Origin of the sequence: Massilia sp. IC2-278 (assembly GCF_020708045.1) — a bacterium.
GTDB lineage: Bacteria > Pseudomonadota > Gammaproteobacteria > Burkholderiales > Burkholderiaceae_D > Telluria.
The window spans coordinates 457,955-505,239 of record NZ_JAJFES010000003.1 but is presented as its reverse complement, the minus strand read 5'-3'; the positions used below and the strand labels follow the sequence as shown (position 1 = coordinate 505,239).

Annotated in this window: 41 protein-coding genes and 2 riboswitches (1 of these 43 cut by a window edge); of the genes, 18 read left to right on the top strand and 23 right to left on the bottom strand. The window is 66.3% G+C overall.

The genetic code is table 11. The annotated features are described in order from the left end of the window. Nucleotides 1-193: 193 nt before the first annotated feature. Together LK540_RS09945 and LK540_RS09940 are read right to left on the bottom strand one after the other, a co-directional pair. Nucleotides 194-379, bottom strand: a complete 186-nt coding sequence (locus LK540_RS09945; RefSeq protein ID WP_229437121.1) for a hypothetical protein — start codon at nt 377-379, stop codon at nt 194-196. A gap of 28 nt (nt 380-407) precedes the next feature. Then, nucleotides 408-1,274: an SPFH domain-containing protein gene (locus LK540_RS09940; protein WP_229437120.1), complete on the bottom strand. Its 867-nt coding sequence runs from the start codon at nt 1,272-1,274 to the stop codon at nt 408-410. Between the two features lie 300 nt (nt 1,275-1,574). Here LK540_RS09940 and LK540_RS09935 point away from each other — a divergent pair, with 300 nt between their 5' ends. The 3 genes from LK540_RS09935 to LK540_RS09925 all read left to right on the top strand — a co-directional run bounded on the left by LK540_RS09935 (nt 1,575) and on the right by LK540_RS09925 (nt 6,733). Next, nucleotides 1,575-2,498 carry an ABC transporter ATP-binding protein gene (locus LK540_RS09935; protein WP_229437119.1) on the top strand — a complete coding sequence of 308 codons (924 nt, stop codon included), beginning with the start codon at nt 1,575-1,577 and terminating at the stop codon, nt 2,496-2,498. Nucleotides 2,499-2,507: 9 nt separating this feature from the next. Further along, nucleotides 2,508-6,089 carry a M1 family aminopeptidase gene (locus tag LK540_RS09930; protein WP_229437118.1) on the top strand — a complete coding sequence of 1,194 codons (3,582 nt, stop codon included), beginning with the start codon at nt 2,508-2,510 and terminating at the stop codon, nt 6,087-6,089. Between the two features lie 113 nt (nt 6,090-6,202). Next, nucleotides 6,203-6,733: a dihydrofolate reductase family protein gene (locus tag LK540_RS09925; RefSeq protein ID WP_229437117.1), complete on the top strand. Its 531-nt coding sequence runs from the start codon at nt 6,203-6,205 to the stop codon at nt 6,731-6,733. A gap of 19 nt (nt 6,734-6,752) precedes the next feature. Here the strand turns inward: LK540_RS09925 and LK540_RS09920 are convergent, their stop codons facing one another. Beyond that, nucleotides 6,753-7,358 carry a hypothetical protein gene (locus LK540_RS09920; RefSeq protein ID WP_229437116.1) on the bottom strand — a complete coding sequence of 202 codons (606 nt, stop codon included), beginning with the start codon at nt 7,356-7,358 and terminating at the stop codon, nt 6,753-6,755. A gap of 105 nt (nt 7,359-7,463) precedes the next feature. Here LK540_RS09920 and LK540_RS09915 point away from each other — a divergent pair, with 105 nt between their 5' ends. Next, the gene (locus tag LK540_RS09915; RefSeq protein WP_229437115.1) at nt 7,464-7,823 is read left to right on the top strand and encodes a hypothetical protein; all 360 of its coding nucleotides are present in this window, start codon (nt 7,464-7,466) and stop codon (nt 7,821-7,823) included. Nucleotides 7,824-7,903: 80 nt separating this feature from the next. Next, nucleotides 7,904-8,275, top strand: a complete 372-nt coding sequence (locus LK540_RS09910; protein ID WP_229437114.1) for a hypothetical protein — start codon at nt 7,904-7,906, stop codon at nt 8,273-8,275. A gap of 40 nt (nt 8,276-8,315) precedes the next feature. Here LK540_RS09910 and LK540_RS09905 read toward each other — a convergent pair whose 3' ends face one another. Then, nucleotides 8,316-9,350, bottom strand: coding sequence for a bile acid:sodium symporter family protein (locus LK540_RS09905; RefSeq protein ID WP_229437113.1), 1,035 nt, complete (start codon nt 9,348-9,350; stop codon nt 8,316-8,318). A gap of 189 nt (nt 9,351-9,539) precedes the next feature. Between LK540_RS09905 and LK540_RS09900 the strand changes: the two genes are divergently transcribed. Continuing rightward, on the top strand, nt 9,540-11,693 hold the full coding sequence (locus tag LK540_RS09900) for a S46 family peptidase (protein WP_229437112.1): 2,154 nt from the start codon (nt 9,540-9,542) through the stop codon (nt 11,691-11,693). Between the two features lie 285 nt (nt 11,694-11,978). Here the strand turns inward: LK540_RS09900 and LK540_RS09895 are convergent, their stop codons facing one another. From LK540_RS09895 to LK540_RS09870, 6 genes are read right to left on the bottom strand one after another with little or no spacing between them, the layout of a single operon-like run. Beyond that, a complete protein-coding gene (locus LK540_RS09895) occupies nt 11,979-13,373 on the bottom strand; it encodes an ATP-binding protein (RefSeq protein WP_229437111.1) in 1,395 nt (464 codons plus the stop codon). After that, complete coding sequence (locus LK540_RS09890; RefSeq protein ID WP_229437110.1) at nt 13,370-14,770, bottom strand: sigma-54 dependent transcriptional regulator; 1,401 nt, start codon at nt 14,768-14,770, stop codon at nt 13,370-13,372. The genes LK540_RS09895 and LK540_RS09890 overlap by 4 nt, the downstream gene beginning before the upstream one ends. A 21-nt stretch (nt 14,771-14,791) precedes the next feature. After that, nucleotides 14,792-15,991 carry an ABC transporter permease gene (locus LK540_RS09885; RefSeq protein WP_229437109.1) on the bottom strand — a complete coding sequence of 400 codons (1,200 nt, stop codon included), beginning with the start codon at nt 15,989-15,991 and terminating at the stop codon, nt 14,792-14,794. After that, nucleotides 15,991-17,238, bottom strand: coding sequence for an ABC transporter permease (locus LK540_RS09880; protein WP_229437108.1), 1,248 nt, complete (start codon nt 17,236-17,238; stop codon nt 15,991-15,993). The genes LK540_RS09885 and LK540_RS09880 overlap by 1 nt, the downstream gene beginning before the upstream one ends. Before the next feature lie 9 nt (nt 17,239-17,247). Next, nucleotides 17,248-17,910 (bottom strand): ABC transporter ATP-binding protein, encoded by a 663-nt coding sequence (locus LK540_RS09875; RefSeq protein WP_229437107.1) that lies wholly within the window; start codon nt 17,908-17,910, stop codon nt 17,248-17,250. Between the two features lie 19 nt (nt 17,911-17,929). Further along, nucleotides 17,930-19,177, bottom strand: a complete 1,248-nt coding sequence (locus LK540_RS09870) for an efflux RND transporter periplasmic adaptor subunit (RefSeq protein WP_229437106.1) — start codon at nt 19,175-19,177, stop codon at nt 17,930-17,932. A gap of 228 nt (nt 19,178-19,405) precedes the next feature. On the opposite strand from LK540_RS09870, the gene pnuC reads away from it, so the two are divergent. Then, on the top strand, nt 19,406-19,999 hold the full coding sequence (gene pnuC / locus LK540_RS09865; RefSeq protein WP_229437105.1) for a nicotinamide riboside transporter PnuC: 594 nt from the start codon (nt 19,406-19,408) through the stop codon (nt 19,997-19,999). Continuing rightward, a complete protein-coding gene (locus LK540_RS09860) occupies nt 19,996-20,505 on the top strand; it encodes an AAA family ATPase (protein ID WP_229437104.1) in 510 nt (169 codons plus the stop codon). Before pnuC ends, LK540_RS09860 begins: the two co-directional genes overlap by 4 nt. Here the strand turns inward: LK540_RS09860 and LK540_RS09855 are convergent. Together LK540_RS09855 and LK540_RS09850 are read right to left on the bottom strand one after the other, a co-directional pair. Then, nucleotides 20,502-22,625 (bottom strand): TonB-dependent siderophore receptor, encoded by a 2,124-nt coding sequence (locus LK540_RS09855; RefSeq protein WP_229437103.1) that lies wholly within the window; start codon nt 22,623-22,625, stop codon nt 20,502-20,504. The genes LK540_RS09860 and LK540_RS09855 overlap by 4 nt on opposite strands. 79 nt (nt 22,626-22,704) lie before the next feature. Beyond that, nucleotides 22,705-22,803, bottom strand: a riboswitch (TPP riboswitch). A gap of 210 nt (nt 22,804-23,013) precedes the next feature. Beyond that, nucleotides 23,014-23,973 (bottom strand): DUF535 family protein, encoded by a 960-nt coding sequence (locus LK540_RS09850; protein ID WP_229437102.1) that lies wholly within the window; start codon nt 23,971-23,973, stop codon nt 23,014-23,016. 260 nt (nt 23,974-24,233) lie between these two features. Between LK540_RS09850 and LK540_RS09845 the strand changes: the two genes are divergently transcribed. Beyond that, entirely contained in the window at nt 24,234-24,932 is a 699-nt protein-coding gene (locus LK540_RS09845; RefSeq protein WP_229437101.1) for a glutathione S-transferase, read from the top strand. Between the two features lie 6 nt (nt 24,933-24,938). Here the strand turns inward: LK540_RS09845 and dkgB are convergent, their stop codons facing one another. Beyond that, a complete protein-coding gene (gene dkgB, locus LK540_RS09840) occupies nt 24,939-25,739 on the bottom strand; it encodes a 2,5-didehydrogluconate reductase DkgB (protein ID WP_229437100.1) in 801 nt (266 codons plus the stop codon). Between the two features lie 19 nt (nt 25,740-25,758). Further along, nucleotides 25,759-26,985, bottom strand: a complete 1,227-nt coding sequence (locus tag LK540_RS09835) for an MFS transporter (protein ID WP_229437099.1) — start codon at nt 26,983-26,985, stop codon at nt 25,759-25,761. A gap of 106 nt (nt 26,986-27,091) precedes the next feature. Between LK540_RS09835 and LK540_RS09830 the strand changes: the two genes are divergently transcribed. Both LK540_RS09830 and LK540_RS09825 read left to right on the top strand, forming a co-directional pair. Further along, nucleotides 27,092-27,988: a LysR family transcriptional regulator gene (locus LK540_RS09830; RefSeq protein WP_229437098.1), complete on the top strand. Its 897-nt coding sequence runs from the start codon at nt 27,092-27,094 to the stop codon at nt 27,986-27,988. Nucleotides 27,989-28,130: 142 nt separating this feature from the next. Next, nucleotides 28,131-28,595 carry a VOC family protein gene (locus LK540_RS09825; protein ID WP_229437097.1) on the top strand — a complete coding sequence of 155 codons (465 nt, stop codon included), beginning with the start codon at nt 28,131-28,133 and terminating at the stop codon, nt 28,593-28,595. A 38-nt stretch (nt 28,596-28,633) separates the two neighbouring features. Here the strand turns inward: LK540_RS09825 and mntP are convergent, their stop codons facing one another. Further along, the gene (mntP, locus tag LK540_RS09820; RefSeq protein WP_229437096.1) at nt 28,634-29,200 is read right to left on the bottom strand and encodes a manganese efflux pump MntP; all 567 of its coding nucleotides are present in this window, start codon (nt 29,198-29,200) and stop codon (nt 28,634-28,636) included. Between the two features lie 27 nt (nt 29,201-29,227). Beyond that, nucleotides 29,228-29,424, bottom strand: a riboswitch (yybP-ykoY riboswitch). A gap of 160 nt (nt 29,425-29,584) precedes the next feature. Here mntP and LK540_RS09815 point away from each other — a divergent pair. The 4 genes from LK540_RS09815 (at nt 29,585) to LK540_RS09800 (ending at nt 35,567) form a co-directional block, all read left to right on the top strand. Beyond that, nucleotides 29,585-30,490, top strand: coding sequence for a pirin family protein (locus tag LK540_RS09815; RefSeq protein ID WP_229437142.1), 906 nt, complete (start codon nt 29,585-29,587; stop codon nt 30,488-30,490). Nucleotides 30,491-30,546: 56 nt separating this feature from the next. Continuing rightward, the gene (locus LK540_RS09810) at nt 30,547-31,515 is read left to right on the top strand and encodes a PhzF family phenazine biosynthesis protein (protein WP_229437095.1); all 969 of its coding nucleotides are present in this window, start codon (nt 30,547-30,549) and stop codon (nt 31,513-31,515) included. Nucleotides 31,516-31,692: 177 nt separating this feature from the next. After that, nucleotides 31,693-32,475 carry a hypothetical protein gene (locus tag LK540_RS09805; RefSeq protein WP_229437094.1) on the top strand — a complete coding sequence of 261 codons (783 nt, stop codon included), beginning with the start codon at nt 31,693-31,695 and terminating at the stop codon, nt 32,473-32,475. Nucleotides 32,476-32,612: 137 nt separating this feature from the next. Beyond that, nucleotides 32,613-35,567, top strand: a complete 2,955-nt coding sequence (locus LK540_RS09800; protein ID WP_229437093.1) for an EAL domain-containing protein — start codon at nt 32,613-32,615, stop codon at nt 35,565-35,567. A 32-nt stretch (nt 35,568-35,599) separates the two neighbouring features. On the opposite strand, the gene LK540_RS09795 is transcribed toward LK540_RS09800, so the two are convergent. The 5 genes from LK540_RS09795 to ompR form a co-directional block, all read right to left on the bottom strand. Continuing rightward, the gene (locus LK540_RS09795; RefSeq protein WP_229437092.1) at nt 35,600-36,013 is read right to left on the bottom strand and encodes a DUF4124 domain-containing protein; all 414 of its coding nucleotides are present in this window, start codon (nt 36,011-36,013) and stop codon (nt 35,600-35,602) included. 128 nt (nt 36,014-36,141) lie between these two features. Further along, entirely contained in the window at nt 36,142-36,513 is a 372-nt protein-coding gene (locus LK540_RS09790) for a RidA family protein (protein WP_229437091.1), read from the bottom strand. Next, nucleotides 36,513-37,475: a threo-3-hydroxy-L-aspartate ammonia-lyase gene (locus tag LK540_RS09785; RefSeq protein ID WP_229437090.1), complete on the bottom strand. Its 963-nt coding sequence runs from the start codon at nt 37,473-37,475 to the stop codon at nt 36,513-36,515. Before LK540_RS09785 ends, LK540_RS09790 begins: the two co-directional genes overlap by 1 nt. A 22-nt stretch (nt 37,476-37,497) precedes the next feature. Further along, the gene (locus LK540_RS09780; protein ID WP_229437089.1) at nt 37,498-38,832 is read right to left on the bottom strand and encodes an ATP-binding protein; all 1,335 of its coding nucleotides are present in this window, start codon (nt 38,830-38,832) and stop codon (nt 37,498-37,500) included. A gap of 193 nt (nt 38,833-39,025) precedes the next feature. Further along, entirely contained in the window at nt 39,026-39,793 is a 768-nt protein-coding gene (gene ompR / locus LK540_RS09775) for a two-component system response regulator OmpR (RefSeq protein WP_229437088.1), read from the bottom strand. A gap of 279 nt (nt 39,794-40,072) precedes the next feature. Between ompR and LK540_RS09770 the strand changes: the two genes are divergently transcribed. The 3 genes from LK540_RS09770 (at nt 40,073) to LK540_RS09760 (ending at nt 43,116) form a co-directional block, all read left to right on the top strand. Then, nucleotides 40,073-40,408, top strand: coding sequence for a hypothetical protein (locus tag LK540_RS09770; RefSeq protein ID WP_229437087.1), 336 nt, complete (start codon nt 40,073-40,075; stop codon nt 40,406-40,408). 246 nt (nt 40,409-40,654) lie between these two features. Next, nucleotides 40,655-42,547: a flagellar assembly protein A gene (locus LK540_RS09765; protein WP_229437086.1), complete on the top strand. Its 1,893-nt coding sequence runs from the start codon at nt 40,655-40,657 to the stop codon at nt 42,545-42,547. A gap of 95 nt (nt 42,548-42,642) precedes the next feature. Further along, nucleotides 42,643-43,116: a chemotaxis protein CheW gene (locus LK540_RS09760; protein ID WP_229437085.1), complete on the top strand. Its 474-nt coding sequence runs from the start codon at nt 42,643-42,645 to the stop codon at nt 43,114-43,116. A gap of 201 nt (nt 43,117-43,317) precedes the next feature. On the opposite strand, the gene LK540_RS09755 is transcribed toward LK540_RS09760, so the two are convergent. The 3 genes in view from LK540_RS09755 to dapE are tightly spaced (at most 23 nt apart) and all read right to left on the bottom strand, a layout consistent with a single transcriptional unit that may run on beyond the window. Continuing rightward, a complete protein-coding gene (locus LK540_RS09755; RefSeq protein WP_229437084.1) occupies nt 43,318-45,309 on the bottom strand; it encodes an ATP-binding cassette domain-containing protein in 1,992 nt (663 codons plus the stop codon). Between the two features lie 7 nt (nt 45,310-45,316). Beyond that, the gene (gene prmB / locus LK540_RS09750) at nt 45,317-46,207 is read right to left on the bottom strand and encodes a 50S ribosomal protein L3 N(5)-glutamine methyltransferase (protein WP_229437083.1); all 891 of its coding nucleotides are present in this window, start codon (nt 46,205-46,207) and stop codon (nt 45,317-45,319) included. 23 nt (nt 46,208-46,230) lie between these two features. Next, nucleotides 46,231-47,285, bottom strand: the 3' portion of a protein-coding gene (gene dapE, locus LK540_RS09745) for a succinyl-diaminopimelate desuccinylase (RefSeq protein ID WP_229437082.1). Its footprint extends 91 nt past the window's final position; 1,055 of the gene's 1,146 nt are visible here — the last part of the coding sequence; its start codon lies off the right edge, out of view; its stop codon occupies nt 46,231-46,233.

Below are 47,285 nucleotides of genomic sequence, written 5' to 3'. Positions count from 1 at the left end.
TCGAGAAGTACTACAATACGCGGCGGTTACATCAGACCTTGGGCTACCAAACACCTGCCGCCGTCGACGCTGCATACCGTGTGCCTAAATAACTGTCCAGGATATCCGGATCATCTCAGGTCTGACAAACGGACACGAGCTCAACCGCCTAACGGCAGAGCTCGTGTCTGAATGTCAGACCTGACCCCGGCTTTTATTCGCCGTCGTCCTGCGCTGCGATCGGCGTGACGCGGATGCCGCGCCGCGCCAGCGCTTCGCGCAGCAGGAACTCGATTTCCGCGTTCACGCTGCGCAGGTCGTTGGCGGCCAGCCGCTGCAGCTGCTCCCACAGGGCGGGATCGATGCGCAGCGGGTAGGATTTTTTACCGGGACTTGCCATCCGATTTGCCTTTGCTCTGCCCCAGGCCTTATTGGTACAGGGTGCCGGTGTTCACGATCGGCTGGGTCTCGCGGTCCGAGCACAGCACCACCAACAGGTTGCTGACCATCGCCGCCTTGCGCTCGCTGTCGAGTTCGACGATCTCGCGCTCGGCCAGCCCCTTCAACGCTTCTTCCACCATGCCGACCGCGCCACGCACGATCTGGGCGCGTGCGCTGATGATGGCCTGCGCCTGCTGGCGGCGCAGCATCACCTGCGCGATTTCCGGGGCATAGGCCAGGTGGGTCAGCTTGGCGTCCACCGTTTCCACGCCCGCCGCCTCGAAGCGCTCGGTCAGCTCGGTGCGCAGCGCCAGCGCCACCTCGGCCGCGCCGCCGCGCAGGGTCATCTCGCCGGCCGCCAGGTCTTCGCCTTCGTCATACGCATATTGCGAAGCCAGGTGGCGCAGCGCCGCTTCGGCCTGCACCGCCACGTAGCGCTCGTAGCTGTCGACCTCGAACATGGCCTGCGCCGTATCGCGCACGCGCCACACCACGGCGGCCGCGATCTCGACCGGGTTGCCGCGCTTGTCGTTCACCTTCAGGGTCGGGATGTTCAGGTTACGCGCACGCACGCTCAGCTTGTGCTTGCGGTACAGCGGGAAGGCCCAGCGCAGGCCTTCGCTGCGGTCGGTGCCGACGTAGCGGCCGAACAGGGTCAGCACGACGCTTTCGTTCGGCTGCAGCATGTACAGCCCGGCCAGCACGACGATGCCCAGCACCACCAGCAGGATGCCGATCGGCCCCTCCGCGCGCAGCATCAGGCCGCCGGCCACGATGGCCAGCAGGCCCCCGGCGAATGCCATGTAGCCGTTCAGCGAGGCGAGTGGGGTTTCCTGGCGCTTATGGGATGCCATTCCTTGGGTCGACATATCCGGGTCTCCGATGTGATCTAAAAGTGATATCACTTTAAGATCTCTTTTCCTTTTCGTCAAGAAAGATTTTGGGTCGCCGCGACGCCGGACTATCCAGGCGCAGGCATGCATATTCCGCGATTTCTGCGGCTCAGCTGCGCTTTTGTGCAGTCCGTCACAATCCCCGGACCTTGCATTTTGTTAACGCTACATTATCGATAACAAAAAATAGTCCCGGTCCGCGCTGGCGGAGCAGGGCGCCGAACGACCAAACTACCTGGAGAACAGCCGATGTTATCGCCGATGCTATCAATTAAGCAGCTCAACAAGACCTACGCCAACGGCGTCAAGGCCATCAACGATGTCAGTCTCGAGATCCCCAACGGCATGTTCGGCCTGCTCGGACCGAACGGCGCCGGCAAGTCCTCGCTGATGCGCACCATCGCCACGCTGCAGGACCCCGACAGCGGCAGCATCCATTTCAACGGCATCGACGTCTTGCGGGACAAAGAGGGGCTGCTGCGCCAGCTCGGCTACCTGCCGCAGGACTTCGGCGTGTACCCGAAGGTGAGCGCGGAAAAGCTGCTGAACCACTTCGCCGTCCTGAAAGGGCTGACGCACAAGGGCGAGCGCAAGGAGGCGGTCGAGGCGCTGCTCCAGCAAACCAATCTGTGGGACGCGCGCAAGCGCGCCCTCGGCACCTATTCCGGCGGCATGCGCCAGCGCTTCGGCATCGCCCAGGCCCTGCTCGGCGCGCCGCGCCTGGTGATCGTCGACGAGCCGACCGCCGGCCTCGACCCCGACGAGCGCAACCGCTTCCTGAACCTGCTGGCCAAGATCGGCGAACAGGTGGTGGTCATCCTCTCGACCCACATCGTCGAGGACGTGACCGACCTCTGCCCGCGCATGGCGATGATCGCCAAGGGCACCGTGCTGCTGCAGGGCGAGCCGCAAGCCGCGATCGACACGCTGAAGAACCGGGTATGGCGCCGCACCGTCAGCCAGGAGGCGCTGCCGGAATACCAGGAACGCTTCAACGTGCTGTCGACGCGCCTGGTGGCCGGCCGCCCGCAGATCAACGTGTATGCCGAGTCGCAGCCCGACGACGGCTTCACGAGCGTCGAGCCGGACCTGGAAGACGTGTACTTCCTCCAGGTCCGCAATGCCGGCCGCGCCGCGCAGGCCAAGGCTGCCGCGCCGGCGGCCAATGCAGCGGTCACGGCATAAGGAGCGGCCATGTTCAGGGAATTCTTTGCCTTCGAGCTGGGCACGCAACTGCGCCAGCCCCTGCTCTGGGTCTGCGCACTGCTGTTCGGCGCATTCGCCTTTGGCGCCACCACCACCGACGCCATCCAGGTCGGCGGCGCCATCGGCAACGTGAACCGCAACGCGCCGCTGGTCATCGCCCAGCTGCTGAGCGTGTTCAGTTTGATCTCGATGTTCGTGGTCACCATCTTCATTGCCGGCACCGTGCTGCGCGACAGCGAAGTCGGCATTTCCGACATGCTGTTCGCCACGCCGATGAAGAAGCACGACTACCTGGGCGGGCGCTTCGGCGCCGGCCTGGTGGCCTGCCTGTTCATCTTCGCCATCATCATGTGCGGCATGATGCTCGGCCCGCTGATGCCCTGGGTCGACGCCGCGCGCGTCGGGCCGTTTGCCGGCGGCGCCTACCTCTGGTCGCTGGGCGTGATCGTGGTGCCGAACCTGTTCTTCATCGGCGCCTTGCTGATGCTGCTGGCCGCCACCACACGCTCGATCCTGATGGTGTACGTGGGCGTGCTGGCCTTTTTCGTGCTGTGGATCGTGGCCGGCAGCTTCACCTCGAACATCGACAACGAGTGGATCGCGGTGCTCACCGACCCCTTCGGCGTGCGCGCCCTTGGCCGCGCCACGCGCTACTTCTCCACCGCCGATGCGAACGCCGGCCTGCCCGACTTCGGCGGCTACATCCTGGCCAACCGCGTGCTGTGGGCCGGCGTGGCGCTGGCGCTGTTCGGCCTGACCCTGGTGCTGTTCAAGCCGCAGCGCGCCGGCACCGGCAAGCGCCTGTTCGGTAAAGCGAAGGCGCCGGCGGCGAGCGCACCCATGCCTGCACACCTGGCGCTGCCACGCACGACTCCACGCTTCACGGCCGCCACGCGCTGGACCCAGTGCCTGCACATCTTCACCTTCGACGCCGCCGCCGTCTTCAGGAGCGTGCCTTTCCTGGTCATGCTGCTGCTCGGCGTGCTGAACATGGTCGGCAGTGCCAGCCAGATGGGGCGCCTGTTCGGCACCGACGTGTATGCGACGACGTCCATGATGCTCGACGTCCTGAACAGCAGCTTCACCTTCCTGCTCCTGATCATTGTGACCTTCTACGCGGGCGAGCTGATTTTCAAGGAACGGCAAGTAAAAATCGCGGACGTGAACGACGCCATGCCGGTGCCGAATTGGGCGCCGCTGGTGGCCAAGTGCCTGGCGCTGGTCGGCGTGGTGCTGGCCTTCCTGTTCACCGGTATCCTGGCCGCGATCGCGATCCAGCTAGTGCGCGGCGGCGCGCCGGTCGAATTCGGCCTGTACGTCAAGGGCATGCTGGTGTCAAGCGTTCCCTTCATCCTGATGGGCCTGATCGCCATCGTGCTGCAAGTCGTCACCAACAACAAGTTCATCGGCTATGGTCTGATGATCTTGTTCATGGTGTGGCAGGTCGTTGCCGGCGTCATGCACCTCGACCACAACCTGTACAACATCGCCGGCCTGCCGGCAACGCCGTATTCGGACATGAACGGCTACGGCCACTTCCTCACGGGCTGGGCCTGGTTTGCGCTGTACTGGACCCTGTTCGTGGTGGGCGCGCTGATCGTGGCCCAGGCCTTCTGGGTACGCGGCCTATCGCTCGACTGGCGCACCCGCGTGCGCACCGCAGCCCGCCGCCTGAAGGGCCCATCCGGTGCAGCGCTGGCCGCCTGCGGCATCGCCTTTGCCGGCGTCGGCGCCTGGATCTTCCACAACACGAACACCCTGGCCCGTTACGAAGCCGGCGACGTGGCCATGGACAAGCAGGCCGAGTATGAGAAGACCTACCGCAAGTACAAGGACCTGCCGCACGCGAAGATCACCGACGTGCGCGCCGACGTGGACATCTATCCGGAACAGCGCCGGGTTGCGATCCGCGGCCACTACCTCCTCGAGAACAAGACGGACCGGCCGCTCGACACCCTGCGCCTGCAGACCAACGCCGACGTCACGACCACCTTCTCGGGCCTGCCCGCGCACAAGGTCGAGCTGGACGACAAGGAGTTCGGCTTCCGGATCATCAAGCTGGCCCAGGCCCTGCCGCCCGGTGGACGCCTGCCGCTGGACTTCGTGGTCGACGTGCGCCGTCCGGGCTTCACCAACGGCGGCACGCCCGACACGATCAACCTGAACGGCACCTTCTTCAACAACCGCGTCTTCTTCCCGCTGGTCGGCTACCAGAGCGACTTCGAGCTGACCGACCGTAACGAGCGCCGCAAACGCGGCCTGGGCGAACCCGAGCGCATGGCCAAGCTGGAAGACAGGGCGGCGCGCGCCAACTCGATGTTCGGGGCCGACGCCGACTGGATCAACTTCGAGACCACGGTCTCGACGACCGGCAGCCAGATCGCGCTGGCGCCCGGCTACCTGCAAAAGACGTGGACCGAAAACGGCCGCAACTACTACCGGTACAAGATGGACCGGAAGATGATGCCGTTCTTCGCCTACCTGTCGGCCGACTGGCAGGTGAAGAAGAGCGAGTGGAAGGGCATTCCGATCGAGATCTACCACGACAAGAAGCACGCCTACAACGTCGACCGCATGATCGCCGGCACCCAGAAGGCGCTGGACTACTTCACGACCCAGTTCACGCCTTACCAGCACAAGCAGGTGCGCATCCTCGAGTTCCCGAACTACGCGAGCTTTGCCCAGTCGTTCGCGAACACGATCCCGTTCTCGGAATCGATCGGCTTCATCGCCGACCTGCGCGACAAGGAAGACCTGGACTACGTGTTCTACGTGACGGCCCACGAAATGGCGCACCAGTGGTGGGGCCACCAGGTGACGGCCGCCAACGTGCAGGGCGCGAGCATGCTGATCGAGTCGCTGTCGCAGTATTCGGCGCTGATGGTGATGGAGAAGGAATACGGCCGCGGCCAGATGCGCCAGTTCCTGCGCTACGAGCTCGATCGCTACCTGAGTTCGCGCGGCGGCGAACTGATCGAGGAACTGCCGCTGGTGCGGGTGGAGAACCAGGCCTACATCCACTACCGTAAGGGCAGCCTGGTGTTCTACCGCCTGCGCGACGAGATCGGCGAAGAAGCCCTGAACCGCGCCCTGAAGCGCTTCCTGCAGGACAAGGGCTACCAGGAGTCGCCGTTCACCACCTCCGCCGAACTGCTCGACTACATCCGCGCCGAGGCGCCGCCGGCCAAGCACGCGCTGATCGCCGACTTGTTCGAGAAGATCGTCTTCTACGATAACCGCGTGCTCGAAGCGAGCGCGAAAAAGCGCAGCGACGGCCAGTGGGACGTGACCATGAAGCTGCACCTGGCCAAGATGGAAGCCGACGGCAAGGGCAAGGAAACCGTGCGCGCCTACGACGAGCCCGTGGAAATCGGCGTGTTCGCCCGCGCCAAGGGGGCCAAGGAAGCCGACGAGAAGGTGCTGCTGCTGGACAAGCGTGCGCTCTCTGGTGACAATCCGGTGGTGACCGTGACGGTCAAGGAGCAGCCGTTCGAAGTCGGCGTCGATCCGTACAACAAGATGATCGACCGCGTCTCGCGCGACAACCGCAAGGAAGTTAGTATCGACTGAGCGAAAACAGCGGGGGTCAGGTCTGACATTCGGACATGGCCTATGCTGTAGCAGGCATATCGCGGCCTGAAATCGTCCGCGGCCGATCGAATAGATGATGCACAGGAGATGTCATGGCCAGGCTCGTATTCGGAATGAACGTGTCGCTCGACGGCTACGTGGACCATATGCGGTTTGCGCCGAGCCCGCGGCTGTTCCGGCATTTCATCGACGAAGCGCGTGCTCAAGCCGGGAGCCTGTACGGCCGCCGCATCTACGAGCTCATGCGCTACTGGGACGAGGATCAGGCCGACTGGGATGCGGACCGGCAGGCGTTTGCGGCGGCATGGCGCAAGCAGCCGAAATGGGTGGTCTCGCGCTCCTTGCAGTCGGTCGGTCCGAACGCCTCGCTCATCAAGGATGATCTGGCGGGCGCGATCCGGCAGCTGAAGGCCGAACGTGGCGGCGAGATCGAAGTGGCCGGCCCCGACCTGGCCCGCAGTCTCACCGAACTCGGTCTGATCGACGAGTACCGGATGTACGTGCATCCGGTCGTGCTGGGCCATGGAACGCCGTACTTCGCCGGTCCGCGTCCGCCACTGCGCCTGGTGGCGCATGACCGGGTGGACGAGGACGTGCTCAGGCTGGTGTATGTCCCTGCCTGACCCAGGGTGTTCGCTGGGCCTAGCCGCAGGTTTCGACGTAGGCGACCGCCGGTTGCAGGCCGGCGCGCATCTTCGTCACCTTGTCGCCGGTGACTTCCAGGATGATGGCGGAACGGCCGTCGGCGCCCGGGAAGGTGACGTAGTGGCCGCTTTCGTCGTACTTGTGCGGCGTGACCTCGGCTGCGGGATGCTTGGCTCGGATCTGCGCGAGCGTGGCGCCGAATGGCACGCCCACGGCGTTCTCGATGCCGGGTTCGGCGTCGGCCCGCGTCACGACATCGTTCTCGACCATGAAGCGCAGCTTGGGCAGGGACGCGAAGCGCACCATGCTGCAGGCGGGGTCGAAAGGCTCGGGCAGGGTGGCCTTGCTGCCGGCGGCCTGCTGCGCCTGTTCCAGCGTCATGCCGAAGCGGATGGCGCCGACGCCTTCGGCGCGCAAGCTTGTCGACGCATTCGCCGGCGCGGGTGTCGCTGCGACCGGTGTTTCCTGCGGCATTGCAGTGCCGGCAGGCGCGGCAGCTGCAACTTCGTCGCCGCCGTTGTTGGCGGTGGGTGGGGCAGGCGGTGCTTGTTTCGAACATGCGCTCAACAGCGCGAGCATGCCGAGTAATAGTGACTTACGCATGAAGGCCTTTCTTTTCGATATCAATTTACTCTCGACTATACTGGGACGACGCGATGGCGGACGCACGAACGGGGCCGCCGACCTCGCTTTGAAAGGAAAAAACGCTTGAAAACGCTCCACGCATGCTTGTTGTCCAGCCTGCTGGTTGGCTGTGCCGGCCAGGCGCCGTCCGCACCGCCGGCCGCATCGACCGTCTCTTCGCCAGCGCAGCTGCATGCAATGTCGGCGCGCCTGTTTCCTTACACGAGACCCGAAACCGACACATCGCGCCTGCCCCTGGCGACCGATACCGATGTGGCCTGGGATGAGATCGCGCACCGGGCATCGATGCGCTGGGATTGCCGGGCGCTCCCGAGCGGGAAATTCGTTGCGAATTCCCTGTGCGCCGCGAAACCGAAGATCGACTCGACATGGCCAGGGAAGGAAGCGCCACCCGGGTGGAGCGGTGTCGTTTTTCTCGATTAGTGCGGCAAATCGACCCGGAGCGAGGCTGGACTTCAGTTCTGCATGTAATGAATAACCGCCCAGTTTTATCGGAATAACGCATGAATACCTTGCCACCGTATCCACAAGCACGCCTGCTGCGCGCCGACGCCGCCAGCGTCGTCGTGACCTGGTCGTTCATGGCCGCGGCGGTGCTGCTCTGGTGGATCAGCGCCTTCATGGCCCCTGCGCTTGGCGGCGCCGCGCGGCTGGCCTTGTGGGGGATGTTCCTGGCCGGCGCGGTGCACATCGTCCTGGCCCTGCTGCACCGCTGTCCGGGCTGCGGCAAGCACCCGACGATCCAGGGCTTTGCGGCGCCGCATCCGGCCTCGCTGTCGCAATCGCGCACGGCGGGCTGGGCGGGCGTGGTGACGAGCGTGGTGCGCAGGAAGCGCTTTGCCTGCATCCATTGCGGCGCCGAATACGCGGTCTAGGCCGCTCGCCTGCATCCAAGGCCGGGCTCGTGTCCGGATGTCAGACCTGACCCTGGCTTGCCACCGGTACGGCTACCGGCTGCTCGGCCCGCCGCGCCCAGCGCTGCGCCAGCACCGCGCACACCATCAGCTGGATCTGGTGGAACAGCATCACCGGCAGGATGATCATGCCCAGCGCCGACGGTGCGAACAGCACCTTGGCCATCGGCACGCCAGTCGCCAGGCTTTTCTTCGAACCGCAGAACACGATGGTGATTTCGTCTTCCTTCGAGAAGCCCAGGCGGCGGCTGGTCCAGGTGGCCAGGCCCAGGGCGATCGCCAGCATCAGCGCGCAGACGCCGAGCAGCGCGGCCAGCGTGGCGCCGGAAATGTGCTGCCACAGGCCTTCGGTGACGGACTCGGAAAACGCGGTGTACACCACCAGCAGGATCGAGCCCTGGTCGACGTAGCGCAGCACCGGCTTGTGGCGGTCGATGAAGGCGCCGATCCAGGGGCGCAGCAATTGGCCGGCGAGGAAGGGCAGCAGCAGCTGTTCGACAATGCTCAGCACCTGCGACCAGCCGAAGCCGGCGTCGCCCGCGCCCTGCACGATGAATGCGCCCACCAGCAGCGGCGTGAGGAAGATGCCGAGGAAGTTCGAGGCCGAGGCGCTGCACACGGCCGCCGCCACGTTCCCGCGCGCCATGGCGGTGAACGCGATCGACGATTGCACGGTCGACGGCAGCACGCACAGGAACAGGATGCCGAGATACAGGTCGGGCGTGAGCAGGCCCAGGGCCAGCGGCTTGATGGCCAGGCCCATCAGCGGGAACATGACGAAGGTCGAGGCCAGCACCAGCAAGTGCAGGCGCCAGTGCAAGATGCCGGCGACGATCGCTTCGCGCGAAAGCTTGGCGCCGTGCAGGAAGAACAGCAGGCCGATGGCGAAGGTGGTGACGTTCCCGAGGGCGTCGGCTACCCCGCCGCTGGCGGGCAGGAAGCTGGCCAGGACGACCATGCCGAGCAGGGCCACGGTATAGGGTTCGATCGCGAGCTTGTGCGCGGTGGAGGAGAGGAGGGTCTTGAAGCGTCCCATGTCGGTCTTTCGTGATGCCGGCCCAGCGGGCCAAACGTCTATTCTAGCCAGATTGCGGATGAGGCGTGCGAGGCCGCTCCGGCGCAGGCACATGGCGCGGGAAGCCCGTATTGACCGCAAAAAAACCGTTTTCGCCCTCCGGCAGCCGAGCTATACTCGCCGCTTGTTTTCATTCACCGGGGTCTTACCTTGTTCAAATCCATCGTCCTGCCGGTCGCCTTGCTTGGCGTCGCGGCACACGCCGTCGCCGACGAAGGCCAGTGGCAACCGCACCAGCTGCCGCAGCTGAAATCCGAACTGAAACGCATCGGCATCACCATCCCGGCCGAGAAGCTGGCCGATCTGTCGAAGCATCCGATGAGCGCCATCGTGTCGCTGGGCGGCTGTTCGGCTTCCTTCGTGTCGCCGGACGGCCTGGTGGTCACGAATCACCACTGCGGCTACGGCGCCATCCAGCGCAACTCGACCCCGGAAAAGAACTACATCGTCGACGGCTTCCTGGCCAAGACCCGCGCCGAGGAACTGCCCGGCGGCCCGAACTCGCTGGTCTACGTGACCGAGAAGGTCGAGAACGTGACCGACCGCGTGCTGAAGGACCTGGGCGCGAACATGAGCGGCCGCGAACGCAGCGAAACGATTTCCTCGCGCATCAAGGCCCTGATCGCCGAGTGCGAAAGCGACAAGGCCTACCGCTGCTCGGTGCCGGCCTTCCACCGCGGCCTCGAGTACTACCGCATCAGGCAGCTGATGATCCGCGACGTGCGCCTGGTATACGCGCCGTCGGACAAGATCGGCAACTTCGGCGGCGACATCGACAACTACGAGTGGCCGCGCCAGACCGGCGACTACACTTTCCTGCGCGCCTACGTCGGCAAGGATGGCCGCCCGGCCGACCCTTCGCCGGATAACGTGCCGTACAAATCGAAGGACTTCCTGGTGGTGTCCGCCGAAGGCCTGAAGAACGGCGACCCGATCCTGCTGGCCGGCTACCCGGGCCGCACCAGCCGCTACAAGCTGCCGTCGGAAATCCGCTTCGCGCGCGACGTCGACTATCCGGCCAAGGTGAAGACCATCACCGCCGACCTCGACGTCATCGCCGCCGCTACCAAGGGCAACGCCGCCTGGGAAGTGCGCTACGCCAGCGTGGCCAAGAGCCTGAACAACGTGCTCAAGAAGACCCAGGGCCTGCTCGACGGCTTCGCGCGCAAGGACATCGCCGCCATCAAGGACGTGCAGGACGCCGAGTTCCGCGCCTGGTACGCGAAGAACGGCAGCGGCGCCGACCTGCTCGGCCAGCTCGATACCTGGATCGAGATGGACATGAACCTCTCGCGCAACGAAGCGGCATATGCCGAAGCCACCAACAGCGACCTGCTGAAAAGCGCGCGCACCCTGTACCGCCTGGCCCTGGAACGCCAGAAGCCGGACGCCCAGCGTGAATCCGGCTACCAGGAACGCGACCTGTCGTTCATCAAGGCGCGCCTGACCCGCCTGGAACAATCCTTCGTGCCGGAAGTGGACCAGGCCCGCTGGCGCGCCAGCCTGACGCGCTGGTCCGCCGCCAGCCCGGCCATGAAGGACGACGCGACGCTGCGCCCGGCCGGCCTGCACGCGGTGATGCCCAAGGCCGACAGCCTGGACGCCTTCTACAAGAACACCGAGCTGGCCGACACCGCCAAGCGCCTGGCCTGGATCGGCAAGGACGTGGACGCCTTCCGCAAGTCGAACGACCCGTTTATTCAATTGGCCGTGCGCCTGAACGACGCCACCACCAAGCTGGAAGACGCGCGCAAGGACATCGACGGCAACCTGGATCGCACCATCCCGCAATACATGGCCGCCGTCATCGCCTGGAAGAAGTCGCAGGGCAAGCCAGTCTACCCTGACGCGAACTCGACCCTGCGCGTGACCTACGGCACCGTGTCGCCGTATGCGCCGCGCGACGGCCTGGTCAAGGGCCCGTTCACGACGGTCGAAGGCATCGTCGAGAAAGCAACCGACAAGGACCCGTTCCTGGTCCCGGCGGCGCTGACGAAGGCGGTGCAGGAGAAGCGCTACGGCGTGTTCAAGGACCCGGTGCTGAACACCGTGCCGGTGAACTTCCTGTCGAGCGCCGACACCACCGGCGGCAACTCCGGTTCGGCGGTGATGAACAAGCGCGGCGAACTGGTGGGCCTGAACTTCGACTCGACCTACGAGTCGATCACCAAGGACTGGTACTTCGACACCGCGATCACGCGCGCGATCCACGTCGACATCCGCTACATGCTGTGGGTGATGAAGGAAGTCGACGGGGCGGATAACCTGCTCAAGGAAATGACGATCAAGTACCCGAAGAAGTAATCCGGGATTGATTGTTCAAGAACCGCGGCCGGAGCAATCCCGCCGCGGTTTTTTACGTTGGCCACGACGTACGGTGGGCACCCCGTGCCCACGCGGTTACGTGCGTGTCCTTGCACCCTTGGCGGTGAATGTTCGCTCGCGAAATCTGAGGTGGACACGGCAGTCAAAAGGGTGTCCGGCCGTTGCACATGTCGCGAGCGAGTCGGTGCCGCCAGCGGTGCAAGGATACGTGCGTGCCGCGTGGGCACGGCGTGCCCACCGTACGTCACACGTCCCGGGCCCGAGTCACAGGTCCCGGGCCGTAATAGAGAAGCGGATCGCGAAGCGCGTCTCGCCATTGCCGGTCGACGCCAGCGAATACGCAAACCCATGCCGCATCAACACCTCGCGCACAAACATCAGCCCGATCCCCTGGCCACCCTGCTTGGTGCTGAAGAAAGGCGTGAACAACTGGCGCGGCGGCACTTCACCCAGCAGGTCGGCCGAGTCGAACACCGCCAGCACCAGCCCATCGCCATCGCGCTCCAGCGACACTTCCACATGCCCGCCTTCGGCCCCGGCCGCCTGCCTTGCCGCCACCGCCTCGATCGCATTTTTCACGATGTTCAGCAGCGCGCCTTCCATCAGCTGCGCATCCAGCGCCACCGGCGGCACCTCGTCGCAGCGGCGCCAGCGCAGCGTGATGCCGCGGCTGGCGCACTGCTCGCGGTTCAGCCACAGGATGTCGTCGATCATCTCCTTCATGCGCACCGGCCGCAGCTCCGGCGCCGGCATCTTCACCACGCGCGTGAAGCGGTCGATGAATTCGCCCAGGCTCAGGTTGCGCCGCTTCACCGCCTCGATGGCGGTGGCGAAATCGGCGGCATCCGACTCGTTCAGCTGGCTGCGGTAGAACAGCAGCGAATCGAGCACGGAACGGGTCGCCGCCACCGTGTTGTTCACCTCATGCGCCAGCACCCGCACCAGCTTGGCGTAGGTGGCGCGCTCCGAGTCTTCCAGTTCCGCCGTCAGTTCCTCGACCATCAGGAAGTGGCGCGCAAAGCCGCGGTCGTAGAACCGGCCGCGCTGGGCGCGGTAGCGGCGCCCTTCAAGATCGGTGAGCAGGCGGCTGTCGCCCAGGGGCAGGGCGTCGAGCTGGGCGATCAGGTCGAGGCTGCGCTCGCGTGCCCGCGCATCCAGCCCGCGCGCAAGCGGCGCGATGCCGGCCAGCCAGTCGGGCAGGGCATGACCCTGCGGCCGCTCGATGCCGAGCAGGGCCAGGGCGCTGGCGTTCACCAGGCTGACGGCGCCGTCGAAATCGAAGACCAGCACCGCGCCGGGCGTCGCTTCCAGCAGGCGGTCGAGGAAACCCTGCTGCTCGCCGGCGGCCAGGCGCTCGCGGTGCAGGGCCGCCAGCATGGTGTTGAACATGGCGACCAGTTCTTCCAGCTCGCGCGAACCAGGGGCCGCCAGGCGGTTCGCGTAGTGCCCGTCCTGCAGCAGGTCGTGGAAGCGGCGCGTGTAGCCGAGCGGCTCCAGCGCGCGCCGCAGCAGCGCAAAGCCGAGCACCAGGCTGCCCAGCAGCAGCGCTTCGGCGGCGACGAACCACACTGGGCGGCCGATCAGCAGCCAGGCCGCGGCGCCGAACAGCAGCAGGTGCAATGCCAGCAGATACGCGCCCAGGCGCAGGCGCAGCGTCACGCGCCGTCCTCGGTGCCGGGTTCGGCCAGGCCGTGGCGTTCCAGGCGCCGGTACAGGGCGGTGCGCGACAGGCCCAGCGCCCTGGCCACGCGCGTGATGTTGCCGCCGTGCTGGTCGAGCGCCTGCTCGATCATGTGGCGCTCCACCTGTTCCAGGGTCATGCCGTCCACGCCGAGGCGAGGTGCGCTGCCGCTTGCTGCCGCTTCGTCATGCTGGCCGGCCGCGAAGTCGGCGCCCGTCAGCTGCGCCTTGCCGGCCAGGAGCAGGGTGCGTTCCAGGGTTTGCTTGAGCTGGCGGATGTTGCCGGGCCAGGGCTGGGCGCCCAGCCACTCCAGCGCGCTGGCGTTCAGGCCGACCTCGCCCAGGCCATAGCTGTCGGCCACCGACGCCGCGATGTGGCGCGCCAGCAGCGGGATGTCGCTGCGCCGTTCGCGCAGCGGCGGCAGGCGGATGGTGATCAGGTTCAGGCGGTAGAACAAATCTTCGCGAAATTCTCCGGCCGCCACCAGCTCGGCCAGTTCGCGGTTCGTGGCCGAGACCACGCGCACGTCGGCCTGCTCGCTGCGGCTGGCGCCGACCGGCTGGTAGCGGCCGTCCTGCAGCACGCGCAGGAGTTTCACCTGGTCGCCGCGATTGAGTTCCCCGATCTCGTCGAGGAACAGGGTGCCGCCTTCGGCCGCGGCGATGTGGCCCTTGCGATCGCTGCGCGCATCGGTAAAGGCGCCGCGCACGTGGCCGAACATCTCGCTCTCGAACAGCGTCGGCGTGATCGCGCCCATGTTGATCTTGACGATGGGTTGATCGGCGCGCGGGCTGTTGCGGTGGATGGCGTCGGCCACCAGCTCCTTGCCGGTGCCGCTTTCGCCCAGGATCAGCACCGGCGCGCGCGTCTTCGCCACCTGGGCGATGGTGGCCAGCACGCGCAGCAGCTTCGGATGCTCGCCGACGATGGCGGAAAAGTCGAAGCCGCTGTCGAGCGCCGCGCGCGTGGGGCCGCCGGCCGGGGCGCCGGCCAGGTCCAGCGTGGCGCGCACCAGTTCCACCAGCTGGGCGTTGTCCCAGGGCTTGGTGAAGAAGTTGGCGGCGCCGGCCTTGATGCCATTCACCGCCAGCGCAATCGAGCCCCAGGCCGTCATCAGGAGCACGGGCAGCTGCGGATGCTGCTTGCGGATGGCTTCCAGCAGGGCCAGGCCCTCGGCGCCGCTGGTCTGCAGCGAAAAGTTCATGTCCTGCAGGACCAGGTCGAAGGGTTCGCGCGCCAGCAGGGCCAGGGCCGGCGCCGGCCCGTCGCAGCAGGCGGCGTCGAAACCGGATTGCTTGAGCAGCAGGGCCAGCGACACCTGGACCGCGCCATCGTCGTCGACGACCAGGATGCGCGGAGTGCGTGATGCTTCCATCTCGGTGAGTCTCTTTTCTGTTTATTCGTAGTGCAGCGCTTCGGTCGGGCTCAGGCGGCTGGCGCGCCAGCCCGGGTACAGGGCGCACAGCAAGGATAGCAGATAGATGACCACCATCGACAGGCCGGCCGCCGCAGCGAAGACCGCCCAGTTCAGGCTTTCGCCGAGCACGCCGGTGAGCGGCAGCTGCACCAGCAGGACCAGGCCGAGCCCGATCGCGATGGAACTGAGCATGAACTGTTCGAGCACGATCTGGCGGTAGATGCCGGCGGCGCTGGCGCCGATCGCGCGGCGCAGGCCGATCTCGGGGATGCGCGCGGTGGTGTTCTGCCACAGCGCGCCGAACAGGCCAAAGGCGACCATCACCAGCATGAAGGCGGCGATCACCGAGACCAGCACCAGCGGCATGGCGCGCGTATGCAGCATGGTCTTGCGCAGCGTGGCCAGCGGCGTGACCTGGTAGCCCCAGTCGTTGCGGATCAGCTTCAGGCGGCGCACCAGGCGGTTCTCGAAATCGCGCCCGGTGCCCGGCTTCACCTTCAGCACGATGGTGCGGATGTCGCCCTCGTTCCTGCCCGGCTCGAAGCGCAGGAAGGCGAAGTTGACCGGCGCATCGAATTCGCCCTTGGGCCGGAAATCCTCGACCACGCCGACCACGCGGTAGCTGGTGCCCGGCTTGTCGCCTTCGCCGTCGATGAATTGCTGGCCGAGCGCGCGTTCGCCGGGGAACATGGCGTCGGCCATGCGGCGGTTGATGACTACCGGCCGCGCGGCGCTGCCGTTGTCGAGCTGGGAGAACCAGCGGCCCTCGCTCAGGCGCAGCCCGAGCACGCCGGCCAGCGCATCGTCGGTCTCGATCATTTCGGTGTGCACCTGCGGCGCCCCGGCGCTGCGCCGCATGTCGCCGGCATAGGTCGACATGGCGTAGGGCTCGTGGTTGACAAAGGCGCTGGCGCTCACTTCCGGCAGCTCGGCCAGGCCGCGCCGCAGGGTGTCGTAGACGGCGGCGTCGAAACGTTCCTTGCCGTTGTCGGCGGCCTGGATCGACACCGACCAGACGTCGTTCGCCTCGAAGCCGAGCGGCATGCGGTACAGCTGCAGGTAGCGTGCGCCGAACGCGGCAACGCCGAACACGATGGCGAACGCGAGCAGGATTTCAAGGCTCAGCATCAGGTTCCTGGACTTGCGTTTCCAGGTCAGTTTCAGCAGATGGCGGAACATCAGATCGCTCCCTTCAGGGCGTGGACAGGGTCGAGGCGCGACATCTTCCAGGCGGGCAGCACGCCGGAGACCAGGCCGAAGACGGTGGCGATCAGCATGCCCCAGCCGAACACGGCCAGGTTCAGGTCGTAGCGCATGTAGTCGATCAGCTGGATGTGCTCGAGCCAGGCCAGCACGCCGGCGGTGGCAGCCAGGGCCAGCAGGCCGCCGGCCAGGCAGAGCAGCACGTTTTCCACCACCAGCTGGATCGCCAGCTGCGAACTGGTGGCGCCGAAGGCCTTGCGCACGCCGATCTCGACGCGCCGCTCCATGATGCGGCCGGTGTTCAGGTTGACCAGGTTCAGTGCCGGCAGCAGCATGAAGACCAGCATCGCCGCAACGATCAGGGCCAGCAGCTTGCCGGCGCCGGAATCGAAGGTTTCGTTATTGCCGACCGTGATGCGTGCGAACAGGTCGAGCTTGCTGTCGGCCCAGAAGCGGGTGCTCTTCCATTGCTTGGGGTCGTCGTGGACGACGCTTTTCGCGATCTGCTCCACCTGGCGCTGGATGCGCGGCAGGTCGGCGGCGCGCTCGGCCAGGATCAGGGCCACGAACATGCCGCTCATCTGGTTGCGGTAGTCCGAGGACGCATAGGTGCTGATCGGCGCCCAGACGTCGGCAAAGGCGTTCACGTGCATCGCATCCTCGACCACGCCCACGACCTCGAAGTTCTGGCCGCTGACGTCGATGTGCTGGCCGACGGCAAGCGCGGGTGCGCCGGGGAAGAGGCGTTGCGCCGTGCTCGCGTTCAGCACCGCGATCATGCGGCCGGCGGCATCGTCGGCGGCGTTCGGCAGGCGCCCGGCCAGCAGCGTGAAGTCGAGGATCTTCCAGTAGTCGGCATCGGCGCGGCGCATCTGCAGCTCGCTCACGCGCTCGCCCTGGTAGACCGCGGCGCCGGTGGGCAGGGTCACCGCGGCCACGCGCTCCACACCCGGCATCGGCTTCAGGTACTTCTCGATCAGCTTGAAGCCGAGCGGCATGGTGCTGACGCGGTGGCCGTCCGGGCTGTCCAGGCGCATCATGACGATCTGCAGGAAGCGATCGCTCTTGCCTTCGACCCCGGACGGGCGGAAGGCGGTCTCCAGCAGCGAGGTCACGACCATCAGCACCACCAGGGTGAGCACGATGCAGACCAGGTTGATCGCGGTGAAGAGTTTACGGCGCATGAAGACCTTCCATGCGGTGAGCAGGTAGTTGCGAAGCATGGCGACTCCTTAGGCGACCAGCTGGCCGTCGAACACGCGCACGATGCGGCTGGTGCGGCGCGCCTCGTGCTCGTCGTGGGTGACCATGACCACCGTGGTCCCCTCGGCGTTCAGCTTGAGCAGGATGTCCATGACTTCGGCGCCCATCTTGCTGTCGAGGTTACCGGTGGGCTCGTCGGCGAGCAGTACCTGCGGCTGGCCGACGATCGCGCGCGCGATCGCCACGCGCTGCTGCTGGCCGCCCGAGAGCTGGTTCGGGAAGTGATCCATGCGTGCGCCGAGGCCCACCTTTTCCAGCGCCTCCTCGGCCAGGCGGCGACGTTCGCCGGCGGGCATCGACCGGTATAGCAGCGGCAGTTCGACGTTGTCGATCACGCGCAAATCGGGGATCAGGTGGAAGCTCTGGAAGATGAAGCCGAAGGTGCTGTTGCGCAGTCTGGCCACCTGCTTGTCGCGGTAGCGCGTGATCGGGATGCCGTCGACCTCGATGCTGCCTGCGCCCGGCCGGTCCAGCAGGCCGATGAGATTGAGCAGGGTGCTCTTGCCGCAGCCGCTGGGGCCCATCATGGCGACGAATTCGCCTTTTTGCACGTGCAGGTCGATTTCCTTCACGGCCAGGGTTTCCACCTTGTCGGTGCGGTAGGTCTTGCTGACTTTGTTCAGTCGGATCATGTTTGTCCCTCGTTTGAATTCAGTTGGTGATGCGGATGCTGTCGAGATCCTTGAAGGCCTTGGTGTCGGACACGATGAAGCGCTCGCCCGGCCGCGCACCGGACACCACTTCGACCAGCCTGCCGTCGCCGCCGCCCAGCTGCAGCGTGGTCTTGCGCGCCACGCCGTCGCGCACTGCGAATGCGGGCTGCGGGCCGCTGCCATTGAAGGCGGCGCCGGCGTCGAGCACCAGGGTGCCGGTCTTTTGCTCGGTGACGATGTTGACGTCGACCCGCATCTTGTTGCGCAGCAGCGGGTTGTGCGGCTGTTCGAGGTCGACCAGCAGCTTGACGGTGCCGTTCTGGATCTCGGGCAGGATCGTGTGCACGCGGCCCGCCAGCACCTCGCCGTTCTGCTCGACGCGCACTTTCTGCTCGGGCACCAGCAGGCGAGCATGGAAGTCGGACAGGGTCGCCTCGACGCGGTAGTTGTTCATCTCCGACACCCGCGCCAGCAGCTGGCCGGCGGCCACGCTGGCGCCTTCTTCCTGCACCAGCGAGGTCAGCATGCCGGCCCAGGGCGCGGCCACCTTCGTCTGCGCCAGCCGGCGTTCCTGCTGGGCGATCTGCTTGGCCAGGATCGCCTTTTGCAGGTTGGCGGCGTCGATGCTGCCGGCGGTGGCGCGGCGGCTGTCGGCGATCTGCTCGCGCTGCTGGCGCAGCTGGATCTCGGTGCGCTTGACGTTCAGTTCCGAGGCCAGCAAGTCTTCGCCCGAGACCAGGCCGCTCTGGCGCAGCTTCTGGTTGCGTTCCTGGCGCGCACGGGCCGACAGCAGGTCGAGTTCCAGCAGTTCGATGCTGCTGGCGAGCGCCTTGTGCTTCTGGTCCAGCTCCACCTTCAGCAGGGCGACGCGGTTTTCCTGCTGCGCCAGCTGCTCCTGCAAGGCCTCGAGCGCGAGGCGCACTTCGCGGTCGTCGAGTTCCAGCAGTAGCTGGCCGGCTTGCACCTGCTGGCCCGGTTTCGCATGGACCTTGGCCACGCGGCTGGCGGCCGGGCTGGCCACCACTTCCTCGTGCACCGGGATCACGATGCCGGAGGCGTTCACGGTGCTGGCGACGTCGCCCTTGCGCACGGTGGAGACGATGATGTCGGCGGCGGCCACGCTGGGCCGCAGCAGGCGGTTGATGCCCCAGCAGGCGGCCACGATGGCGGCGAGCAGCAGGATGCCGAGAGCGATGCGGATGCGCTGGCGGCGGCGGATGAAATCGGGAGCGAGGGCCTGGTCCATGGTGAATGTGTGCTTGGTCTTGTCTTCCTTATTGCAAGGGCCGTGCCAGCCCGGTTTGCCCCGTACGCGCCGGGTTGTGGCGGCGCCGGCTGACCGCCTGCGAACACTGGTGTCCGGTTCCGGACAGTTGCTTATCCTTGCGCATTCCCGTGGTAACTCGCATAATCGCCTGCTGACCTGTTCGCGCCGCTTGCGCACCCGATGCGCAGCTTGCGCAGAACCGTCCCAATGAACGATACCCTCGCCATCTTCGGCTTTCCCACCACGCCGCTCGAACTGATTTCGTTTGCCCTCGCGGTCACCACCGTGCTGCTCAACGTGCGCCAGAACCACTGGGCCTGGCTGTTCTCGATCACCTCGTCGGCCACGTATGCCGTGGTGTTTTTCGACGCGCGCCTGTACGGCGACAGCGGTTTGCAGCTGGTCTTCATCGCGGCGTCGGTGTGGGGCTGGTACCAGTGGCTGCGCGGGGCAGGGGAGACGCGCCTGGTGGTCACGCGTTTGCACGGCGCCGGCTGGGCCTGGGCGCTTGCCGGCTGGGCGTTCGGCTTCCTGCTGCTGTCGTGGTTCCTGAAGACCTACACGAATACCGATGTGCCGCACATGGACGCCTTCCTCACCGCCGGCAGCCTGGTCGGCCAGCTGCTGCTGGCGCGTAAAAAAGTCGAGAACTGGGTGGTGTGGATCGTGGTCGACGTGCTGTACGTGGGCCTCTACCTGTTCAAGGACCTGCACGTGACGGCGGTGCTGTATGCGGTCTTCGTGCTGCTGGCCGCACGCGGCCTGCGTGCATGGAGCAATGTCGCGCGGGCGGACCGATGAAGCGCATCGCCATCCTCGGCGCCGAGTCCTCGGGCAAGTCGACCCTGTGCGAGGCGCTGGCGCGGCGCCATGGCACCGTGTGGGTGCCCGAATACCTGCGCGAGTTCGTCGACACGATGGGGCGCGTGCCCTTCGAGGGCGACCAGTTCGGCATCGCCCGCACCCAGCGTGCGCGCGAAGATGCGGCGGCCTTGCAGGCGCGCGGTTACCTGTTCTGCGATACCACGCCCCTGATGACTGCCTTGTACAGCCGCGTCTACTGGGGCCGCGTCGACGCGCAGTTGACGGAACTGGCGCGCAGCCACGACTACGCGCTGACGCTGGTGACCGCCACCGACACTCCCTGGACGCCAGACGGCCTGCAGCGCGAGTCGGAGGAAGTGCGCGAGCTGGTGCACCGCATGGTGCTGGCGGAATTGCAGGAACGGGGCATCCCGTACCTGCTGGTGAGCGGAGACCTGCCGCAGCGCATCCTCCAGGTGGAGAATGCGCTGGCTGCGCTTTAGAAGTCGAACTGCGCCGACACGCGGAAGGTGCGCGGCGCGCCTGGCAGCAAATAGCCGCCCAGTTGCTGGGTGACGTCGCGCCAGTAGAACTTGTCGAACACATTGTCGACGCGCGCACGCAGCGTCACGTTCTGCGACCCCATCTTCATGCCATACGCCGCGCCTAGGCCGAACACGTGGTAGCCCGGTACGTAGACCGTGTTCTGCGGGTCGAAGGCCTTCTTGCCCGCGTACTGCCACTGGCCGCTCACTTTCAGGCCCGGGACGGCCGGCACCGCGTAGTCGGCCCACAGCGTGGTCTTCAGTTCCGGCACGTTGGTGGCGCGCTTGCCGTCGTACAGGGCGTCGCCGGTGTCCTGCTGCTTTGCGCGCAAGGCCATCAAGGTTGCGCCGTAGGTGAGGGCGCCGCTGCTGCGTTGGGCCGCCAGTTCGACGCCGCGGTGCATCTGCTCGCCGTTGCGGATAAAGGTGTTCGCTTCATTGACGTATTCCAGGCCGGTGCTGATCTGGAACAGCGCCGCCGTCAGGCCGATGTCGCCGATTAGGCCCTTGGCGCCGAGTTCGAACTGCTTCGAGCGGTTCGGGCCCAGGTCCTGGTTCTGGTTGGTGGTTTCCATCTCGGCCACGCCGCCCGACTGCAGGCCGTGGGCCACGGTGCCGTACACGTTCCAGCCTGGCGTGACGCTGTACACGAGCGAGGCGCTCGGCAGCAGCCAGTTGCCCTTGTTCGCCGTCGGGCCGAGTGCCAGTTCCGGTGTTTGCGTGCTGTCGATCTTCGTGTAGCGCAGGCCGGCGTGCAGGGCGAGTTCCGGCGTGAGGGTAAGGATGTCCTGCACGAACAGCGAACGTTCACGTTCGGTGTAGCGCTCGCTGACCGGGCCGGTGCTCGGGTTGCCCGGGGCCGGGTCGACGGCCAGGTTGGCGTAGATGTTGCTGTAGCCGGCGTAGTCGTAGACGTAGTCGCCGTAGCTGTTGTGGCGCTCGGCGTAGCCGATGCCGGCGGTGAGCACGTGGCGCAGGGCGCCAGTGGTGAAGCGGCCCTGTACCTGCGCCTGCACGCCGAACGGCGTCTTGCGCTCGCCCACGCTCTGGTAGTCGTACACGTCGTAGTCGCCATTCGAGCAGTAACCCGGGTAGTAGCCGTCGCCCTCGTTGCTGCAGCCGTAAGGGAAGGCGGTGTAGTCGTCGCGCTTGAACCAGTGCTTGTTGGCGGTAACCGTGGCGCGCCAGTCGCTGTTCAAGCGGTAGTCGAAGCGCAGGCCGAAGTTGGCGCTGTCGGTGTCGACCGGCCTGGTCCAGGGCTGGGCATTCAGCAGGGTCTTCGGGTTCACGCCGCGCGGCAGTTCCACGCCGCGGATCAATTGGTAGCCGGGCGCGGTGATCTGTTCCTTGTGCTGGAAGTCGGCGTCCAGCTGCAGCAGGGCATCCGGGCTGATCTGCCAGTCGAAGGCGCCGGACACGAACTGGCGCTTGCCGTCGGCGCCATCCACATACGAACGCAGGCGTTCGGCGGCGGCGTTCACGCGGTAGCCGAAGCGCTTGTCGTCGAAGCGCCCGCCGACATCGACGGCGCCGTACAGGGTGCCGCGCTCGCGCGCTTCGACCGTGACGGAACGCAGGTCGGTGCTGGTGGGGCGCTTGGTGACGAAGTTCAGGATCCCGCCCGGCGCCGCCAGGCCGGCCTGCATGCCGGCCACGCCCTTCAGCAGTTCCAGGCGCTCCTTGTTCTCCAGCGGGATCTGGGCGTCGGTGGGAATCGCGATGCCGTCCTTGCGGTAGCCCGAGTTATTGTTCAGCATGAAGCCGCGCACCGAGAACTGCTCGGCATAGCCGACCGCGTTGTAGGCGTCGCCGACCGAGGCGTCGTAGGCGAGGGCGTCGCTGGCGCTGCGGATCGACAGATCCTGCATCTGCTCGCGGCTGAAGGCGCTGATCGAGACCGGGGTGTCGACGATCGGCATGTCGGCAAAGCCGCCGACGCTGGCGCGGTCGCTCGTGGTCCACTTGCTGCCGCTGACGACGACCGAGGGAATGGCGTCGTTCGTTTGCGCGAATGCCGGAACGGCGAACGCCTGGGCCACGGCGCAGGCGAGGAGGGTGTGCTGCAAAACTGGTTTCATTGTGTGCTCGGATTCGAGCGGCGCACGGGCGCCGCTTTTGAAAAAACCGGAGCCAACGTGGGGGAAGGGCAAACAAATGGGGAACTGCGTTGCGCTTTCCTTCGCTGGCATTATCCAGATCAGGTACGAAGGGTATCTCTCACCCGGAACGCGAATTCCAGGACCCCTAGCGAAGGCGCGAGTGTAGCACGGCGTATGGCGCTTTTGTCAATGCGGAAATGGTGGTGTTCCGTAGGGTGGACACCTGTGTCCACGCGGTATGGCACCGTCGAGCAATCGAAAAGCAAACCGTATGGTGGTGTGCGAGCGAATTGGAGGCCGCCTGAAACGTTGCGGCGTTAATGAGTACGACCGCGTGGACACAGGTGTCCACCCTACGAACAACAATTCAAACCTCCGCCGCCTCGCGCACCGGTGCGGCATGCTCATGATTGGCACGCGCATGCAGCAGGTGCCGCTGCAGGGTCGACTTGGCCGAGGTCTCGATCGCGCGCCAGTAATCGCGCCGTTGCGCCGCGCGCTTGCGGTGTTTCGATGGCATGTCGGCCAGCGGCTTGAGGTAGAAGGGAAGCGAGATCAGCCAGGTGTCGCCGGGTAGCTCGACCCCGCCCAGGATCTTCCAGAATCCATCGTAGGCATTCGCGAAGTGCTTGGCGTCGAGCGGGTCGTAGGCCGGGTGCGCCGTGCACTTCACGCCCGCCACCTGCTCCATGCCCACCGCCTGCGCCACGCCCTGCATCGCGGCGAAGCAGAAGAAGCTCGGCGAGTTGTTGGGGAAGGCGTTCTCGAAGGCTTCGAAGGCTTCGCCGGAATCGCTCCAGCGGCCCTGGTTGCGGGTGATGAAAGGCACCAGCCCCGGCGGCAATCCGGCCACCGCGCCATCGACCCAGGAGAACGACAGCCGGTGCAACACCTTGCCGCCGGCGACCAGGGCGATCGTCAGGTCGCCTTCGGCATTCATGCGCGAGCCCATCTCCAGGCGGATCAGGAACTGGCTGCCGCCTGCCTCGTGCTGCCACAGCGCCAGCCCGCCGCCCGCGTACACGGCCTGCTTGTAGGCGGCATTGAAACTGGTTTCCTCGAAACGGTAATGCGACAGCACGCATTGCACGCGCTGGCGCGCCGACAAACCCTTGACCAGGTAATGGCGGTGGCTCAGGTGGTGGAACAGGTCGGTGTTGGTGGGCGCCGCCACGTAGTTGCGCACCACGTCGAGCTGGCATAGCGCGGCATGGTCTTGCCAGTAGCGCAGCACGCGCGCGCTGCGCAGCACCGCCATCAGGCGCGAGGTGAAGGAAAGCTGGCCGCGGCGGGCCGTCCAGTGCTTGGCGAGGTGGGCGAAGATCATGGTCGCGTTCCGTAGGTGGCGGTGTCAGGCAAACTCATGTTGGCTCAGCTGCCTTTTACCGGCGGTGAGATTGCTCAAGGGAAACAAATTCTTTGAGGCAATCTTTCCGACGCCATGACGGGAAATAGCGAACACGGTTATGCTCCTTCGACTCTGATTCTTGTCAAACGTAATGACATGTTTCTTACAAGAATAACATGAGCCGCGCGCGCCCCCTCCGGAATTTGCTCGATACTGCCGGTTCACTCACGGAGAGAACCATGGCTTACGAACTGTATTACTGGCCCAGCCTGCAGGGCCGCGGCGAATTCGTCCGGCTGGCGCTGGAAGAAGCAGGCGTCGACTATTCCGATGTGGCGCGCGGCTGGCACGGCGTCGACAAGCTGATGGCGGCCATGAAGGAAGGCCCGACGCCCCCGTTTGCGCCGCCTTATTTGCGCGCCGGCGACCTGACGATCGGCCAGACCTCGACGATCCTGATGTTCCTCGGCGAGCGCCACGGCCTGGCGCCCCAGGATACGGCAGGGCGGCTCTGGACCCAGCAATTGCAGCTGACGATTGCCGACGTGGTTGCCGAAGCCCACGAGACCCACCATCCGGCCGGCATGAATGTGTACTACGAAGACCAGAAGCCCGAGGCCTTGCGCCGCGCACAGGAATTCACCTCCGCGCGCATACCCAAGTTCCTCGGCTATTTCGCCCATGTGCTGGACGAGAAGGACTACCTGCTGGGACAGGACGTGACCTACGCCGACCTCTCCCTGTTCCAGGTGCTGGAAGGGCTGAAGTACGCCTTTCCGAAGGCGACGGCGCGCGTGCTGGCCGAGCATCCGCAGCTGGAAGCACTACGCCAGCGCGTGGCCGAGCGCCCGCGCATCGCCGCCTACCTCGGGTCCGAGCGGCGCATCCCGTTCAACGAGGAAGGCATCTTCCGGCATTACCCGGAACTGGACGCCTGAGTTCCTTCAATCCCACTGCGGCGCAAAGTCCGGGCTGACCAGGCGTTCGCCGCGTTCCAGCGCATCGATGGCGGCGATGTCGCCCGCATCGAGCCTGATGCTGCCTGCCGCCAGGTTGCTTTCCAAATTGGCGCGCCGGGTCGAGGACGGGATCACGGCATGACCCTTGGCCAGCAGCCAGGCCAGCGTCACCTGGGCCGGCGTCGCGTCCACGCGCGCTGCAATCGCGCGGATGACCGGCTCGTCGATCACCTTGCCATAGGCGAGCGGCATGTAGGCGGTGACGTGGATGCCGTGTTCACGGGCAAAGGCAGGGACCGCGCGGTTCTGCAGATAGGGATGCAGCTCGACCTGGTTGGTGGCGATGTTCTGCGCGCCGACCGCGGCGATGGCCTCGCGCATCAGCGGGATCGTGAAGTTCGAGATCCCGATGGCGCGGGTCAGGCCGCGTTCGCGCGCCGCCATCAGCGCTTCCATCGACTCAGCCACGGAGACGGCGGCGCCGGGCGAGGGCCAGTGGATCAGGGTCAGGTCGACCGCGCTTGTCTTCAGCTTGCGCAGGCTCTCTTCCAGGCTCGGGACCAGGGTGTTGCGCGACAAATGTTCGGTCCAGATCTTGGTGGTGACGAAGACTTCGCCACGCGCCACGCTGCTGGCGGCAAGCGCCTGGCCAACTTCGTCCTCATTGCCGTAGATTTGGGCGGTGTCGATGTGGCGGTAGCCGAGGTCGAGGGCGTTGGCGACGCTGTCGATGGCTTGCTGGCCTGCCAGGCGGAAGGTGCCGGCGCCGATGTTAGGCATGTTCATGTGATGTCCTTTTAGTGAATTAAACGAGTTCTGCCGGGTTTTGTAGCTGAGGCTGCGATTGCGCCTTGCGGGCCGCTTGAGCCCGTTCATCGCGCCGGTCGAGGTGGCCGGCCAGCGTAGTCAGGGCCAGGGCGCCGAGCACGACCAGCGCGCCGATCGGCGGCGTCGCCATCAGGCCCAATTGTTCGACGATCACGCCGCCGCCCCAGGCGCCGAGCGCGATGCCGAGGTTGAAGGCGGCGATGTTCAGGCCGGAGGCCATGTCCAGCGCCTGCGGCGCATCGCGCTCGGCGCGCTGCACCACATAGAGCTGCAGGCCCGGCACGTTGCCGAAGGCGACCGCGCCCCAGGCCAGCACGGTGGCCACGACCAGCACCGGATGCGGCGCGGTGAAGGTGAGCACGGCCAGCACGACGGCCAGCAGCGCGAACACGACCTGCAGCGCGCGCACCGGGCCCTTGCGGTCGGCCAGGCGTCCGCCCCAGATATTCCCGGCGGCGACCGACACGCCGTACACCAGCATCACCAGGCCCACGCTCGAGGCCGCGAAACCGGCGACGTCTTGCAGGATCGGCGCCAGGTAGGTAAAGGTGATGAACGAACCGCCATAGCCGAGCGTGGTGATGGCATACACCAGCAGCAGGCGCGGCTTTTTCAGGACCGCGAACTGCGCCGCCAGGCTGACCGGCTTGCCGGCGCCGATGGAAGAGGGCACCAGCAGCATGCTGCCGACCATGGCGATCACGCCGAGCAGGGCGACGGCCAGGAAGGTCGACTGCCAGCCGAATTGCTGGCCGATCCAGGTGCCGAGCGGCACGCCGGTGACCAGGGCCACCGTGAGGCCGGTGAACATCAGGGCAATCGCCCGCGCCGCCTTGTCCTTGGGCACCAGGCTGGTGGCAATGGTCGAGCCGATCGAGAAGAAGACGCCGTGCGCGAGGCCGGTCAGCACGCGCGCCGCCATCAGCGCGGCATAGCCGGGCGCCACCGAGGCGACCAGGTTACCGGCCGTAAACAGCAGCATCAGGCCGATCAGCAGGCGCTTGCGCGGCACGCGCGCGGTGAGGGCGGTCAGCACCGGGGCGCCGACCGCCACGCCCAATGCGTACAGGCTGACCAGCAGGCCGGCCGAGGGAAGCGAGACGCCGAGGCTGGCGGCAACGTCAGGAATCAGGCCGACGATGACGAATTCAGTGGTCCCGATGGCAAAGGCGCTTAATGTGAGCGCCCATAAAGCGAGTGGCATAGTGTTCTCCTGCAGCCAATGTTGAAAAGTAGGGCTGCAGTGTGAGCGAAACAGGCCGCCAGAAAAATCCTTTGCCCTACAATACACTTTTGACTGGGAGTCACGAATGATCGACGTAGAGGCATTGATTGCATTCTCCGCAGTCATGGATGCGGGATCGTTTTCCGGCGCCGCCGAGCGCCTGGGGCAGACGCCGTCAGGTGTCTCGCGCACGGTTGCGCGACTGGAAAAGCAGCTCGGCATGACCCTGCTGCACCGGACCACGCGCCGCCTGCAGCTCACCGACGAGGGCGCCTGGCTGCTCGAGCGTGCGCGCGCCATCCTGGTCGACCTCGAGCACACCGAGCTGGAAGCGGCGGCGCGCCGCTCGCAACCGTCCGGGCTGGTGCGCGTGAACGCGGCCACACCCGCGCTCGACCACCTGCTGGCGCCGCTGGTGCCGGCCTTCCTCGACGCCTACCCGCTGGTACAGCTGGAACTGACCAGCGGCGAAACCGTGGTCGACCTGATCGAGGAGCGCGCCGACCTGGCGATCCGCATCGGTCAATTGCCCGACTCGACGCTGAACGCGCGCCGCCTCGGCAGCAGCCGCATCCGCGTGCTGGCGGCGCCCGGCTACCTGGCGCGACACGGCACGCCGGCCAATGTGGCCGAGCTGGCCCAACATCGCCTGCTGGGCTTCTCGAAGCCGGCCTCGCTGAACACCTGGCCGCTGGCCCGGGATGGCGCCGAGGGCTATACCATCGAACCCGCCGTCACCGCGTCGAGCGGCGAGACGGTGCGCCACCTGGCGCTGGCCGGCGCCGGCATCGCCTCGCTGTCGGATTTCCTCACGCGCGCGGACATCGCGGCCGGCCGCCTGGTGCCGGTGCTACCTGACGCGGCGCTGCCCTGGGACCAGCCGGTGTGGGCCGTGTTCTACAAGCAGGGCGCGCTGGCGCCGCGGGTGACGGCGCTGGTGGATTTCCTGGCGCGCGAACTGGCGCCGCTGCTGGAAAACTAGCCTGCGCGCGGGAAGAATGCCGCGTTCGTTTGGCGCAGCGCAGCACAGCCGATGGTTGCACGAACTTCAAGCCGGCGCTACGCTCGAACAGCAGTACAAGAACCCGCCGTAGCGGTCACCCATCCTGAAAGGAGCGCGCAACATGAGTTCGGAAGTCAAACCCGTCGAAGAGGGCATGCACACCATCACCCCGCACCTGACCTGCGCCAACTGTCACGAAGCCATCGAGTTCTACAAGCGGGCCTTCGGCGCGCGCGAGGTCATGCGCTCGCTTATGCCCGACGGAAAAATCGGTCACGCCATGCTGCGCATCGGCGACTCGCCGCTGTTCCTGGCGGACGAGTTTCCCGATTACGGCGCTTTCGGTCCGCTGGCGCTGAAAGGCTCGTCGGTCAACATCCACCTGGCCCTGCCCGATGTCGATGCGGTGTGGGAGCAGGCCGTGGCCGCCGGCGCGACCGTCAAGATGGAACTGGCCGACCAGTTCTGGGGCGACCGCTACGGCCAGATCGAAGACCCGTTCGGGCATCGCTGGTCGCTGGCCCAGCACGTGCGCGACGTGTCGGAAGAAGAAATCCAGGAGGCCATGAAGAACATGTGCGCCTGACCGTCCGGGCTCAGGCTGTGGCGGCGCTCAGGTGGCGCTCAGGTGGCGCTCAGGTGCTGATACAGGATCAGGCTGCCGATCACGATCAGCACCAGGCCGCCCATGATCTCGGCGCGCTTGCCGACCAGCGCGCCGAGGCCGCGGCCCAGCATCACGCCGATCGTCACCATTACGAAGGTGGCAAAGCCGATGGCGGCCGCGGTGACGGCGATGTTGGCGTCGATGAAGGCAAGGCCGGCACCGACGATCAGGGCGTCGATGCTGGTGGCCACGCCGGTGATGGCCAAGCGCCAGAAGCCGTGGCTGGAGGGTTTCTCGTCGTCGAACTCGGGCGCGCTGAAGCCTTCGCGGATCATGCGCAGGCCGAGCAGGCCGAGCAGGACAAAGGCGATCCAGTGGTCCCAGGCCTGGACGTAGGGCGCCGCCGCATTGCCCAGCACCCAGCCGAGCAGCGGCGTCAGGCCCTCGATCACGCCGAAGATCAGGCCGGTGCGCAAGGCTTCGCGCAACTGCGGACGCTGCAGCGCGGCGCCCTTGCCGACGGCGGCGGCAAAGGCATCGGTGGACATGGCCAGGGCGAGAGAGGCGGTGGCGGCGAAATTCATGGAACGCTTTCTGTCGGGCGAACGCAAAGGCAGGCCCGCGCGGCCCGAACTCCGCACGCAGGCTTGCCAAAGGTCTTGCCAACCGAACAGGGCGCGAATTCACACACAAGATGCTGAACGCGCGCGCTTGGCTGCCCGTACCACGGCCGCTTGTGTTTGCTGGCCGAGTATGTTGATACGGGAACTTCCTGGGAGGAAGCAGGCTACTCCCCAATGGGAGCCGACATTATAACCGAGGGCCCGGCTCGGCAGTACAGCAGGAATGTGGGCATTTGCACAAGAGAATACCGAAACGCGTAGACTGTGCGGCAAGCGGCATACCTCGTGTATGCCATCCACCGATCCACAGGAGGCAGCTTGGACACCATTGACCACGACAGCGGCATGCACGACATCGACATCGTCATCGTTCCGCCCACGCACGACCTCGGCGACGGCTTCAAGGTGCGCCGCGCGCTGCCCAGCCGCCAGCGGCGCATGGTCGGTCCCTTCGTCTTTCTCGACCAGATGGGTCCGCACGTGTTCACGCCCGGCCAGGGCCTGGACGTGCGCCCACACCCGCACGTCTGCCTGGCCACCGTCACTTACCTGTTCAGCGGCGAAATCCTGCACCGCGACAGCCTGGGCGTCGTGCAAGCCATCCAGCCCGGCGCGGTCAACTGGATGACGGCCGGGCGCGGCATCGTCCACTCCGAGCGCACCGCCCTTGAACGCCGCCAGGCAGGTTCCGATCTGTTCGGCCTGCAATGCTGGGTGGCGCTGCCACGCGCGGTGGAAGAAAGCGATCCCGCCTTTGCCCACATCGGCAAGGGCGAGCTGCCCTTCATCGAAGACGGCGGCGTCAGCGCGCGCGTGGTGGCCGGCAACTACTGGGGCAAGAAGGCGCCGGTGCCGACCCACTCCGACATGTTCTACGTCGACCTGACCCTGCAGCCCGGCGCGCGCATCGCCATGCCGGCCGAGTACCACGAGCAGGCCCTGTACATCGTCGAAGGCAGCATCGACCTCGGCCGCGACGGCGTATTCGAGGCCGGGCAGCTGGTGGTGCTGAAACCCAAGGCCGAAGTCATCCTGCGCGCACCCGGGCCGGGGCCAACGCGCGCCATGCTGCTCGGCGGCGAACCCATGGACGGCCCGCGCTACCTGTCCTGGAACTTCGTCGCCAGCTCCGCCGAGCGCATCGAACAGGCGCGCGAGGACTGGCGCAACGGCGCCTTCCCGCAGGTGCCGGGCGAAACCGAATTCATCCCGCTGCCTGACACGCTGGGCAAGCCGGTGCACTATCCCTGAGCGCGCCTGAACAATGGCATAAAGGCAGCATTCCACTCCACCCTGATTAGTCAATCATGCAATTTTCCGAACAAGCCGCTCAGAACCAGGACCCGGCCGATGTCTCCGGCGTGCAGCGCATTGCCGCTTTTTCCGACGGTCTCGAAGGCGGCAATCCGGCCGGCGTCTGGATCGGCGCCGCGCTGCCGCCCGCGGCCGAGATGGGGCGCATCGCCCACGCCATCGGCTTTTCCGAAACCGCCTTTGCCGCGCCGCTCGACGCCGGGCCAGGGCAGGGCGGCTACCGGGTGCGCTATTTTTCGCCCGAAGCCGAGGTGCCGTTCTGCGGCCACGCTACCATCGCCCTCGGCGCCGCGCTGGCGGCCGCACATGGCGACGGCGTGTATGCGCTGACACTGAACGACGCCCGCATCACGGTCGAAGGCCGGCGCCATGCCGAAGGGGATGGCAAGAGCAGCAAGCCCGGCGATGGCGGGGAAAACGTGCAAGCCCAGGCCGCACCCGGCCTGGTCTCGGCCGCCCTGCAATCGCCGCCCACGCGCAGCGCACCCGCGCCGGAACATGTCGTCGAACGCGCCCTGGCCCTGTTCGGTTACCGCCAGGAAGACCTCGACCCGCGCATCCCGCCGGCCCTGGCCCACGGCGGCGCCGACCATCTGGTGCTGGCCCTGCGCAGCCGCGCGCTGCTGGCGGCGATGCAGTACGAACTGGACGCCGGCCGCGCCTTCATGCGCGAACTCGGCATCGTGACCGTGGTGCTGGCCTGGGCCGAGACCGATACGCTGTTCCACACGCGTAATCCCTTCGCCGCCGGCGGCGTCTACGAAGACCCGGCCACCGGCGCCGGTACCGCGGCCCTGGCCGGCTACCTGCGCGACCTGGGCTGGACAGGCGGGCAGGGAGCCGGCGGGCAGATCGACGTGGTGCAGGGCGAGGACATGGGCATGCGTTCGCGCCTGCGCGCCAGTTTCGATGGCGCCCCGGGTGGATCGATCCGCGTGTCCGGTACGGCACGTTCCATGTAGAAAGGACGCCCGAGTATTGCTGAGCGTGGATGTTGCCAGGTCGTTAGCACAGGCATTCCAAGGATGATGAATAGAAGGCAAAAAGTGCCTCTTATTAGCGTTTTGATTACATTCAGAAGATTGATAATGATCAATAACAGCCGTTAGCCAACATCATTTTTCAAGGAATGTCCTGTCATGGAAATGCGTACCCCAGCAATGTTCTCCGCAACTCCTGCGCGCTCGGAAATGCCGACCGAGCGCCTGCCGTTCACGATCCGACGGGTCGAGAACGAGGACAGCCTGAAGAAAGCCGTTGCCATTCGCCACGCCGCCTATGCGCGCCACGTGCCCGAGTTCGCCCGCTCGCTGGCCCTGCCGGAAGCCTGCGACTATGAAGAAGACACCGTGGTCCTGCTGGCCGAGTCCCGCCTCGACGGCACGCCGCTGGGCACGGCGCGCATCCGCACCAACATCCACCACCCGCTGCACATCGAGGAATCGGTGGTGCTGCCGCAGTGGCTGCAGGGCCGCAGCCTGGGCGAGGTCGAGCGCCTCGGCGTGGGCGAGGGCCGCATCGGCCACATGGTGAAGGTGGCGCTGGTGAAAGCCTTCTTCGAGTACTTCGAGAAGACCGGCATCGAGTACGCCGTGATCGCCGGCCGCGCTCCGGTCGACCGCCACTACGAACAGCTGCTGTTCACCGACGTCTTCGGCGACAAGGAAATGGTGCCGCTGCGCCACGCCGGCAACATGCCGCACCGCGTGATGGCCTTCGAGATCGCCAGCGGCGAAGCGCGCTGGACCGCCGCGAAACACCCGCTGCTGAAGTTCTTCCGCCATACCCATCATCCGGACATCGATGTCGGGGTAGTTAGCACGACGGCAAGCGATGTCAATACCGGCCGTGGCGCGCAGGCGACACCTGCCGCGCCGCAGGCGCCGATTTCGGCTCCGCTGGGCCAACTGGCTGCCGCCTGACCAAATATTGCATGACGGCATGTAGTCCAGGCTGTATTCTAAAGGGGTGAAGCGCGCTGGCAGCAGGCTGGCGTTTGTCAGCCCGATTCGTCCAGCCTATGCCCCAGCCGTCCACGCCCGCACGACCTTCGTTATCCGTGTATCTCGACCGCCTGTTCACGGCGGGCATGCACTTGCTGTCGGTCTACCTGGTGCCGATCGGGGTAGCGCTGGTATCGATCCTGGCCCTCGCTTCCTGGAACAGCCATTACATCGCCCGCGGCGACGTGGTGCTGCCGCTGCGCGTGCTGGCCGAGCGCGGCCCCGAGCTGGCGCCCGACGAAGCCTTGCGCCAGCTGGGCCACCGCCATGCGGTCGAGCGCTACGACACCCATCTTTCCGAAGCTCCGCTCTGGTTCGCCCTGCGTCCGCACGTCCAGGGCGAGGGGCCGCAAGTCATCGAATTCCCGTCGCGCCACGCCATCGATATCCGCTGCTGGGACGGCGCCACCGGGCAAGCCCTGGGCTTCGCCTCGCATGAAGCCTCGAGCGGCGCGCTGAGCCCGGCCAAGGCCGGCTTCGTGCTCAAGCCCCAGGCCATGCCGGCCGAACTCATCTGCCGCGCACGCTTCACCGGTCCGGCGCGCGTGAGCGCCGTGCAATGGCCGGCCGCCGAGATGACCCTTTCGGTCCAGCAATTCCACCGCAAGTCCGGCCTGCTCGACGGCGGCATGATCGTATTGAGCCTGTTCATTTTGATCACGGCCCTGATCAACCGCCAGCTGCTGTATTTGCAGTTCGCGGTCTGGCTGATCCTGAACCTGCGCGTCGGCGCCATCTCGGCCGGCTGGGACATCCAGTGGCTGGGCCAGGAATTGCCGCAAGCCTGGCTGGCGCCGAGCCGCGCCGTGACCACGGCCCTGTACGGGATCGCCACCATGGCCCTGTACTTCAAGCTGTTCGGCGAGGAACTCGCGCGCAGCCGCCTGGCGGTGCCGCTGCGGGTGGCGCAAGGCCTGTGCCTGTGCCTGCTGCCCATGGCGTTGCTGCTGCCTTTCAGCATCTACTTGCCGGCGATGTGGGTCCTGGTCGCGCCCGGCCTGGCCCTGATGACGGTCGGCCTGTTCGGCATCATGCGCAATGCCCAGGCGCGGGTGGCGATGTGGTTCGCGGCCTCGTTCGCCGTGACCTTCATGTCGACCCTGGCCGAAGTGATTTCCGCCGCCGTCGGCCTGCGCGAAATGCTGGGCGTGGTCAACAGCGTCACCGCCGCCCTGGCCTCGAGCCTGCTGGCGGCGCTGGCGGTGGCCGAGCAGATGCGTCTCGAGACGCAGAAACGGATCGCGGTGCAGGCCGAGCTGGAGCATGCCTACGAGGCCATGCCGGTGGGCTTGTTCACGCTCGACCTGTACGGCGCCTTCCTGTCGGCCAATCCCGCCCTGTGCCGCATGCTCGACTGCACGCTGCCCGGGTCGGCCTCGGCCTCAAGCTCGGCCACGGGTTTCGATTCCGGTACGCAGGCCGATCGCAGCCGTATCCTGTGGCAGCAGTTCTTCGACGACAATTCCTGGTTCCACCTGCGCGATCAGGTGCACCTGCAGACGAATATCGAGATGGAACTTGCCAGCCGCGACGGCGAGCGCCGCTTCCTGGTGCGCGCGACCCTGGCCCATGGCCGCATCGAAGGCGTGCTGGAAGACATCACCGAAAAAACCAAGGCCACCGAGCAATTGCGCTTCATGGCCAACAACGATCCGCTGACCAAGGTCTTCAACCGCCGCGGCATCGAGAAGACCTTCGAGGCGGCAGCCGTGTCGCTGGCCTCGGGCAAGCCCCTGTCGGTGGCCTACATCGACCTCGACCGCTTCAAGCTGATCAACGATTTGTTCGGTCACGCGGCCGGCGACGAAGTCCTGAAGCAGGTGTGCGAACGGATGGCGATGATGCTGGCCGGCGGCCAGCAGATCGGCCGCGTCGGCGGCGACGAATTCGTGATCGTCATGCCCGACACGGCGATTCCGCTGGCCTCGCTGATCTGCCGCGGCATCGTCGACCGCATCGGCGGCACGCCTTACCGCGTCGGCGACAAGGCCTTCCATGTGCGCGGTTCGGTCGGCCTGATCGAGGTGTCGCACGGCATGCCGATGAAGGACGCGATTTCCACCGCCGACCGCGCCTGCCGCCAGGCCAAGGAAGCCAGCGACGGCCTGGTGGTGTACGAGCGCAATGCGCGCGCCTTCCACGAGCGCGAGGCCGAGCTGAACCTGGTGGCGAAACTGCAGGGGCCGAACGCCACCGACGGCCTGTTCCTCGAGATGCAGCCGATCATGTCGCTGAAGACGCCGCACGATTCGCTCAACTTCGAGGTACTGCTGCGCATGCGCGGGCCTGACGGCAGCGTGCTGCCGGCCGGTCCGCTGATCGGCGCGGCCGAGAAATGCGGGCGCGCCGGCGTGATCGACCGCTGGGTGCTGTCGAGCACCCTGGCCTGGATTGCCGAGAACGTGCAGAAGCTGCCGCATACCCGCTTCGTGTGCATGAACCTGTCGGGCGCCTCGCTGAACGACGAGCGCTTCGTGCAGGACACGCTGGAGATTTTGGCGCGCCACGTGCACGTGGCCAGCCGCCTGTGCATGGAAATCACCGAAAGCGTGGCCCTGCACGACCTGGACAACACGCGCCGCTTCATCGACCAGGTGCGTAATTTCGGCGTGAAGGTGGCGCTGGACGACTTCGGCGCTGGCTATACCTCGTTCTCCTACCTGAAGGAATTGCCGGCGGACGTGCTGAAGATCGACGGCAATTTCATCGTCAACATCAACGCGCATCCGGCCAACGTGGCCATCGTCGAGGCCATCGTCAACCTGGCGGTGAACCTGGGCATGAAGACGATCGCCGAATGGGCCGAAGACGCGGCCACGGTGCAGACCCTGGCCGAGATCGGCGTCGATTACGTGCAGGGCTGGGCCGTGTCGCGCTCGCTGGCGCCGGAGCGCATGCTGGGGGCGCCGTCCTCGGCCAGCTTCATCGAGGACGGGGAGCTGCTGGAGATGCTGCCGACGCTGGGCGCGGCCGGGGCGCTCGACCTGCGCGGTTTCATGCGCATGGGGTAGGTCGCCGCGGCAAGGCCGCGGCAAGGCGTATTTCAGCGGCTCGTCACCAGCTGGGTGCGGTCCGAGTCGAGCAACAGCAGTTGCGCACGCGCCGCCTTCAGGGTGGCGACGTCGCGCGCCAGCGGACGGTCGCGCTGCGGCATGCGCGGGCGCCAGTCGTGCTGCTGCTGCATGCGCGGCGACCCGGCGAAGCGCTGGATCGGCTGCGGCTGCCCGGCGTCCGGTGCGGCCTCGCTGACGGACGTACCCTGCATGGAGGCATCCTGCACCAGGGCAGGGGCGGCGGCCGTCATGCGCGTGGCGCGCGCGCCGCTTTCGCAAGGCTGGTCGGTCAGCGTCACGTTGCCGGCGCTGTCCACGCATTTCAGGATCTCGGTTCCGGCGAGTGCGGCGGGGGCGGCCGCCAGGGCCGCCAGGCTGATGCTCAGAGAGGCCAGGATTCTCATGGTTGGCTCCTTGTTCGATGGAGCCATTCTCCCGGCCGAGGCCGCCTGTCTCTGTTAGGTGACTCACCCTGGGTAAAGAATTGTCAAAAAAACCACGGATGAGCTAGCCCGGCCATGGGCTGCAAGCCTCAGCGCCGCTGCGCCACGAGTTGCACTTCCACCAGGAAACCATAGTGCAGGGCCGGCACCGGCACCACGGCGCGCGCCGGGCGGTGCTCGCCGAATACGGCCGCATAGCAGGTGTTAAAGGCCGGCCAGTGCTCGACCCCGGCGATGTAGGCGGTGCACTGGACCACGTCATCGAACCCGCAGCCGGCCGCGCACAGCACCTTGGCGCACTGGTCGAATACCGAGGCGCACTGGGCGTCGAAGCCGGCGCCGGCGTCGACGTCGGCGCGCGCCGGCAAGATCCCCGACAGGAATACCAGCCCGCCGGCCGCCACCGCCTGCGAATAATGCCCGGCCGGCGGCGGCAGTTCGTCGGACTGGATGAATTCCATCAGGCGCCCACCAGTTGGGCGAAGCGCGACAAGTCGACGTTGCCGCCGCTGATCAGGACGCCCACGCGCTTGCCGGCTACCGGGTAGACGCCATGCAGGGCCGCTGCCGCACCCAGGCAGCCGGTCGGCTCGACCATTATCTTCATGCGCTCGGCAAAAAATTTCATGGTCTCCACCAGTTGCGCATCGCTGACGGTGACGATGTCGTCCACGCGGCGTCGAATGACCTCGAAATTGTGTTCGCCGACGTGGGTGACCATGGCGCCGTCGGCAATCGTGTCCGGCACGCCGATGTGCACGATCTCTCCCTTGCGCAGCGATTGCTGGCCGTCGTTGCCCGCCTCCGGCTCGACGCCGATCACCTTGCAGTCCGGCGCCAGGCCCGATGCGGCCAGCGCGCTGCCGGCCAGCAGGCCGCCGCCGCCGAGCGGCACCAGCAGCACGTCGAGCGGGCCGACTTCTTCGAAAAGCTCCTTCGCCGCCGTGCCCTGGCCGCAGATCACGTCCGGGTGGTCGTAGGGCGGAATCAGGGTCATGCCGCGTTCTTCGGCCAGGCGGCGCCCGATCTCTTCGCGGTTCTCGGTGTAGCGGTCGTAGAAGATCACTTCGCCGCCGTATTCCCTGGTCGCCTGGACTTTGAGCGCCGGGGCGTCCTTCGGCATGATGATGGTAGCGCGGATGCCGGCCAGGCGCGCCGACAGGGCGATTGCCTGGGCGTGGTTACCCGACGAGAAGGTCAGCACGCCGGCCGCGCGCTGGGCATCGGTGAAGCGCGCGATGGCGTTGTACGCGCCGCGGAACTTGAAGGCGCCCATGCGCTGGTAGTTCTCGGCCTTCAAGAACACGGCCGCATTCGCGCGCGCGTCGAAGGTGGTCGAGGTGAGCACCGGCGTGCGGTGGGCGGCGCCTTCGAGGCGTGCGGCGGCCTGTTCGACGTCGCTGTACTGCAGGGTAGTGGTCATGGCAGGTAAGGGAAAAAGAAAATCAGGAAGCCAGCGGCAGGGCCAGTTGCACCAGCAGCCCGCCGCCTTCGCGGTTGCGCACCGTGAGTTCGGCATTGTGGCGGCTGACCACGCGCTCGACGATTGCCAGGCCAAGGCCGGCGCCATTCGCCTGGCCGCGCGCGGTATCCAGGCGCGTGAAGGGTTTCAGCAGCTGGTTGATCTGGTCCTCGGGCACGCCGGGGCCATGGTCGCCGATCTCGACCACGGCGCGCCGGCCTTGCGGCGTGGTGCGGACGTGGCAGGAAAAATCGATGCTGGTCGTGTCCTCACCCGGCGTACGCGCGTAGCGGCGCGCGTTCTCGACCACGTTGTTGAACACGCGGCGCAAGTCGGTCTCGTTGCCGAGCACGACGATGCCTTCGTCGATGTCGGTGCTGGTGCGCACGTCGGGCATGCGCGCCGCGTGCATGGCGCTGTCGGCCAGCAGGCCGGACAGGTCCACCGCCACGAACGTGGCGGCCTCGGTCGGCTTGGCGTAGTCGAGGAACTGGCCGATGATGGCGTCCATCTGGGCGATGTCCGACTGCATGCCTTCGCGCGCATCCTGCGACAAATTCGCCATCTCGACTTCGAGCTGCATGCGCGCCAGCGGCGTGCGCAAGTCGTGCGAGATGCCGGCCAAAATCACGGCGCGGTCCTTCTCCACCTGCGCCAGGTCCTCGACCATCTGGTTGAAGCTGCGGTTCGCCTCGATGATCTCCTGCGGCCCCTTTTCCGGCAGCGGCGCGGGCTTCTCGCCCTTGGCAAAGGCGCGCGTGGCGGCGGTCAGGCGCGCCAGCGGGAGGTTGATCAGGCTCGAAATCAGCGCCGCGCCGAGCAGCGACACCAGGCCCACCACGCTGGCCCAGCCCAGCCACTGGATGCGGGTCAGGCCGGCCAGGCGCTCGCGTTCGAGCATCAGCCAGTACTGGTCATCCTCGATGCTGAAGCTGATCCAGAAGCCGGCCATGCCGTTCACGCGGCTGGAAAATCGCGTCTGCTGGCCGAGCTTGTTGCGCACGGCGGCGGCGATGTCGGGCATCAGGGCGTTCGCCGGCGGCGGGTCGACCTGGTCCGAGTCTTCGAGCGTGAAGATGCGGATGCCTTCGTTCGAGACCAGCTCGAACAGCAGCTCGCGGCGCAGTTCCGGCGCCGAGTGGGTCAGCGCCGCCTTGGTGATGGTGACCACCGAGACCACCAGTTCGGCGGTCTGCTGCACCTGCGGCCCGCGCTGGAACACGTTCAGCATGCCGATCCACGAACCCATCGACAGCGTCGTGAGCAGCGACATCAGGAAGAAGGTGCGCCAGAACAGGCCGCTGCGCGTCCAGGGCATTCGGCCCGGACGCGACGAAGATGGCGATGCGAACACTAAGTACTCACCCATAAATAAATGTGTTTTTGGCGGCCATAACCGGCGCTGTGCTGCGTTGGCTCGTACTTGCAGTGCTCGCACTGCGGCGCACTCGCCGCCTTGCACCGCATCCGGTTCTGTTTGCCAAAATTCACATTTATTTCCGGTTGAGTACTTAGCGCGGCTGGCCTTCAGGAATGAAGACGTAGCCCAGGCCCCAGACGGTCTGGATGTAGAGCGGGCTCGATGGGTCGGGTTCGATGAGTTTGCGCAGGCGCGAGATCTGCACGTCGAGCGAGCGGTCGAAGACTTCGTATTCGCGCCCGCGCGCCAGTTCCATCAGCTTTTCGCGCGAGAGCGGCTGGCGCGCGTGGCGTGCGAACACCTTCAGCACCGAGAATTCGCCGGTGGTCAGGGGCACGGTCTCGCCGTTCTTCTTCAGCGTGCGGGTGCCGAGGTCGAGCACGAACTGGCCGAACTCGAAGGTCTGCGGGGTTTCCGACGGCGCGCCCGGGATTTCGTCCGGGCCCTTGCGGCGCAGGACGGCGCCGATGCGCGCCACCAGTTCGCGCGGATTGAAAGGCTTCGGCAGGTAGTCGTCGGCGCCCATTTCCAGGCCGACGATGCGGTCGACGTCTTCGCCCTTGGCCGTCAGCATGATGATCGGGGTCTGGTCGCCGGCGCCGCGCAGGCGGCGGCAGATCGACAGGCCATCTTCGCCCGGCAGCATCAGGTCGAGCACCAGCAGGTCGTAGCGCTCGCGCAGCCACAGCTTGTTCATGGCCGGCGCGCTTTCGGCGGTAACGACCTGGAAGCCCTGTTCGGTGAGGTAGCGGCGCAGCAGGTCGCGCAGGCGCACGTCGTCGTCGACCACCATGATCTTCGCGCTATGGCCGCCGGTGCTGACTGGGGTGGCGGGATTCGTGTTGGAAGATGTATTCATATGCTGTCAGTTTGTCAGATTCGTATCGCTATGGTAACTTCTCTGCCGCTTCGGAGCGGGTGTTACGAGCGGGGCATTACATTGTGTTACAAACTTTACCCAATTGGTCTTATACCCGGTAAGCATTCCACATACACTGGGACCCATCGAAGCTTATCTGTTTATCCGGCATCGCGGAAGAGGAACACCATGACAAACGCGCTCACCAAAACCAATGCAGCAGCCCGGGGCCCAGGCCCCCGGTTCGCCCGCCTGGCGCGCCGTGGTCTCGCCGTTTGCATGCTCGCCTGCGTCGGCCTCGGCGCCGCGCATGCACAGAGCCACGGACGCCGCGACGACATGCAGCTGCCCCCGCCGCCGTCGGCACGCGCCGACCGCTACCCCGCACCGCAGATCGACGGGCGCGAACAGCGCAGTTATGACCAGATGCGCGACCAGCAGCGCGAACAGCAGCGCATGCTGGACGACCAGCAGCAGCGGCGCCAGCAGATGCAGGAACAGTCGTCGCGCGACGGCCGGCGCGAAGGGCGGCTCACGCCCGACGAGCGGCGCGACCTGCGGCGCCAGATCAACGAGGCCGGGGCCGATATCTACCCGAATGCGCGCCGCCGCTGAGGCGGGACCTATTCGACACGAAGCCGGGCTTGCCCGGCTTTTTCCTTGGCGCGGCCGAACCGGGCGCCGCCATGCTGCGGCCAGTACGTATTGACGCCGCGCCCAATGTTGTGTTTAGGCGAAACTTTGCTATTCGTTATCTAAAAGATTGCTGTTTGTTATTCATTAATGACTAACAACATGTTAGGCTTTGCGCTTTACCCTTGACGCTTTGTTAAGGGCGGGTTCTTCACCTGGAGCGCGAACGTGTCCGATTCCGTTGTTGCCACCTCTCCCGCCGCGCCGGTGACGCGCTTTGCATCGAGCGGCCCCGAGCATTGCCTCGAGCGCCGGCCCGACGGCGTCTTCGCCGATCCTGCCGTGCTCGGCACCACCGTGCTCGCCGCGGTCGACAGCGTGCTGCGCTCCGGCCGCTACTTCACCGGCCTGAATTACCCGGTCCTGCTGAAAGCCCTGTTCGACACCGGCCCCGACCTGCCGCTCGGCCCCGACGGCGTGCCGCTGGTGCGCCTGGCCGACGACATCGTGCCCTTCAACCTGCAGCGCCGCCCCCTGTACCGCGCGGTGCGCATCGCCGGCGCCGAGGCCGAGTACGTGTTCGAACCGGTGCACCTGGGCGGCGCCGACGGCCAGCCCGAGGTGCCGGTTCGCCTGGACATCGACGAATTCGTGGCCGACATGTGGCTCAAGGGCATCCGCTTCGGCATCGACATCGGCGCCGTACGCGGCGCCATCGCCACCGGGAATGCCGGCCGCATCGTGGTCGCGCGGCGCCTGGAACCGGTGCCGGGCGACGATGCCAACGTGATCGAGGTCTCCGAGGACATCCACCGCAGCAACGCGCCGCGCCAGCTGGCCAACGGCAAGCTCGATTTGATGTGCTTCCAGAACCGCTTCCCGCAGGTCAAGGGCGGTACGCGCCTGCTACAAAAGCTGCCGCCCAGGGTCGGCACGGCGGGCTTCGAGATATCCGGTCTGCGCATCGAGCCGGCCGCGCCGCGCGACCTCGACTTTTCCACCTATGCCGGCAGCGGCACCAGCATCGACAAGGGCCGCGACGGCGAATACCTGGTCGCCACCCGCACCGGCTTCCTGAACGTGGACGCCAAGACGCGCCAGCTCTCGGTCGGCGACAAGATCGTCAGCCGCGACGGCGTCAGCGCAAGAACGACCGGCAACCTGAACCTGACCGGCGACTACGAGGAATTCGGCGACGTCCAGGAAAAGCGCGTCATCGAAGGCACCAGCATCACCGTGCATGGCGACGTGTACGGCGAACTGGTCTCGCGCGGCGGCGCCGTGCGCCTGCGCGCCAACCTGGTCGGCGGACGCGCCACCAACAAGGCCGGCGACATCGTGGTCGACGGCGTGGCTTCGTCGGCGCTGATTGCGGCCCTGGCCGGCACGGTCAGCCTGCAACGCGCCGAGAACTGCGTGATCTCCGCCACCCGGGTGCGCATCGAGCACGCGGTGAACTGCGAGATCATCGCCGACGAACTGCACCTCGGCCGCGCCGAGGGCTGCGCGCTGGCCGCCCGCAACATCCGCATCGACGCCACCGCGCCCTGGCGCGACAGCGAGATGGTGGTGTACGCCATGGCCGCCGACTGCGGCCGCATCGACGAGGTGCTGGGCCAGGTGCGCGCCCGCCTGACGCAGATTGCCGGCGCCGTGAACCACCACAAGGCCGAACTGGCGCACCTATGCGCCCGTCCCGAGGTGCGCAAGTACCTGGAGATCGCCGGCAAGGTGCGCAGCGGCGAGATGAACCTGACCCCGGCGCAGAACGCGCAGTTCCGCCAGATGGGGCAGGTGGTGGCGCCGGATTTGCAGAAGATCGGCGAAGTCTCGAACGCACGCAAGGCGGCCGAGGCCGAGCAGACCGAGGGCCAGGCCCTGCTGGCCCGCTTCGAGGCCCAGCGCGCCGAACGCGCCGCCTTTACGCGCGTGCACATCGGCCACCTGGCCGGCGACACGCAGGTGCGCAGGCTGCCCTACGATCCGGACGGCGCCTGCTTCTACCACCTGGCGCCGCGCGAGATCAAGCTGCGCCTGCGCGGGGCCGAGGGCACGCGGCTGCATGCGGGCGCGGGCGGCAGCTACGAATGGCAGGACGGCGCGGCAGGGCAGGCCAGTTAATGTCTTAGGAAAATGTTTCTAGGAAATGTTGACCGCTCTCAACAGGAGGGTAGCCGGCACGGCTTAGCATGGTGGCTGTTCGACAGGGGGCCATCATGCACAAGGACATCATGCTTCACCGCCCGACGGGGGCGAACTTCCTCAGCTTCACCCTCGGCGGCCTGGAATACGGGCTCGATTTCGGCAAGGTGCAGGAACTGCGCGTGCTGAAGTCGCTCGAGCGCTTCGCCGAAGGGGGCGAGATCGTCGAAGGCGTGGCCGTTTCGCGCGGCGTCATCATGCCGATCGTCGACATGCGCGCGGCCTTCTGCGGCCACCCGGTGGCCACCACACCGACGACCGACGTCATCATCCTGAAACTCTCGACCTGCGTGATGGGGATGGTGGTCGATGGCGTGACCGACGTGGTGACGCTGGCGGCGGAACAGATTTCGCCGATTCCCGGCGCGGACGGCAGCGCGATCGATTACCTGATCGGGCTGGGGGTGACGGAAGGGCGGCGGCTGATACTGGTGGATATCGACAGGCTGATGTCGATTAATAACGGGGCGCGGCGGCAGGTGGCCTGATTGGCGGTTTTGCCTTTGATCATCCGGTCAGACAGCGTGGGCACGAGTGCCCACCCTACGAAACCCGGGTTTTACGTAGTTCGTAGGGTGGGCTCTTGAGCCCACGCGGTAGAGCGCAAGATCAGTCGAAAACACGTAGGGTGGGTACTCGTACCCACCGCACACGGCAGAAACAACCCGGTCACACAACCGGAACGCCGCTCAAGCCGCCAAGCCCTCCAGCTGCTCCTGCAACTCCAGCCACTCGTTCTCCAGCGTCCCCAGGTCGCGCACGCAGAAGGCCTGGTCCGCCACCAGGTTTTTCAGTTCATCCTTCTTGTCCGCCTCGTAGACCGACGGCTCCAGCAGGCGCGCATCGATCTCGGCCTTCTTCGCATTCAGCTTGGCCATCTGCTCCTCGACACGCTTGATGCGGTTCTCGATCGGCTTCTTGAGGGCCGCCACGCGCTGGCGTTCTTCGGCGTCGAGCCGCTTCTGCTCCTTGCGGTCGGCCGCCGGCACCGGTGCAGCGGCTGCCTGCACGGCCACCGGAGCCGGCTTGCTCTCCTTGGCCGCCGGCAAGCCCACCGTTCCCTTGCCCAGCTTGGTCTGGAACAGCCAGTCCTTGTAGTCGTCCAGGTCGCCGTCGAAAGGCTGCAACTTGCCCTCGGCGACGATGATGAACTGGTCGGTGGTGGCGCGCAGCAGGTGGCGGTCGTGGGACACCACCACCAGCGTGCCTTCGAACTGGGCCAGGGCCAGCGTAAGCGCCTCGCGCGTCTCTAAATCCAAGTGGTTCGTCGGTTCATCGAGCAGCAGCAAATTCGGGCGCTGCCACACGATCAGGGCCAGCGCCAGGCGCGCCTTTTCGCCGCCCGAGAAGGGCTTGATCGGGCTGGTCACCATGGTGCCCGGGAAGTTGAAGCCGCCCAGGAAGTTGCGCAGTTCCTGCTCGCGCACGGTCGGCGCGATCTTCGCCAGGTGCCACAGCGGCGATTCGTCGTGGCGCAGCATCTCCACCTGGTGCTGGGCGAAGTAGCCGATCGACAGGCCCTTGCCGACGGTGGCGGTGCCGTTCACAGGCGCCAGTTCGCCGGCGATCGTTTTAATGAGCGTCGACTTGCCGGCGCCGTTCACACCCAAGAGGCCAATGCGCTGGCCGATCTGCAGCGAAAAGTTCACGCGCTTGACGATGGTCTTGCTGTCAACCTTGTCGCCGTGGGCATCGAGGATCGGATAGCCGGCGTCGACGTCTTCCATCACCAGCAGCGGATTCGGCGCGGCCAGCGGATCGCGGAACTCGAACGAGAACTCGGCGGCCGCGCGCAGCGGCGCCAGTTCTTCCATCTTCGCCAGCGCCTTCATGCGGCTCTGCGCTTGGCGTGCCTTGGTGGCTTGCGCCTTGAAGCGGTTGATGAAGGATTCCAGGTGGGCCCGGGTGCGCTGCTGCTTTTCCAGGGCGCTGGCAGCGAGCACCATGGCGGCGGCGCGCTGGCGCTCGAACGACGAGTAGTTGCCCGAGTAGCGCTTGAGTTTCAGTTCGTCGATGTGCACCACCACGTTGACGATTTCGTCGAGGAAGTCGCGGTCGTGGGAGATGATGATCAGGGTGCCGGCATAGCGCTTCAGCCAGTCTTCCAGCCAGATGATGGCATCGAGGTCCAGGTGGTTGGTCGGTTCATCGAGCAGCAGCAGGTCCGACGGGCACATCAGCGCCTGCGCCAGGTTCAGGCGCATGCGCCAGCCGCCCGAGAAGCTCGCCACCGGCTGCTGCATCTGGTCGAGCGAGAAGCCCAGGCCCAGCAGCAGCTGTTCGCCGCGCGACTGCACGGTATAGGCGTCGGCATCCATCAGCGCGCTGTGGACGTTGCCCATGGCGATGCCGTTTTCCTCGGTATGCGGCGCCGCTTCCAGCGCGTCGAGCTCGGCCTGCAGGCGGCGCAAATTGACGTCGCCGTCGATCGCGTAGTCGAGGGCAGGGCGGTCCAGCGCCGGCGTCTCCTGCGCCACGTAAGCCATGCGCCACTTGGCGGGGAAGTCGATCTCGCCCCCGTCCGGGTGCAGCTCGTTGCGCAGCATGGCGAACAGGCTGGATTTGCCGGCGCCGTTGGCGCCGATCAGGCCGATCTTGTCGCCGGGGTTCAGGGTCAGGTCGGCGCCTTCCAGCAGCGGCTTGGTGCCGCGCATCAGGCTGACGTTCAGGAAGCGGATCATGTCGTTCTTATTGTGCTTGCAGTTGTTCGGCGGTGAGCAGGAACACGGCGTCGTCGCCGGCGCTCGTGGTCAGCCAGGTCAGGCCGAGGTGGCCGAAGGCGGCTTCCGCGTACTCGGCTTCGTTGCCGATCTCGACCACCAGGATGCCTTCCGGCGTCAGGCGCTCGGCGGCGCCGGCCACGATCTTGCGCACCAGGTCCATGCCGTCTTCGCCGCCGTGCAGGGCGATCTGCGGCTCGCGCAGGTATTCCGGCGGCAGCTTGGCCATCGACGAGGCATTCACGTACGGAGGATTCGTGACGATCAGGTCGTACTTCTTGAACGGCACGTTCTCGTACAGGTCCGACTCGATCGGGTTCACGCGGCCTTCGAGCTTGTAGTCGCGGATGTTACGCTCGGCCACGGCCAGCGCGTCGGTCGAGATGTCGACCGCGTCGACCACGGCGTTCTGGTAGACGTCGGCCATCATGATCGCCAGGCAGCCGGAACCAGTGCACAGTTCGAGCACGTTCTCGACCTCGAACGGGTTCGTCACCCACGGGCTGAAGAAGTTCGGGATCAGTTCGGCGATGAAGGAACGCGGCACCAGCACGCGCTCGTCGACATAAAAGGCGTAGGTGCCGAGCCAGGCTTCGTTGGTGATGTAGGCGGCCGGCACGCGCTCGCTCGTGCGGCGCTCGATCACCTGCAGCACCTGCAGCACTTCTTCCGGCAGCAGCTTCGCATCCAGGAAAGGATCGAGGCGGTCGAGCGGCAGCTTCAGCGTATGCAGGATCAGGTAGGCGGCTTCGTCGAAGGCTTCGGCGCTGCCGTGGCCGAAGAACAGCTTGGCGGCGTTGAAGCGGGTGACGGCGTAGCGCAGCAGGTCGCGCGGGGTGCTGAAAGGCGTGGTGGTCATGGTGTTCTCTCGCGTTAGCGTGGTTATGCGGCGGCCAGCAGGTGTTCCAGCGTACGGCGGTAGACGTTCTTCAAGGGATCGATAAAGCGCAGTTCGACGTGTTCGTCGATCTTGTGGATGCTGGCGTTGGGTGGGCCGAATTCTATCACCTGGGGGCAGATGCGGGCGATGAAGCGGCCGTCGGAAGTACCGCCGGTGGTCGACAGTTCGGTCGTCACGCCGGTCTCTTCGCGAATCGACTGGCACACCGCGTCCGACAGCGTGCCCTTCGGCGTGAGGAAGGGCTGGCCCGACAGCGTCCAGTCGAGCTGGTATTCCAGGCCATGGCGGTCGAGGATGGCGTGCACGCGCGCTTCCAGGCCCTCGGCCGTGGAGGCGGTGGAGAAGCGGAAGTTGAAGTCGACCGTCATCTCGCCCGGGATCACGTTGGTGGCCCCGGTGCCCGAGTGGATGTTCGAGACCTGCCAGGAAGTCGGCGCATAGTATTCGTTGCCTTCGTCCCAGACTTCGGCCGCCAGTTCCGCCAGCGCCGGCGCGGCCTGGTGGATCGGGTTGCGCGCCAGGTGCGGGTAGGCGATGTGGCCCTGGATGCCCTTGATGACCAGGTGGCCCGAGAGCGAGCCGCGGCGGCCGTTCTTGATCATGTCGCCCAGGATGTGGCTGGAGGTCGGCTCGCCGACGATGCAGTAGTCGAGCGTCTCGCCGCGCTCTTCCAGCATGTCGCAGACGACCACGGTGCCGTCCACGGCCGGGCCTTCCTCGTCGCTGGTGATCAAAAAGGCGATCGAACCGAGATGGTCGGGGTTCGCCGCGATGAACTCTTCGCAGGCGATGACCATGGCCGCGATCGAGGTCTTCATGTCGGCGGCGCCACGGCCGTAGAGTTTACCGTCACGGACGGTCGGCTCGAACGGGGCTGAGCTCCATTGGTGCACCGGGCCGGTCGGCACCACGTCGGTGTGGCCGGCAAACACGAACACCGGGGATTCGGTCCCCTTGCGCGCCCACAGGTTGGTGACGCCGTTCGATTCGACGGTCTCGCAGACGAAGCCCAGCGGCAGCAGCAGCTCGGCCAGGC

Excerpts from the sequence above, each read along its gene's own strand:
- LK540_RS09925 (WP_229437117.1), top strand. The coding sequence starts at position 6,203 with ATGGCCAGGCTCGTATTCGGAATGAACGTGTCGCTCGACGGCTACGTG.
- LK540_RS09885 (WP_229437109.1), bottom strand. The coding sequence starts at position 15,991 with ATGTTCCGCCATCTGCTGAAACTGACCTGGAAACGCAAGTCCAGGAAC.
- LK540_RS09920 (WP_229437116.1), bottom strand. The coding sequence starts at position 7,358 with ATGCGTAAGTCACTATTACTCGGCATGCTCGCGCTGTTGAGCGCATGT.
- LK540_RS09935 (WP_229437119.1), top strand. The coding sequence starts at position 1,575 with ATGCTATCAATTAAGCAGCTCAACAAGACCTACGCCAACGGCGTCAAG.
- LK540_RS09905 (WP_229437113.1), bottom strand. The coding sequence starts at position 9,350 with ATGGGACGCTTCAAGACCCTCCTCTCCTCCACCGCGCACAAGCTCGCG.
- LK540_RS09830 (WP_229437098.1), top strand. The coding sequence starts at position 27,092 with ATGATCGACGTAGAGGCATTGATTGCATTCTCCGCAGTCATGGATGCG.
- LK540_RS09875 (WP_229437107.1), bottom strand. The coding sequence starts at position 17,910 with ATGATCCGACTGAACAAAGTCAGCAAGACCTACCGCACCGACAAGGTG.
- LK540_RS09855 (WP_229437103.1), bottom strand. The coding sequence starts at position 22,625 with ATGAAACCAGTTTTGCAGCACACCCTCCTCGCCTGCGCCGTGGCCCAG.
- LK540_RS09805 (WP_229437094.1), top strand. The coding sequence starts at position 31,693 with ATGGAAATGCGTACCCCAGCAATGTTCTCCGCAACTCCTGCGCGCTCG.
- LK540_RS09755 (WP_229437084.1), bottom strand. The coding sequence starts at position 45,309 with ATGATCCGCTTCCTGAACGTCAGCCTGATGCGCGGCACCAAGCCGCTG.
- LK540_RS09795 (WP_229437092.1), bottom strand. The coding sequence starts at position 36,013 with ATGAGAATCCTGGCCTCTCTGAGCATCAGCCTGGCGGCCCTGGCGGCC.
- LK540_RS09785 (WP_229437090.1), bottom strand. The coding sequence starts at position 37,475 with ATGACCACTACCCTGCAGTACAGCGACGTCGAACAGGCCGCCGCACGC.
- LK540_RS09880 (WP_229437108.1), bottom strand. The coding sequence starts at position 17,238 with ATGCTTCGCAACTACCTGCTCACCGCATGGAAGGTCTTCATGCGCCGT.
- LK540_RS09860 (WP_229437104.1), top strand. The coding sequence starts at position 19,996 with ATGAAGCGCATCGCCATCCTCGGCGCCGAGTCCTCGGGCAAGTCGACC.
- LK540_RS09930 (WP_229437118.1), top strand. The coding sequence starts at position 2,508 with ATGTTCAGGGAATTCTTTGCCTTCGAGCTGGGCACGCAACTGCGCCAG.
- LK540_RS09835 (WP_229437099.1), bottom strand. The coding sequence starts at position 26,985 with ATGCCACTCGCTTTATGGGCGCTCACATTAAGCGCCTTTGCCATCGGG.
- dkgB (WP_229437100.1), bottom strand. The coding sequence starts at position 25,739 with ATGAACATGCCTAACATCGGCGCCGGCACCTTCCGCCTGGCAGGCCAG.
- LK540_RS09845 (WP_229437101.1), top strand. The coding sequence starts at position 24,234 with ATGGCTTACGAACTGTATTACTGGCCCAGCCTGCAGGGCCGCGGCGAA.
- LK540_RS09770 (WP_229437087.1), top strand. The coding sequence starts at position 40,073 with ATGCTCGCCTGCGTCGGCCTCGGCGCCGCGCATGCACAGAGCCACGGA.
- LK540_RS09825 (WP_229437097.1), top strand. The coding sequence starts at position 28,131 with ATGAGTTCGGAAGTCAAACCCGTCGAAGAGGGCATGCACACCATCACC.
- ompR (WP_229437088.1), bottom strand. The coding sequence starts at position 39,793 with ATGAATACATCTTCCAACACGAATCCCGCCACCCCAGTCAGCACCGGC.
- LK540_RS09850 (WP_229437102.1), bottom strand. The coding sequence starts at position 23,973 with ATGATCTTCGCCCACCTCGCCAAGCACTGGACGGCCCGCCGCGGCCAG.
- mntP (WP_229437096.1), bottom strand. The coding sequence starts at position 29,200 with ATGAATTTCGCCGCCACCGCCTCTCTCGCCCTGGCCATGTCCACCGAT.
- LK540_RS09780 (WP_229437089.1), bottom strand. The coding sequence starts at position 38,832 with ATGCCCTGGACGCGCAGCGGCCTGTTCTGGCGCACCTTCTTCCTGATG.
- pnuC (WP_229437105.1), top strand. The coding sequence starts at position 19,406 with ATGAACGATACCCTCGCCATCTTCGGCTTTCCCACCACGCCGCTCGAA.
- LK540_RS09790 (WP_229437091.1), bottom strand. The coding sequence starts at position 36,513 with ATGGAATTCATCCAGTCCGACGAACTGCCGCCGCCGGCCGGGCATTAT.
- LK540_RS09890 (WP_229437110.1), bottom strand. The coding sequence starts at position 14,770 with ATGGAAGCATCACGCACTCCGCGCATCCTGGTCGTCGACGACGATGGC.
- LK540_RS09910 (WP_229437114.1), top strand. The coding sequence starts at position 7,904 with ATGAATACCTTGCCACCGTATCCACAAGCACGCCTGCTGCGCGCCGAC.
- LK540_RS09815 (WP_229437142.1), top strand. The coding sequence starts at position 29,585 with ATGCACGACATCGACATCGTCATCGTTCCGCCCACGCACGACCTCGGC.
- LK540_RS09870 (WP_229437106.1), bottom strand. The coding sequence starts at position 19,177 with ATGGACCAGGCCCTCGCTCCCGATTTCATCCGCCGCCGCCAGCGCATC.
- LK540_RS09940 (WP_229437120.1), bottom strand. The coding sequence starts at position 1,274 with ATGGCATCCCATAAGCGCCAGGAAACCCCACTCGCCTCGCTGAACGGC.
- LK540_RS09760 (WP_229437085.1), top strand. The coding sequence starts at position 42,643 with ATGCACAAGGACATCATGCTTCACCGCCCGACGGGGGCGAACTTCCTC.
- prmB (WP_229437083.1), bottom strand. The coding sequence starts at position 46,207 with ATGACCACCACGCCTTTCAGCACCCCGCGCGACCTGCTGCGCTACGCC.
- LK540_RS09945 (WP_229437121.1), bottom strand. The coding sequence starts at position 379 with ATGGCAAGTCCCGGTAAAAAATCCTACCCGCTGCGCATCGATCCCGCC.
- LK540_RS09810 (WP_229437095.1), top strand. The coding sequence starts at position 30,547 with ATGCAATTTTCCGAACAAGCCGCTCAGAACCAGGACCCGGCCGATGTC.